Origin of the sequence: Lysobacter sp. 22409 (genome assembly GCF_052045105.1) — a bacterium.
Lineage (GTDB): Bacteria > Pseudomonadota > Gammaproteobacteria > Xanthomonadales > Xanthomonadaceae > Lysobacter > Lysobacter antibioticus_B.
This window is the reverse complement of sequence record NZ_JBQEOE010000024.1, coordinates 26677-83827: the sequence shown is the minus strand read 5'-3', so window position 1 is coordinate 83827 and position 57151 is coordinate 26677. Positions and strand designations below refer to the sequence as shown.

45 protein-coding genes, 1 tRNA gene, 1 pseudogene and 1 riboswitch are annotated in these 57151 nt (G+C 67.1%); of the genes and pseudogenes, 30 read left to right on the top strand and 17 right to left on the bottom strand.

The genetic code is table 11. The features are described from left to right. Positions 1-416: 416 nt before the first annotated feature. Positions 417-857 (bottom strand): annotated as a pseudogene (locus ACTJJK_RS13690) (DUF6531 domain-containing protein); the annotation flags it as partial. Positions 858-1941: 1084 nt separating this feature from the next. Here ACTJJK_RS13690 and ACTJJK_RS13685 point away from each other — a divergent pair. The 4 genes from ACTJJK_RS13685 to pyk all read left to right on the top strand — a co-directional run bounded on the left by ACTJJK_RS13685 (position 1942) and on the right by pyk (position 7558). After that, a complete protein-coding gene (locus ACTJJK_RS13685) occupies positions 1942-2478 on the top strand; it encodes a hypothetical protein (protein WP_440730485.1) in 537 nt (178 codons plus the stop codon). Positions 2479-2927: 449 nt separating this feature from the next. Then, positions 2928-4031 (top strand): TlpA family protein disulfide reductase, encoded by a 1104-nt coding sequence (locus ACTJJK_RS13680; RefSeq protein ID WP_440730484.1) that lies wholly within the window; start codon positions 2928-2930, stop codon positions 4029-4031. Beyond that, positions 4032-5834, top strand: coding sequence for a protein-disulfide reductase DsbD family protein (locus ACTJJK_RS13675; protein ID WP_440730483.1), 1803 nt, complete (start codon positions 4032-4034; stop codon positions 5832-5834). 257 nt (positions 5835-6091) lie between these two features. Next, positions 6092-7558 (top strand): pyruvate kinase, encoded by a 1467-nt coding sequence (gene pyk, locus ACTJJK_RS13670; protein ID WP_057917106.1) that lies wholly within the window; start codon positions 6092-6094, stop codon positions 7556-7558. A 166-nt stretch (positions 7559-7724) separates the two neighbouring features. Here pyk and ACTJJK_RS13665 read toward each other — a convergent pair whose 3' ends face one another. Beyond that, complete coding sequence (locus ACTJJK_RS13665) at positions 7725-9062, bottom strand: hypothetical protein (RefSeq protein WP_440730482.1); 1338 nt, start codon at positions 9060-9062, stop codon at positions 7725-7727. 309 nt (positions 9063-9371) lie between these two features. Here ACTJJK_RS13665 and ACTJJK_RS13660 point away from each other — a divergent pair, with 309 nt between their 5' ends. The 3 genes from ACTJJK_RS13660 (at position 9372) to ACTJJK_RS13650 (ending at position 11829) form a co-directional block, all read left to right on the top strand. Further along, complete coding sequence (locus ACTJJK_RS13660) at positions 9372-10382, top strand: class I fructose-bisphosphate aldolase (RefSeq protein ID WP_440730481.1); 1011 nt, start codon at positions 9372-9374, stop codon at positions 10380-10382. Positions 10383-10476: 94 nt separating this feature from the next. Next, positions 10477-11103 carry a LysE family translocator gene (locus tag ACTJJK_RS13655; protein WP_440730480.1) on the top strand — a complete coding sequence of 209 codons (627 nt, stop codon included), beginning with the start codon at positions 10477-10479 and terminating at the stop codon, positions 11101-11103. A 78-nt stretch (positions 11104-11181) separates the two neighbouring features. Continuing rightward, on the top strand, positions 11182-11829 hold the full coding sequence (locus tag ACTJJK_RS13650) for a hypothetical protein (RefSeq protein ID WP_440730479.1): 648 nt from the start codon (positions 11182-11184) through the stop codon (positions 11827-11829). Between the two features lie 30 nt (positions 11830-11859). On the opposite strand, the gene cysK is transcribed toward ACTJJK_RS13650, so the two are convergent. After that, a complete protein-coding gene (cysK, locus tag ACTJJK_RS13645; protein ID WP_031371378.1) occupies positions 11860-12816 on the bottom strand; it encodes a cysteine synthase A in 957 nt (318 codons plus the stop codon). A 328-nt stretch (positions 12817-13144) separates the two neighbouring features. Between cysK and ACTJJK_RS13640 the strand changes: the two genes are divergently transcribed. From ACTJJK_RS13640 to ACTJJK_RS13620, 5 genes are all read left to right on the top strand, one after another. Further along, positions 13145-14251, top strand: coding sequence for an efflux RND transporter periplasmic adaptor subunit (locus ACTJJK_RS13640; protein WP_031371379.1), 1107 nt, complete (start codon positions 13145-13147; stop codon positions 14249-14251). Continuing rightward, complete coding sequence (locus ACTJJK_RS13635; protein WP_440730478.1) at positions 14244-14483, top strand: hypothetical protein; 240 nt, start codon at positions 14244-14246, stop codon at positions 14481-14483. The genes ACTJJK_RS13640 and ACTJJK_RS13635 overlap by 8 nt, the downstream gene beginning before the upstream one ends. Continuing rightward, positions 14480-17605: an efflux RND transporter permease subunit gene (locus ACTJJK_RS13630; RefSeq protein ID WP_031371381.1), complete on the top strand. Its 3126-nt coding sequence runs from the start codon at positions 14480-14482 to the stop codon at positions 17603-17605. Before ACTJJK_RS13635 ends, ACTJJK_RS13630 begins: the two co-directional genes overlap by 4 nt. Before the next feature lie 187 nt (positions 17606-17792). Next, positions 17793-18359, top strand: coding sequence for a GNAT family N-acetyltransferase (locus ACTJJK_RS13625; RefSeq protein ID WP_031371382.1), 567 nt, complete (start codon positions 17793-17795; stop codon positions 18357-18359). Next, positions 18349-19464 carry a TrmH family RNA methyltransferase gene (locus tag ACTJJK_RS13620; protein WP_440730477.1) on the top strand — a complete coding sequence of 372 codons (1116 nt, stop codon included), beginning with the start codon at positions 18349-18351 and terminating at the stop codon, positions 19462-19464. Before ACTJJK_RS13625 ends, ACTJJK_RS13620 begins: the two co-directional genes overlap by 11 nt. 88 nt (positions 19465-19552) lie before the next feature. Here ACTJJK_RS13620 and ACTJJK_RS13615 read toward each other — a convergent pair whose 3' ends face one another. The 4 genes from ACTJJK_RS13615 to ACTJJK_RS13600 all read right to left on the bottom strand — a co-directional run bounded on the left by ACTJJK_RS13615 (position 19553) and on the right by ACTJJK_RS13600 (position 22685). Next, complete coding sequence (locus ACTJJK_RS13615) at positions 19553-20965, bottom strand: M28 family peptidase (RefSeq protein WP_440730476.1); 1413 nt, start codon at positions 20963-20965, stop codon at positions 19553-19555. Between the two features lie 185 nt (positions 20966-21150). Next, positions 21151-21558, bottom strand: coding sequence for a large-conductance mechanosensitive channel protein MscL (gene mscL / locus ACTJJK_RS13610; RefSeq protein WP_031371385.1), 408 nt, complete (start codon positions 21556-21558; stop codon positions 21151-21153). Positions 21559-21613: 55 nt separating this feature from the next. Beyond that, positions 21614-22342 carry a fumarylacetoacetate hydrolase family protein gene (locus ACTJJK_RS13605; protein ID WP_440730475.1) on the bottom strand — a complete coding sequence of 243 codons (729 nt, stop codon included), beginning with the start codon at positions 22340-22342 and terminating at the stop codon, positions 21614-21616. A gap of 4 nt (positions 22343-22346) precedes the next feature. Beyond that, complete coding sequence (locus tag ACTJJK_RS13600; protein WP_440730474.1) at positions 22347-22685, bottom strand: hypothetical protein; 339 nt, start codon at positions 22683-22685, stop codon at positions 22347-22349. 56 nt (positions 22686-22741) lie between these two features. On the opposite strand from ACTJJK_RS13600, the gene ACTJJK_RS13595 reads away from it, so the two are divergent. Beyond that, positions 22742-23122 (top strand): Rieske 2Fe-2S domain-containing protein, encoded by a 381-nt coding sequence (locus tag ACTJJK_RS13595; RefSeq protein WP_051884693.1) that lies wholly within the window; start codon positions 22742-22744, stop codon positions 23120-23122. Between the two features lie 291 nt (positions 23123-23413). Here ACTJJK_RS13595 and ACTJJK_RS13590 read toward each other — a convergent pair whose 3' ends face one another. The 3 genes from ACTJJK_RS13590 to ACTJJK_RS13580 all read right to left on the bottom strand — a co-directional run bounded on the left by ACTJJK_RS13590 (position 23414) and on the right by ACTJJK_RS13580 (position 26933). Next, a complete protein-coding gene (locus tag ACTJJK_RS13590) occupies positions 23414-25261 on the bottom strand; it encodes an SLC13 family permease (protein ID WP_031371389.1) in 1848 nt (615 codons plus the stop codon). Between the two features lie 135 nt (positions 25262-25396). Next, positions 25397-26137 carry a tRNA (guanosine(46)-N7)-methyltransferase TrmB gene (gene trmB / locus ACTJJK_RS13585; protein ID WP_440730473.1) on the bottom strand — a complete coding sequence of 247 codons (741 nt, stop codon included), beginning with the start codon at positions 26135-26137 and terminating at the stop codon, positions 25397-25399. 1 nt (position 26138) lies between these two features. Continuing rightward, positions 26139-26933 carry a thiazole synthase gene (locus tag ACTJJK_RS13580; protein WP_408952747.1) on the bottom strand — a complete coding sequence of 265 codons (795 nt, stop codon included), beginning with the start codon at positions 26931-26933 and terminating at the stop codon, positions 26139-26141. Positions 26934-27276: 343 nt separating this feature from the next. After that, a riboswitch (cyclic di-GMP riboswitch) is annotated at positions 27277-27361 on the top strand. 45 nt (positions 27362-27406) lie between these two features. On the opposite strand from ACTJJK_RS13580, the gene ACTJJK_RS13575 reads away from it, so the two are divergent. From ACTJJK_RS13575 to ACTJJK_RS13560, 4 genes are all read left to right on the top strand, one after another. Continuing rightward, positions 27407-29887: a hypothetical protein gene (locus ACTJJK_RS13575; protein ID WP_440730472.1), complete on the top strand. Its 2481-nt coding sequence runs from the start codon at positions 27407-27409 to the stop codon at positions 29885-29887. A 604-nt stretch (positions 29888-30491) separates the two neighbouring features. Continuing rightward, entirely contained in the window at positions 30492-33065 is a 2574-nt protein-coding gene (locus tag ACTJJK_RS13570) for a TonB-dependent receptor (RefSeq protein WP_440730471.1), read from the top strand. Between the two features lie 65 nt (positions 33066-33130). Further along, positions 33131-34312 carry a phosphatidylinositol-specific phospholipase C1-like protein gene (locus tag ACTJJK_RS13565; RefSeq protein ID WP_440730470.1) on the top strand — a complete coding sequence of 394 codons (1182 nt, stop codon included), beginning with the start codon at positions 33131-33133 and terminating at the stop codon, positions 34310-34312. An 11-nt stretch (positions 34313-34323) separates the two neighbouring features. Beyond that, positions 34324-35847, top strand: a complete 1524-nt coding sequence (locus tag ACTJJK_RS13560; RefSeq protein ID WP_440730469.1) for a CehA/McbA family metallohydrolase — start codon at positions 34324-34326, stop codon at positions 35845-35847. Positions 35848-35902: 55 nt separating this feature from the next. Here the strand turns inward: ACTJJK_RS13560 and thiS are convergent, their stop codons facing one another. Continuing rightward, complete coding sequence (gene thiS / locus ACTJJK_RS13555) at positions 35903-36103, bottom strand: sulfur carrier protein ThiS (RefSeq protein ID WP_031371396.1); 201 nt, start codon at positions 36101-36103, stop codon at positions 35903-35905. A gap of 311 nt (positions 36104-36414) precedes the next feature. Here thiS and ACTJJK_RS13550 point away from each other — a divergent pair, with 311 nt between their 5' ends. The 4 genes from ACTJJK_RS13550 (at position 36415) to ACTJJK_RS13535 (ending at position 40350) form a co-directional block, all read left to right on the top strand. Continuing rightward, positions 36415-38211 carry an autotransporter domain-containing protein gene (locus ACTJJK_RS13550; RefSeq protein WP_223619967.1) on the top strand — a complete coding sequence of 599 codons (1797 nt, stop codon included), beginning with the start codon at positions 36415-36417 and terminating at the stop codon, positions 38209-38211. Between the two features lie 273 nt (positions 38212-38484). Then, a tRNA-Gly gene (locus tag ACTJJK_RS13545) sits at positions 38485-38558 on the top strand. After that, entirely contained in the window at positions 38531-39235 is a 705-nt protein-coding gene (locus ACTJJK_RS13540; RefSeq protein WP_440730468.1) for a DUF4365 domain-containing protein, read from the top strand. The genes ACTJJK_RS13545 and ACTJJK_RS13540 overlap by 28 nt, the downstream gene beginning before the upstream one ends. Next, entirely contained in the window at positions 39232-40350 is a 1119-nt protein-coding gene (locus ACTJJK_RS13535; protein WP_440730467.1) for a hypothetical protein, read from the top strand. The genes ACTJJK_RS13540 and ACTJJK_RS13535 overlap by 4 nt, the downstream gene beginning before the upstream one ends. Positions 40351-40557: 207 nt before the next feature. On the opposite strand, the gene ACTJJK_RS13530 is transcribed toward ACTJJK_RS13535, so the two are convergent. After that, complete coding sequence (locus ACTJJK_RS13530) at positions 40558-40920, bottom strand: hypothetical protein (protein WP_440730466.1); 363 nt, start codon at positions 40918-40920, stop codon at positions 40558-40560. Between the two features lie 281 nt (positions 40921-41201). On the opposite strand from ACTJJK_RS13530, the gene ACTJJK_RS13525 reads away from it, so the two are divergent. From ACTJJK_RS13525 to ACTJJK_RS13490, 8 genes are all read left to right on the top strand, one after another. Continuing rightward, positions 41202-42290 (top strand): hypothetical protein, encoded by a 1089-nt coding sequence (locus ACTJJK_RS13525; protein ID WP_440730465.1) that lies wholly within the window; start codon positions 41202-41204, stop codon positions 42288-42290. A 27-nt stretch (positions 42291-42317) separates the two neighbouring features. Then, entirely contained in the window at positions 42318-42989 is a 672-nt protein-coding gene (locus ACTJJK_RS13520; RefSeq protein ID WP_440730464.1) for a hypothetical protein, read from the top strand. Positions 42990-43028: 39 nt separating this feature from the next. Continuing rightward, complete coding sequence (gene lnt / locus ACTJJK_RS13515) at positions 43029-45479, top strand: apolipoprotein N-acyltransferase (protein WP_440730463.1); 2451 nt, start codon at positions 43029-43031, stop codon at positions 45477-45479. Between the two features lie 207 nt (positions 45480-45686). Continuing rightward, a complete protein-coding gene (locus tag ACTJJK_RS13510; protein ID WP_440730462.1) occupies positions 45687-46343 on the top strand; it encodes a hypothetical protein in 657 nt (218 codons plus the stop codon). Between the two features lie 330 nt (positions 46344-46673). Then, a complete protein-coding gene (locus ACTJJK_RS13505) occupies positions 46674-47123 on the top strand; it encodes an ATP-dependent zinc protease family protein (protein ID WP_440730461.1) in 450 nt (149 codons plus the stop codon). A gap of 60 nt (positions 47124-47183) precedes the next feature. After that, entirely contained in the window at positions 47184-48092 is a 909-nt protein-coding gene (rimK, locus tag ACTJJK_RS13500; protein ID WP_031371403.1) for a 30S ribosomal protein S6--L-glutamate ligase, read from the top strand. Positions 48093-48674: 582 nt separating this feature from the next. Continuing rightward, complete coding sequence (locus ACTJJK_RS13495) at positions 48675-49358, top strand: response regulator transcription factor (protein WP_031371404.1); 684 nt, start codon at positions 48675-48677, stop codon at positions 49356-49358. Positions 49359-49362: 4 nt separating this feature from the next. Continuing rightward, positions 49363-50688, top strand: coding sequence for a sensor histidine kinase (locus ACTJJK_RS13490; protein ID WP_031371405.1), 1326 nt, complete (start codon positions 49363-49365; stop codon positions 50686-50688). Between the two features lie 170 nt (positions 50689-50858). Here ACTJJK_RS13490 and ACTJJK_RS13485 read toward each other — a convergent pair whose 3' ends face one another. The 4 genes from ACTJJK_RS13485 to metF all read right to left on the bottom strand — a co-directional run bounded on the left by ACTJJK_RS13485 (position 50859) and on the right by metF (position 55125). Beyond that, positions 50859-51773 (bottom strand): branched-chain amino acid transaminase, encoded by a 915-nt coding sequence (locus ACTJJK_RS13485; protein WP_031371406.1) that lies wholly within the window; start codon positions 51771-51773, stop codon positions 50859-50861. Between the two features lie 104 nt (positions 51774-51877). Next, positions 51878-52609, bottom strand: coding sequence for a hypothetical protein (locus ACTJJK_RS13480; protein ID WP_036148293.1), 732 nt, complete (start codon positions 52607-52609; stop codon positions 51878-51880). Between the two features lie 174 nt (positions 52610-52783). Next, a complete protein-coding gene (locus ACTJJK_RS13475) occupies positions 52784-54052 on the bottom strand; it encodes a M12 family metallo-peptidase (RefSeq protein WP_031371408.1) in 1269 nt (422 codons plus the stop codon). Between the two features lie 248 nt (positions 54053-54300). Further along, on the bottom strand, positions 54301-55125 hold the full coding sequence (metF, locus tag ACTJJK_RS13470; protein WP_031371409.1) for a methylenetetrahydrofolate reductase [NAD(P)H]: 825 nt from the start codon (positions 55123-55125) through the stop codon (positions 54301-54303). 154 nt (positions 55126-55279) lie between these two features. Between metF and ACTJJK_RS13465 the strand changes: the two genes are divergently transcribed. Then, complete coding sequence (locus tag ACTJJK_RS13465) at positions 55280-55978, top strand: GNAT family N-acetyltransferase (RefSeq protein WP_440730460.1); 699 nt, start codon at positions 55280-55282, stop codon at positions 55976-55978. Positions 55979-56192: 214 nt separating this feature from the next. Here ACTJJK_RS13465 and ACTJJK_RS13460 read toward each other — a convergent pair whose 3' ends face one another. Further along, positions 56193-56969, bottom strand: a complete 777-nt coding sequence (locus ACTJJK_RS13460) for a hypothetical protein (RefSeq protein ID WP_031371411.1) — start codon at positions 56967-56969, stop codon at positions 56193-56195. Positions 56970-57151 lie beyond the last annotated feature (182 nt).

The window sequence follows — 57151 nt, the reverse complement described above, 5'->3', positions numbered from 1 at the left end:
GTGAAACGCGTGTCTTCATAATGGTACTTTCGTAACTTCCCATCCGCGTAGGTTGCCGTCTCTATCAGGCCGACCGTTGGAAAGTTGGGAAACTCGTAAAGGTAGGTGTAACTGACAAGTGTCGTGCCCTCCGACGAGATCGAACTGATCGGAGAGTCGATCGCGGAACCTTCGTAGTGCAGTTCGATGGATCGTCCACTGGTATGAGTGACGCGCTCGATACGACCGTAACTATCGTAAGAGTAAGACAGCGAAATTCCGCTATCGAGCAAGAGCTGTAGAGCTCGCCCTTCATTGTCGAAAATAAGCGTGCTGTCATCGGTATGAAGCATCCAGCCGGAACCATTGGCGACAAGGCGATCGCCACTGTCGTCTGTTGCCAGATAGGTTGTCCCGTCCTGACGAAACCGGCGCTGGTAACCGCTGCTGTCGATCAGGCCGATGCTGGTGCCGTCAATCGCCAGGCGGGTAGATAGCGAGTGTGTCCATCCTGGCCCGAAGCCACCGTTGCTGGTCGCAGAGCCCGAATGATAGAAACGGCGGAACGCAATCCACCCCAGATCGAAATCCTGCTGAGTTTCGAACTTCTCGCCTGTCTTTACGTCGCACGGATTCCCGACGAGACCGCTGGCTTGACCCGCCGTGCCTTCGCATGAATTGACTTTACCGGCGAGGGTGGCGGTGATTTCGGTATTTACGCAGGCGTTGTACTCGTCACTCCATTGGGTATGCCCATTCGGACACTCGATTCGCCTGGTTCGACCGATGTTGGTGGGGCCGAAGTCGTGCAGGGTGCACGGGGAGTCCGGTGTGTTTTTACCGACCTTGACGAGCTGCGAGTAACGTCTCTTCTCCATCCGCCCTTCGTAACCTGGCTGCGATTCTTGCCAGTCATTGAGCGGTTCGGCGACGGCAGAAGGCGCGCAGGCAGCGCTCATCCCGTCCAGGGTCTGTTTGATCTTCGTGACCGCATCGGCTTCCGTAACGAAGCCGCTTCCATATACGGTGCCGTACTTCCAGTCTGGATCGGTCGGCTGGTCCTTGCCCATCCAGTACGTGATGAGGACGTTGCCCTCTTCATCTATCTTCGTACTCTTTATTTGCTCGACGAACTGATAGGCGCCCTCTGTTTCGGGTGTGGGCGCCGGTAGCTCCCAGATCGCCTCGACAGCTTCTTGTTGAGTGTTGTACTCGGTCGATTGTCCCGCCGGATCGGAGATCTTCCACTTATTTCCGCTTTCTTGTGCAGAAACGCCGGCGCTAAACGAGTAGCACATTACAGCGGCGAACAAGCTACGGCTCATGGTCGAGTGGGCAATCTGGAGTAGCCCTCTCGCTGAACTTATGCGTGAAAATGGTTGGTGAAGTCTCGAAGGCATACCTAATCCTTGGTAAAAGTCGCTGGCACGACTAGCGGGCCCCGTTAGGCCCCAAATGGGGCGCGACGGAGCTGCGAATAAAGGCGGGGTTTGATGCAGATGGGTGGCGTCTTCCCTCCGTGGCGACGCAATAGATCGATAGGGCCCAGTTCCGTGGCCGTACTAGATTCTCGTCAAGGGAACCCTAAAGTGCAAGCGTCTCGTTGCTTGCGATGAGGGCTGATTGCCGGGTGCGGCCGGGTTATGTGTGTTTTATTGCAATGCGCCATCGCGCGGGAGCAAACGAAAGTATCGGTGACCTTTTCCTTTGCATCAGCCGAATAGGTTGGGCCTAAAGGTACTGGGTCGGCGGTCGTGGGGTTGGCATGCGAACTCGGCCCGAGATATGTCGATGGCGATCAAGGCCTCGGCCACTGGACCTGCACCGCTACAAGCGGCTTCTTGGTCGCACCTAGCAATGCCCAGATAATCGGGTGGAGCTGTGGCTGGCCGTACTGGATTCGCACCCCTGCTTCGTCATGACTAGCGGATACACGATCCGCAACCGGAACTCAGAGGAACCATGTCCAACTATCGCAACAAGATCCTGTCTTTCGCCGCCTTGGCCGTGGTGCTGGCGCCCGCCATGGCCTCGGCGCAGGACGCCACCGCCAAGCGGGTGGCCGATTTCGTCGAGTGCAAGCTCAGCCTGGAACAGGTCAATGCGTTCGGCGACGAGGTCAACGCCGAGCAGATCGAGGGCCTGGCCCAGACCGACGATGGCGGCGACGCCGCGTTGATGCTGTGGAAGAGCGTGCAGCCGTTGTCGGCGTGGGGCGAGAAGTCGAGCTACGTCAACTTCCCGAGCCGTCAGGAAATGCACCTGGCCTATAAGGTGCCGGCCGGGCAGGAGTTGAAGGTCGGCGAGGCGCTCGCCAAGCGCATCGGCGGGATGAGCCCGCGTCCCGACCTCGCCGCGATGATCGAGACTTACGACTGGAAGGGTCTGGACTATCGCAAGGTGTTGCCGGGCGAGAAGACGGTGCGCGTGTTGGTCGATGTCTCGTATGCGCCAGGCTGGGTGACGGTGGGTTGCGGTTACGGCGACGCGATCCAGTAAGCGTCGGAGTTGGCGTCGGGCCCAGCGGCTCGACGCCTCTCGGTTGGAGCGGGCGCAGGAGACCGTAAGGTCGACTATGCCGCTGCGGTCTGGGCCGCTCGGGGCCCGGTGCATCGAACCGCCGCCATCGAAGCGAGCACTAAGCGACAGGCACTCGGGCAGCCGAGTGCCTCGGAGCCGTAAGCCGCAAAGGATCGCTGCTCGACGCCATGCAGCACGACGCGGGCGCGATCTTCCGCCGTCGTCGACGCGTTTCGCAGGCGGGGTTTGGACGAATCCGCGACTGACAACTGGTCCGGTCGGATTCGCGGGGACTGGCTCACTCAAGGAACCAGTCGGGCCGTAGCGTGAGGCCTCGAAGTGGCGATGCGTACGAGGGCGGCCTCGGGCCGACCGTGCCCGGTGGGCCGATCGCGCATCGCCTTGCTGTCTCTTATCGAGGAATCCGTATGACTGTGTACTCCTCGCGCCTGTGGGCGCGAACGTCGGTGGCTGCCTGTGTCTTGCTCGCGCTGTGGTGGTCGGGCGGCGTTCGGCCAGCACGGGCCGAAACCGGTAAGGACTACGCGCAACAGGTCGGCGCGCGCCTGGTCGGGCAAGCGTTACCGGGGCTCGTTCTGACTACCGTCGATGGTCAGCGCTTGGACTTGGGCGCATTGCGCGGCCGCAAGGCGGTGTATCTGAAGTTCTGGGCCACCTGGTGCGTGCCCTGTCGCGAGCAGATGCCGCATTTCGAGAAGGCGCAGCGCAGTGCCGGCGACGATCTGCAAGTGGTGGCGATCAATATCGGTTTCGACGACACGGCCGAGCAGATCAAGGCCTATCGGCGAGAGCTCGGCTTGAGCATGCCGATCGTGCGCGACGATGACGGTTCGCTTGGCGAACGCTTCGGTTTGCGGGTCACCCCGCAGCACGTGGTGATCGGCAAGGACGGCACCGTCCGTTACGTCGGGCATCTGGCCGATGCGCGGCTCGATGCCGCGGTCGCGCAGGCGCGGAGCATGCCGGCGTTCGACCCCCGCACGCTCGCCGCGGAAACGCCGGTCGCACCCGCACGGAATATTCTCCAAATCGGCGAGCCGGTGCCGACGTCGAAGATCCTCACCCTCGAAGCGCGCAAGCTCGCCTTGACCGATCCGGTGGGCCAGCGACCGAGCGTGTTGGCTTTCCTCTCGCCTTGGTGCGAAAGCTATTTGCAAAAGACGCGGCCGCAATCGTCGAAGCAATGCCGAGTGCTGCGCGAGCAATTGGTGTCGTTGGGGCGCGACCGTCGCGTGCGTTGGGTCGGCATCGCCTCGGGCTTGTGGGCGTCGGATCAGGACCTGCGCGATTATCGCAACGAGCATCGGGTGCCGGTGCCGTTGAGTCTGGATCGCGACGGCGTGCTGTTTCGTCGTTTCGGCATCCAGCGCGTGCCGGCCGTGCTGGTCGTCGGTGCCGATGGACGGCTGCTGCGGCGCATCGAGGTCGACGAAGCGCTGCCGGCGCGTCTGCAGTCCCTGCTCGGTGGGGCGGGCGGCATGGCGCGCGGCAACGCGGCAGGGGCTCGTTGAATGACCGGCCTGCTGCGCGATGCCCGGCGATGGGCCGGTTCGACGGCACGCGGTCTGGCGTTGGCGGCGGCGGTGCTGCTGTCGCCTTCGATCGCGTTCGCCGAGGGAGCGACGACGAACAACGCTTACGACAGCAGCGCTTCCGACCCGAGCCGCTCGGTCGCCGATGCCGAGCCGCTGCCGGTCGAACAAGCTTTCGCACTCACCTCGAAACTGCTGGACGACGGCAGTGTGGCCTTGGAATGGCGGATGCCGCCGGGCTATTACCTGTACCGCGACCGGTTTTCCCTGCAGGCCACCGATGCGCCGCAGGCGCTCGGCGCGCTGCAATGGTCCGAAGGTCGTCTACACAAGGACCCGCAGTTCGGCGAGGTCACGGTGTTCTACGAACATGCGCGACTGCGCGTCCCGCTGCGGTCGGATGAGCCGCTGCCGCAGCGGCTGGAACTCACGTTGAGCTTCCAGGGCTGCCTGGAGAACAGCGTTTGTTATCCGCCCACGCTGCGGCGGCTGTCGTTCGATGTTGCGCCGTCGCTGCGTGCGCAGGAACAAGCCTCATCGTCCTGGCTGGGCATGTTGCTGATGGCGTTCGCCGGCGGCCTGTTGTTGAACCTGATGCCTTGCGTGTTGCCGGTGTTGTCGCTGAAAGCCTTCTCGATCCTGCACGCGGCGGACGACCCGGTCGGGGCCAAGCGGCGTGCGCTGGCCTACACCGCCGGCGTGGTGTCGTCGTTCGCTGCATTGGGCGGGGTGGTGTTGGCCATACGCGCGGCCGGCGGTGGCGCGGGCTGGGGCTTCCACATGCAGCAACCGTGGGTGATCGGCCTGTTGGTGCTGGTGATGTTGGCGGTCGGCCTGGGCTTGTCCGGCGTGGTGAATTTCGGCGCCGGTCTGGCTGGTGTCGGTCAACGCCACGCCCAGGGCCGTGGGTTACTCGGCGACTTCGTCACCGGCGTGTTGGCCTGCGTCGTCGCCAGCCCGTGCACTGCGCCGTTCATGGGCGCGTCGGTGGCCTATGCCTTGGCTTCGCCGCAGCCGTGGCTGGCGTTGGAGGTATTCGTCGTGCTGGGGCTCGGGCTGGCGGCGCCGTTCCTGTTGATCGCATTCGTGCCGCGCGCCGCACGCTGGCTGCCCAAGCCGGGGGCCTGGATGGACGGCTTGAAGCAATGGCTGGCCTTCCCGATGTACGCCACTGCGGTGTGGCTGCTGTGGGTACTCGGCAAGCAGCGCGGCGTGGACGCGATGGCGATCGTGTTGTTGGCCGCGCTGGTGCTGATCCTGGGGCTGTGGTGGTTCGAGAAGAATCGCTTCGGCGGGGCCCGACACCGCCTGCTCGCGGTCCTCATCGTTGCCTTGTCGCTCTCGCCGCTGGCGATGTTGGGTGCGCGCACAGGCGATGCGGGGCCGTCCGTCGCGTCGAAAGCCGAACTGCCGTCCGGCGCCGAGCGTTTCAGCCCCGCACGGCTGGCCGAGTTGCGCGGTCAGGGCCGAGCGGTGTTCGTCAACGTCACCGCCGACTGGTGCCTGACTTGCAAGGTCAACCAGGCCGCGGTGCTCGAACGCGACGGCTTTCGCGTCCTGCTGAAAGATGCCGATGCGGTGTACTTGGTCGCGGACTACACCCAGCCCGATGCGGCCATCGCCGCCTTGCTCAAGCAGCAGGGCGCGGTCGGCGTGCCCTTGTACGTCGGTTACGACCGCGAAGGGCGGCGGACGAAATTGCCCGCGGTGCTGTCCTTGCAGGGCATCGCCGATGCCCTGGCGCAGGGCGGCTCGCCGGCAACGTCGAGGGTGGGCGGCTAGGGCGGCCGTTCCGTTTTCGGAGGCGCGCGCCGTCGCAGTGTGCAATCGCCGATTCGGCCGGCATACGGCAGCGCATTGCGAGAGTGGCGCTCGCATCGGTGAAGCCGGCGCCGGCAAACCAGACCTCGGCAGATCAGACATCGGTAAATCGGGATGATTTTTTCCAATCGCGGGTATCGAGCGAATGTGCTCGCGCACAGCGGGTTCGACCGTCGCCGAAGCTGTGCTAGTTTGGCCGACAGTCAAGAGAGCCCGCCATGTCCTCAAGCCCGCGACGCACCAAGATTCTCGCCACCCTCGGCCCGGCCACCGATCCGCCGGGCGTGCTCGACGCCTTGCTCAATGCCGGTGTCGACGTCGTCCGCCTGAACTTCTCGCACGGCGATCCGTCTTCGCAGGTCGCACGCGCCCAGGCCGTGCGCGAGGCCGCGCTGCGGGTCGGCGTGGAGGTCGGCATCCTCGCCGATCTGCCCGGGCCGAAGATCCGCATCGAGCGTTTCGCCGAAGGCCGGGTGTTGCTTAAGGCGGGCGACCGCTTCGACCTGATCGCCAGCGCGAGCGCTCCTCCGGGCAATCTACGCGAGGTCGGCGTGAGCTACCTCGGCCTGCCCAACGACGTCGCCCCGGGCGACGTGCTGCTGCTCGACGACGGCCTGCTGCAACTGCGGGTCGGCGCGGTCGATGGCGAACGCATCATCACCACCGTGCTCAACGACGGCGCGCTGTCGGACCGCAAGGGCCTGAACAAGCTCGGCGGCGGCCTGTCCCTGGGCGCGCTGACCGAGCGCGACAAGGAACTGATCCTGGTCGCCGCCGAACTCGGCGCCGACTTCATCGCGGTGTCGTTCTGCCGCAATGCCGAAGACATGCACGAGGCCCGCCGCATCGCCCGCGCCGCCGGCAGCGATGCCGCGCTGGTGTCCAAAATCGAGCGAGCAGAGGCGATCGAAAACCTGGCCGAAATCGTCGACGCCAGCGACGTGGTCATGGTCGCGCGCGGCGATCTGGGCGTGGAGATCGGCGATGCCGAACTGCCGGGCCTGCAGAAGAAGATCATCCGCGAATCGTTGGCGCGCAATCGCGTGGTCATCACCGCCACCCAGATGATGCAGTCGATGGTCGACAACCCGATCCCGACCCGTGCCGAAGTGCTGGACGTCGCCAACGCGGTGATCGACGGCACCGACGCGGTAATGCTGTCGCAGGAATCCGCGGCCGGCCGTTATCCGGTCAAGGCGGTCGAGGCGATGTCGCGCATCTGCCTCGGCGCCGAGCGCCAGTTCGACCACGACACCGATTTCGAAGCCGCGCCGCGCAACCTCGAGCGCGCCGACCAGGCCATCGCGATGGCGGCGATGTTTCTGTCCGAGCACATCGGCGTGCGCGCCATCGTCGCCATGACCGAATCCGGCGGCACCGTGCGTTTCCTCTCGCGCTTCCGCTCGAATGCGCCGATCTACGCGTTCTCGCGCCACGGCGGCGCGCGCCGGCGCATGTCGATGATGCGCGATGTCTACCCGATCGATTTCGACAGCCGCGGCCTGGCCTCGCGCGACGCCGCGCGCAACGTCGTCAAGCAGTTGTTCGATGCAGGCAAGCTGGGCCAGGGCGAGCGGGTGATCTTCACCAGCGGCGACACCATGGAACAGCACGGCGCGACCAATACCCTGCGCCTGCTGCAAGTGGGCGAGGGCGGTTGCGCCGAGGGGCTCGGCGAGCTCTGAGGCGATATGGCGGCTCGGATTAGGAGCCGCCGAACCATCCCGGGTAGGGGCGGCGCAAGCCGCGACCGCGATACCGCGCTTACGTCGCTGCGGTCAGGTCGCGGCTAGTGACCGAAGGAAATCCAGCCGGACGCGGCTCCTGCCCTAGGAGCGGCACCGACACTCGTCATACGCCGACGTAGCCGCCCGCATATATCGGTTTCCACTGGCCGGATTGCTGGCTCCAGATCTGATATTCGCTGCCTTCGTACTGGTGGAGGCGGAAGATCAGTTCGGCCACACCGTCGCCGTCCAGGTCCAGGGCGTCGTGGAAGGAATGCGACTCGACCCCGTCGCCGCCGGTCTCGCGTGCGACTTCCCCGACCTTGCGGTATTGCTTGCCCGAGGCCTCCAACAACAACACCGAGTCCAGGGTGGTATCGGCCTGGTCAGCGTTGCGCGGCGGCACCGCCGCCACTGCGGTGGCGACCAACAGGCGCTTGCCGCCCGCCAGGTCGAGCGCATGCACGCGCAGGCCGCTGCGCTCTTCCTCGTCATAAGGACGCAACGCCTTGTCGACGGCGGCGCGGTCCATGCGCTGCCGGGTCAGGACGGAGCGCAGTTCGCGCTCGACCGCGCGGCGTTCGTCCGCGCTTACTTTCGCCGCGATGACGGCGGCGCCGGCGCCGAGGCTTTCGTTGCTGGCCAGGCCGCTCAGGCGTTGGTCGCGCTCGGTCGCCGGCGGGCGGCGCACCTGCGCTTCCATGCCGAGGCCGACCGCTTCGCCGCGGTCGATGATCTGTACCAGCCCGTCGACGGCGCCGTTGCGGTACAGGTGGAAACCGCGCCAGACCGCGTAGGTGCTGTCCGGCGCCGCGGCATCGGCATAACGGCCGCGTCCGTCGATGCGCGCGATCGTCGTCAGGTAGCCGCCGTCCACACCGAACAGCAGGCGCGGCTCGCCGGCCAGGCGCTCGACCTTGGGCGCGGTCATGCGTTCCCGGCGCAAGGTCGCCGCCTGCGCGGCGGCACTGTCGCCGTCGGCCTGTGCGGCGTCGATCGCCAGTTGATGGCTGTCGCGCGCGAAGGGGCGCAGCGCGATCGCGCGCTCGGCGATGGTGCGCCGCTCGGCGCCGGCAGCGCGTCGGTAGTCCTGCTCCAACGAAGCCGCGGTCGGCGCGCGCGAACCGAGCAGATCGGCGCGGATCCAGCCGACGGAGGGGTTGGGACGTTCGGAGGTCGCGCGCACCCATTCGCCGAACACGCATTGCACCTTGACCTCGGCGCCGATCGGCACCGACGTCACCGCACCCCCCTCGGCGCGCGGCAGCGAACGCATCCGCGCCGCATCGACGACGACGTAACGGACCGATGGCTGCGGATGCGATTCGCAATGGGCGACGGCTTCGCGGTAGTCGCGGTCCGCGTCGTTGGACTGGGCGAGGGCGGTGGTGGCCGGCAACAGGCTAAGCGCACTGATGAGCGCTGCGGCCAGAATGCGGCGGCGGGAATGAAGATCGGACATGCGGAAGGCTTCCTTGCAGCGGTGAGAGGGCGGCGTCCATGGCGCGCCGGATGCCAGCGGATGCTCGGCGGTCGCCGCATGGGTGTCAACGCGGGACCGGTTCGCTGCCTTGGGGCTCCGGTCCGCGGGATCGGCGGTGCAGTCCGCCGCTGCCGGCATCCGCGTTTTGACATCGATGACGGCCATGCGCTGAAAACGGTTTCCGTCGAAACTGAGCGCAAGTGCCTGATTCGACAGGCCCAAGGAGGGGGCAAGGTTCACCGTCAGCGGCTATAATCGCGGGCTTCCCACCGCTGCCGCAGGATCTCCATGAGCATCGAACAGCTTGCCGAAACCGCCCAGGCCATGGTCGCCGCGGGCAAGGGCATCATCGCGATCGACGAGTCGAACGCCACCATCGCCAAGCGTTTCGCCGGCGTCGGCATCGACAACACCGAAGAAAATCGCCGCGCCTACCGCGAGCTGCTGCTCACCACGCCGAAGATCGGCGACTACATCTCCGGCGCGATCCTGTACGACGAAACCATCCGTCAGTCGACCAAGGCCGGCGTGCCGTTCACCAAGATCATGATGGACAACGGCGTGATCCCGGGCATCAAGGTCGACAAGGGCCCGCAGCCGCTGGCCGGCTTCCCGGGCGAAGTCGTGACCGAGGGCCTCGACGGCCTGCGCGCGCGCCTGGAGGAGTACTACAAGCTCGGCGCCCGTTTCGCCAAGTGGCGCGCGGTCATCAACATTGGCGACGACATCCCGTCGGGCACCTGCATCGAGGCCAACAGCCACGCGCTGGCGCGTTACGCCGCGCTGTGCCAGGAGCAGGGCCTGGTGCCGATGGTCGAGCCGGAAGTCATCATGGACGGCAGCCACGACATCGACACCTGCTTTGAAGTCACCGAAGTGACCCTGCGTTCGCTGTTCGGCGCGCTGTATGAGCAGAGCGTGGTCCTCGAAGGCACCATCCTGAAGGCGTCGATGGTCCTGCCGGGCACCCTGGCCAGCGACCGCGCCAGCGTCGACGACGTCGCCGCAGCCACCCTGCAGTGCCTGAAGTCGACCGTGCCGGCGACCCTGCCGGGCATCGTGTTCCTGTCGGGCGGCCAGTCGGACGAGGACGCCACCGCGCACCTCAACGCGATGAACCAGATGGGCCCGAACCCGTGGCCGCTGTCGTTCTCCTACGGCCGCGCCATGCAGTCGGCGGCGCTGAAGCTGTGGTCGCAGGACCTGGTCGGCAACATCGCCAAGGCCCAGCAGACCGTGTACGAGCGCGCCAAGGCCAACGGCCTGGCGGCGCTGGGCCAGTGGAAGTCGGCGGCGTAAGCTTCGGCTACGACGCATCGGAAAAACGCCGGCCTCGCGCCGGCGTTTTTCGTTAGCGCCCACCGTTCCTTTCAACCTGCACGGACCCGGACGCATGGAAACCCAGTGGCTCGCTTTCTCCGTTGCCGCGTTGATGCTCACGCTGATGCCCGGCCCCGACACGTTCCTGGTGATCGGCAACGCGCTCGGCGGCGCGCGCCGCGGGCTTGCGGCGGTCGCCGGCATCACCTTCGGCGGGCTGTTCCATGTCGCGCTGTTCGCCTTGGGCGTGACCCAGTTGTTGATGTATTCCGAGCGCGCGTTCTGGACGGTGAAAATGCTCGGCGCCGCGTATCTGGCGTATCTCGGCGTGAAGGCCCTGCGCGCGGCGCTGCGGCCGCGCGCCGACGCGCCGTTGCCGGAGCTGGCCGCGCCCGCGACCGGGCTGTGGCGCGCGTTCGCGCAGGGCGCGCTGACCAATGCGCTCAATCCGAAGATCGCGATGTTCTATCTCGCGTTTCTGCCGCAATTCCTCGCCCCGGGCGCGCACATGGCGCGCGATTCGATGCTGATGATCGGCCTGCATTACAGCATCGGCGCGGTGTGGCTGTGCGTGGTCGCGGTGGCCGCCTCGCGCATGGCCGGGACCTTGCGCAGCGCGCGGACAGCGCGCGCGCTGGACGGCCTGATCGGCACCATGATGCTGGGCTTCGGCGCCAGGCTGGCGTGGTCGTCGCGCTGAGGCACGGCGTGCGGGCGTGACGGATCCGGCCCCGGCCCGTTAGGCTGGCGGGATCCGCAGCCGGCAAGGAGCCCCGCGATGAGCGACCACCGCACGCCCTTCATACCGCCGCAGGCGGCCACGCTGTTGCGCGCCGGCCGCAAGATCGAGGCGATCAAGCTGGTGCTGGATGCGAATCCGGGGCTGGGCCTGCGCGACGCGAAGGACGCGGTCGAGCATTACCAGCGCGAGCCTGCCGAAGGCGGACAAATCCATGCCGCCCCGGACGAGGCACCGTCGCCGCCCGAGGGTTTCCCGGCGCAGGCCGAACTGGCGCTGCGCAGCGGCAACAAGATCGAGGCGGTCAAGATCGTGCGCGCGGTCCACCGGCTCGACCTGCGCGATGCGCTCGCGGTGGTCGATGCGCATTTGCGCGGGCAACACGCGGACGCGTCCACCACCGGGGTAGGCGCCGGTCGCGCCGATTTGCCCGCCGATGTAACCATGGCGCTGCTGCGCGGCGACCGGGTCGGTGCGCTCGAACTGCTGGAAAAAACCCACGGGCTTGCGAACGCGGAGGCGATCAAGCGCGTGCTCGACCACGAACGCCAGCGCAGCAAGCGCGGCCTGAGCGGCCGCGCCGACGGTACGGTCCGGCGCGACGAAAGCAACGCCGGGATGTTGTGGTGGGCGTTGCTGATCGCCGTGGCGGCGGTGACGCTGTGGTATCTCGTGTTCCGCAACTGAGCGCGCGAACGCCCGCGACCTGCCAGACCCTCAGCCCAGCGAGGCCAGCCAGTCGTCGTCGCTGCCTTCGTTGATGCCTTCGAATAGGAAGGTGCTCAGGTAGCGCTCGCCGGTGTCGGGCAGCATCGCCAGGATCACCGCGCCGTGTTCGGCGGTGCGCGCGACTTCTAGCGCCGCGGCCGCGGTGGCGCCGGCCGAGATGCCGACGAAGATGCCTTCCTCCAGCGCCAGGCGGCGCGCAGTGTCGCGCGCGAGCACTTCGTCGACGGTCAGCACGTCGTGGGCGGCGTCGCGGTTGAGCACGGCCGGGACGAAGTCCGGGGTCCAGCCCTGGATCTTGTGCGGCTGCCAGGCGTTGCCGCTGAGCAGGGCCGCGCCGGCCGGTTCGCAGGCGGTGATGCGCACTTCCGGGCGCGCCACCCGCAGCACTTCGCCGACACCGGTGAGGGTGCCGCCGGTGCCCCAGCCGGTGACGAAATGATCGAGCCGACGGCCGGCGAAGTCCTGCAGGATCTCGGCCGCGGTGGTGTTGCGGTGATAGGCGGGGTTGGCCGGGTTCTCGAACTGGCGGGCGAGGAACCAGCCGTGTTTCGCCGCGAGTTCCTCCGCGCGCCGGACCATGCCGCTGCCGCGTTCGGCGGCCGGGGTCAGGATCACCTTGGCGCCGTAGGCGCGCATGAGCTTGCGGCGCTCCATCGAGAAGGTTTCGCTCATGGTGGCGACGAATTTGTAACCGAGTGCGGCGCAGACCATCGCCAGCGCCACGCCGGTGTTGCCCGAAGTCGCTTCGACCACGGTGTCGCCGGGCTTGATCAGCCCCTTGGCTTCGGCGTCGAGGATGATCGCCAGGGCCAGGCGGTCCTTGACCGAGCCGCCGGGATTGAAGGCTTCGACCTTGGCGTACAGGCTGACGTGCGCCGGGGCGAGGCGGTGCAGGCGGATCACCGGGGTGCGGCCGATGGTGTCGAGGATGCTGTCGTGGATCATGACCAGGCTCCAACTGGGGGACTCGCGGAGTATGAACTCCGTCCGTGCCGCCCGCGCCATCACGTTGATTACGGCGATGAAACATCGGCGCGGCAGTCGTCCAGGCCGACCTTCGTCGGCCGCCGCCGGCCCGGACACATCGCCGGGACGACTTTGCCTATACGGTGGTCAACCAATGGCCCACGCGAGCGTTAATGCTGCACCGCTAGAATCGCGCGGCTTCATCGCCGCGCCGGTTCTCCCTTCCGCGCGGATCGCCTGGCCGGGCCGCACCAGCGCCCGCCAGACCCGCGCCGCCGCCCTCACGGGTACCCGTTCAGAGATCCGCATGCGACCACGTTCCGGCCTTCGCACCTGCTGCACCCTTGTCTTCGCCCTCGCCCTGACCGCCTGCGGCAGCAAGGGCGGGGCGCCCCAGGGGGGCCAGGGCGGCGATCGCCCGATTCCGGTCACCACCGAGCCGGTCCGCTTGCGGCCCTGGAACGACACCGTGCAGGCGCTCGGCAACGTCAAGGCGCGCGAGTCGATCACGGTCACCGCCAAGGTCAGCGAGATCGTCCAGGGCGTGCATTTCGACAGCGGCGACCAGGTCGCCGCCGGCGCGTCGCTGATCACCCTCAGCGGCAAGGCCCAGCAGGCCGCCCTGGCCCAGGCCGAGGCCACCGCCAAGGAAGCCGCCGCCCTGTACCAGCGCCAGAGCGAACTCGCCGCGCAGCAGTTGATCGCGCGTTCGGCGCTCGACACCCAGCGTGCCACCCGCGACGCCACCCGCGCCCGGGTCGAGCAGATGAAGGCCGACATCGGCGACCGGGTGATCCGCGCGCCGTTCTCCGGCGTGCTCGGCATTCGCCAGGTCAGCCCCGGCTCGCTGGTCACCCCGGGCACGCCGATCGCGACCCTCGACGACACCGGCCGGGTCTATGTCGATTTCCCGGTGCCGGAAACGCTGTTGGCGCGCGTCGCCAAGGGCCAGACCGTCGACGGCACCAGCGCCGCGTATCCGGGCCAGCCGTTCCAGGGCGAGGTCAGCACGATCGACGCGCGGGTCGACCCGGCCACGCGCGCGATCACGGTGCGCGCCGATTTCCCCAATCCCGACCATCGCCTGCGGCCGGGCATGTTGATGCAGGTGACCTTGCTGCAACCCGAGCGCCAGGCCCTGTTGATACCGGAGATCGCGGTGGTGCAGGTGGGCACCGATTCCTACGTGTTCCGGGTCAAGCCCGACAACACCGTCGAGCGCGCCGACGTCGAAGTCGGCACGCGTCGCGAAGGGCTGGCCGAGATCGTCAAGGGCCTGCAGGTCGGCGATGTCATCGTCGTCGACGGCACCGGCAAGCTGCGCGTCGGCAACAAGGTCCAGGCCGCCGGTGCGAATGCGCCCGCGAAGCGCCAGGGCGAGCCGGCCGCAGCCAAGGGCCGCGCGAATGGCTGACTGGATGCGGTCCCTGCTGTCTTCGTTTCCGCGCAAGCCCGATGCCGGCGACCTGCGCGCCGCGGTCAAGCGCGCCCTGGACTTCCGCCTGCGCGGCATGTCCGGGGCTCCGCCTGAAGACCTGGCCTACGACCCCGAGCAGGCCCCGGGCGACCGGCCCAAGGTCGTGCCGATCTACATAGCGCCGAAGCGCAGCGCGCCCAAGCGCCGCGACGGCGGCGACGCGCGATGAATATTTCCGACCTGTCGATCCGCCGTCCGGTGTTCGCCACCGTGATGAGCCTGCTGCTGATCACCCTGGGCGTGATGGCGTTCTCGCGCCTGACCTTGCGCGAATTGCCGGCGATCGACCCGCCGGTGGTCTCGGTCGACGTGACCTATCCCGGCGCCTCGGCGGCGGTGGTCGAGACCCGCATCACCCAGGTGCTCGAAGACGCCTTGGCCGGCATCGAAGGCATCGAGAGCATCGAATCGCGCAGCGTCAACGGACGCGCCTCGATCAGCATCGAGTTCACCTTGCAGCGCGAGATCGAGGCTGCGGCCAACGACGTGCGCGATGCGGTCAGCCGCGTCTCCAACCGCATGCCGGAAGAGGCCGACCCGCCGCAGATCGAAAAGGTCGAGAGCGACGCCGACCCGATCATGTGGCTGAACATGAGCTCCAAGCAGATGGACACGCTGCAGCTGTCCGACTACGCGGAGCGTTACGTGGTCGACCGTCTGTCCTCGGTCGACGGCGTCGCCCAGGTCCGGATCGGCGGCCAGCAGCGTTATGCCATGCGCATCTGGCTCGACCAGGACGCGTTGGCGGCGCGCGACATCACCGTCAACGAGGTCGAGGCCGCGCTGCGCGCCGAGAACGTCGAACTGCCGGCCGGGCGCATCGAATCGCAGACGCGCGACTTCACTCTGCGAGTCGCGCGCAGCTACCAAAAACCCGAGGACTTCGCCCAGATTCCGCTGAAGAAGGGCGCCGACGGTTATGTCGTGCGGCTCGGCGACGTCGCCAAGATCCAGCTCGATTCGGCCGAACGCCGCGCCTATTACCGCAGCAACGGCGAGCCGAACATCGGCCTGGGCATCGTCAAGACCTCCACCGCGAACAGCCTCGACGTGGCCCGCGCGATCCGCGCCGAGGCCGACAAGATCCGCCCGGGCCTGCCGGACGGCACCAACATCTTCGTCGCCTTCGACACCACCATCTTCATCGAGTCGGCGGTCGAGCGCGTGTACCACACGCTGGCCGAAGCGGTGATCCTGGTGTTGATCGTGATCTGGTTGTTCCTCGGCAGTTTCCGCGCCGCGCTGATCCCGGCGGTGACCGTGCCGGTGTGCCTGATCGCTGCCTTCATTCCGCTGTACGCCTTCGATTTCTCGATCAACCTGCTGACCCTGTTGGCGCTGGTGCTGTGCATCGGCCTGGTGGTCGACGATGCGATCGTGGTGCTGGAGAACATCCAGCGCCGCGCCGACCTGGGCGAACCGAAGCTGGTCGCCGCCGCGCGCGGCACCAAGCAGGTCGCGTTCGCGGTCATCGCCACCACCGCGGTGCTGGTGGCGGTGTTCCTGCCGATCGGCTTCATGGAAGGCAACACCGGGCGCCTGTTCCGCGAGCTGTCGGTGGCGCTGGCCGGCGCGGTGGCCTTGTCGGCCTTCGTCGCGCTGACCCTCACGCCGATGATGTCGTCGAAGTTCGTGCGCCCGCACAGCGAAGAGAAATCCAACCCGGTCAACCGCTGGGTCAATGCGCGCCTGGAAAGCGTGAGCCGGCGCTATAAAGGCCTGCTCGACCACACCGTCGAGCGGCCGTGGCTGTTCGGCGTGCTGATGGTGATCGCGCTGGCCTTGAGCTTCGGCCTGTTCAAGCTGGTGCCTTCGGAGCTCGCGCCGCAGGAAGACCGCGGCTCGTTCCAGGTCTCGATCATCGGGCCGGAAGGCGCCGGCTACGACTACACGGTCAAGCAGGTGCAGCAGGTCGAGAAGATCATCGCCTCGCACACCGGCCCGGACCAGACCATCCAGCGCTACAACCCGCGCGTGCCCGGCGGTTTCGGCGCCAGCGAGGAAATGCACACCGGCCGCATCGCGGTGTTCCTGCAGGATTGGGACAAGCGCGACGTCAGCACCGCCGACGTCGCCGACGGTCTGCGCAGCGAGCTCGGTCAGTTGACCGGCGTGCGCGCGCTGCCGCAGGTCGGCGGCGGCCTGGTGCGTACGCGCGGGCAGCCGATCCAGATCGTGCTCGGCGGCCCCGAATACGTCGAACTGGCGAAGTGGCGCGATCGTCTGCTCGCCCGCATCGAGCAGAACAAGGGCCTGTTCTCGGTCGACTCGGACTACAAGGAAACCCGCCCGCAGATGCGCGTGGAGATCGACCGCCAGCGCGCCGCCGATCTCGGCGTCAGCGTCACCGACATCGGCCATTCGCTGGAAACCATGATGGGTTCGCGGCGTGCGACCACCTTCGTGCAGAACGGCGAGGAGTACGACGTGATCGTCCAGGCCGGACGCGAAGTGCGCGCCTCGCCGGCCGACCTGGCGGCGATCCAGGTGCGCGCCCGCGACGGCGGCCTGGTGCCGCTGTCGAACTTGGTCACCTTGAAGGAACTGGCCGAGCCCGGCAGCCTCAACCGCTTCAACCGCCTGCGCGCGATCACCGTCAGCGCCGGCCTCGCGCCGGGCTACACCATGGGCGAGGCGATCACCTGGCTCAACCAGGTGGTCGAGGAAGAATTGCCGGAACAGGCGCAGATCGACTGGAAGGGCGAATCGCGCGAGTACCAGAAGGCCGGCGGCGCGGTGCTGATGACCTTCACTCTCGCGTTGCTGGTCGTGTACCTGGTGCTCGCCGCGCAATTCGAGAGCTTTATCCATCCGTTCGTGATCATGCTGACCGTGCCGCTGGGCGTGCTCGGCGCCTTGCTCGGCCTGTGGATGACCGGCGGTACCCTCAACCTGTTCAGTCAGATCGGCATCGTCATGCTGGTCGGCCTGGCGGCGAAGAACGGCATCCTGATCGTCGAGTTCGCCAATCAGTTGCGCGACGAGGGCCGCAGCATCCACGAGGCCATCGTCGAGTCCTCGGCGGTGCGCCTGCGCCCGATCCTGATGACCTCGATCGCGACCGTGGTCGGTGCCGTGCCCCTGGTCCTGGCCGGCGGCCCGGGCTCGGCGAGCCGGGCGACGATCGGCATCGTGGTGATCTTCGGCGTGTCGTTCTCGACCCTGTTGTCGCTGTTCATCGTGCCGGCGTTCTACGTCCTGCTGGCGCGCTACACCAAATCGCCCGAGGCGGTCGCGCACGAGTTGGAGAAGCTGGAAAAGGACACCCCGCAGGCCGGCGGCCACGCGTGATCGGGTGATCGCAGGCCGGCGCACCGCTTCCGGGTAGGAGCGGCGCAAGCCGCGACCGCGGGGCCTCGGCTACGACGCGTGTCGCGGCTCGCGACCGAAGGAAATCCAGGAGGACGCCGCTCCTGCCCGGACGCCGTTCCGCGGCCCCGGTTTCCGCCCGCCAACAGTGATGCAGTACGCTATCGCCATGAACGCCGCTCCCTTATCCGACCCGGGCGATATCCGCCTGCTTGGCGAAGGCTTCGTCCTGCGCCCCTGGCGGCCCGACGACCTCGACAGCCTGGTCGAACACGCCAACGACGAACACGTCTCGCGTTCCACCAGCGATCGTTTTCCCTATCCCTATACCCGCGAAGACGGCGAGCGCTTCCTGTCCGGCCAGGTCGTTAATCTCAACGACCCGGTCATGGCGATCGAAGTCGACGGCCGCGCCTGCGGCGGCATCGGCGTGCGCGCCGGCCAGGGCGAACGCGGCCATAGCGCCGAGCTGGGCTATTGGCTCGGGCGCGCGCTGTGGAATGCCGGCCTGATGACGCGCGCGGTCGCCGTGTTCGCGCCTTGGGTCATGCGCGAGCTGTCCCTGTATCGCTTGTGCGCGACGGTGCTCGACCACAACCCGGCCTCGGCGCGGGTGTTGCTGAAGAACGGTTTCGAAGAAGAAGGCGCGCAACGCTGCGCCGTGTTCAAGCGCGGGCAGCTGCACGACCTGCGTGTATTCGCCAAGGTAAGAAGGAGTCTCGACGATGCGACGTGATCCCCCGCGCGGTCCGCGCCCCCCCATCGCTCCGGGACAGAGCCCCTGGCGCACCGGTCCGCGCCGCGACGACGAACAACGCCCGCGGCGCGAGCCCGATGCGCAAGGCAGCGCGGGGCCGGTCGATCCGCCGCCGTCGCCGTACCGCGGCGGACACGATCGCGGCGGACACGCACATGCGCATCCGCACTCGCGCTTGGAACGACGCGAGCAGCGCAACCAACATCCCGCCGATGCGCGCACACCGCGCGAGCGGGCGCGGCCGGAACGCCACGAGCGCGACGAGCGGGTCTATCGCCAGCGCGACGAGGCCGATCTGCGTCAGCCCCTCGGCGACGACATGTTCGAGGCGCCGCATCCGCAACGCGCGCGCCGCGACGTCGAGCTGCGCTTGTACGGCCTCAATGCGATCCGCGCCGTGTTCGCGCGCCGGCCGCAGGCGATCCGCAAGCTGTATCTGAGCGGCAACCGCATTCCCGCACTGCAGCCCTTGCTGGCGTGGTGCGTGGCCAACCGCGTCGGCTATCGCGTGGTCGAGGAAGCCGACCTCGACAAACTCGCGGCCAGCGGGCATCACGAAGGCGTAGTCGCCGACGTGTTGCGCGAGGAGCCGGCTTCGTTGTCGGAATGGCTGCGCGAATTGCCCGAAGGCCCGCAGTTGGCGATCTGGCTCGACGGCGTCGGCAATCCGCACAACCTCGGTGCGATCCTGCGTTCGGCCGCGCATTTCGGCGTGGCCGCGGTACTGATGCCGAAGGATTCGACCCTGGCCCTGTCGGGCGCCGCCGCGCGCGTCGCCGAGGGCGGCGCCGAAGCGGTGCCGATGGTGCGCATGGGCCGCAGCGACAATGCGCTGACCCAGTTGCGCGGCGCCGGATTCGCCTTGGCCGCGACGGTGGTGTCCGGCGGCGACAACGCCTTCGCGACTCAATTGCCGCAGCGTTTGGTCTACGTGTTGGGTGCGGAGAGCGAAGGCATGGACCGCGACCTCGTCGCGGCCTGCGACCTGCGTTTGTCGATTCCCGGCAGCGGCAAGGTCGAAAGCCTCAACGTCGCCGCGGCGACCGCGGTGTTGTTGGCGGCGTGGACTGCGCGTAGCGCATAGGCCATCGCGCTAAAGCCCCTCTCCCGCAGGCGGGAGAGGGAGCTGAGACGCGTCGGCGAACACGGCACGCAATGAGTGTCGTGCCGCCTCACTCCTCCGGCGGCGTAACCTGCTTGGCTTCGCTGCCGAAATCGCCGTCGGCCGAAGCGGCCAGATAGGCGAACACCGCATACGCCGCGACGTTCTGCGCCAATGCCTTCGGGTCGATCTTGTCGAGGGTGTCGTCGGGCGTGTGGTGGTAGTCGAAATAATCGCTGCCGTCCTGGGCCAGACGCGCCCAGGCCAGGCCGCGCGCGGCGAACGGCGAGATGTCCGGGCCGGGGCCGCCCTTGCCGGGCGTGTGCTCGATGCCGAGCGGTGCCAGGGCCTCGGCGATCTGCTTGTCGGCGGCCTGCGCATGCGCCGGCGCCGAACTCGAATAAGCGTAGATACGGCCCGCGCCGAAATCGCTCTCGGCGCCGATCTGGTGCTGTTTGACCTGCGCGGCATGCTTGAGCGCATAGGCCTTGCCGCCGTACAGGCCCTGTTCTTCGTTGGCGAAGGCGATCACCCGGATGCTGCGCGCCGGGCGCAGCTTGCTCTGGCCGATCAGCTTGCCCGCGGCCATGGTCAGGCCGACGCCGGCGCCGTCGTCGATCGCGCCGGTACCGAGATCCCACGAATCCAGATGGCCGCCGATCACCACGACTTCCTCGGGCTTGCTCTTGCCGCGGATCTCGCCGATGACGTTGTGCGAAGTCGCTTCGCCGTCCCAGCCGCAATCCAGGGCGACGCGCACGCGCACCGGGCCGCGCGCGGCCAGGCGCGCGAGCTGGTCGGCGTCCGGCGCGGCCAGCGCGGCCGACGGAATCGGGGTCAGGCCGTCGTCGAAACGGGTGATGCCGGTGTGCGGGTTGCGGTGCGAGTCGGTGCCGGCCGAACGCATCAGATAGGCGCTGGCGCCGGCGCGGATCGCCGCCGACGGGCCGCGGCTGCGCACGCGTCCGCCGGGGCCGTAGCCGGCGCCGTCTTTGGCGCGCTCCATGCGGTAGTCGATGAAGGCGATCTTGCCCTTGAGCGAACCGGCCGGCGCGGCTTCCAGCGCGGCGAGGTCGGCGAAGCGCACGATCTCGCCTTCGACCTTGCCGGCGGGGCTGCCGCCCAGGGCGGTCAGGTTCAGCGGCTGGCGATGTTCGCCGAGCACTTCGGCCTGCTCGCTGCGGCGCTCCCACTTCGGAAACGTCACCGGTTCCAGCCAGACCTTGTCGAAGCCGAGCTCGCGGAATTTGGCTTCGGCCCACTTCACCGCGCGCGCATCCGCCTCGCTGCCGGCCAGACGCGGGCCGACCTCGGTGGTCAAGGATTCGGTGATGCGATAGCCCAGGTCGCTGGCGAGCGCGCTTTCGCGCAATTCGCCGGCGGCGGCGATAGCGGCCTCGGGAATGCGCGTCTCGCGCGGGGCGGCCACGGCGGAGCCGACGAACAACACAGCAGCGATCGCTGCCCACAACGGTGCGCGCATCCCCAACTCCCTCATCTGGAAAGACCGGAGGCCGCCTGCAACCAGGCGGCCGGAAAAGACGAAGCCGCGAGCTTAGCAACCCGCGGCCCCGTCTCTACCTGTCGCAAGTCACGCCGGACTTGAGGGTTTTTTGTCGCTGCCTATCGCCACGTTTGAGGCACTTTGCCGCAACGGGCGAAGCGTTCTCACTTCTTCAGCGAATCGCGGATCTCGCGCAGCAGCACGATGTCTTCGGGCGTTGCCGCCGGCGCCGCGTCGGCGGGCTTGCGGACCTTGTTGTAAGCCTTGAGGAACAGGAAGATCACGAACGCGATCAGGACGAAATCGATCGCGGTCTGCAGGAAGGCGCCGTACTTGATCGCGACTTCGGCCGCGACTTCCTTGCCGGCGGCATCCATCTGCGCCGCGGTCAGCACGTACTTGGCGTCGCCGAGGCTGACCCCGCCGCTGAGGTAGCCGATGAAGGGCATGACGATGCCGTCGACCAGGGCCGTGACGATCTTGCCGAAGGCCGCGCCGATCACCACACCGACGGCCAGATCGACCACGTTGCCGCGCGCTATGAACTCTTTGAACTCGCTGATCATGCCCATCCGCATGCTCTCCCTGTGTTGACGACATGAATGCGGCGCCGCAGCGCCGAGGCGACTATACCGGCGCCGGGATGATGTGTCCGTGCAGTTCGGCCACGCCTTCGAGCACGGCGTGATAGCGGTCGCCGGGCTGCAGCGGGCCGACCCCGGAGGGCGTGCCCATGTAGACCAGGTCGCCGGCGCGCAGCGCATACAGCCGCGACAGCTCATGCAGGATTTCGGGCACGTTCCAGACCAGGTCGGCGAGCGTGCCGCGCTGGCGGACTTCGCCGTTCACTGCCAGGCTCAGGGCGCGTGCGCCGAGTTCGCCGACGTCGGCGACCGGCACGATCGCGCTGATCGGCGCGGCGTGGTCGAAGGACTTGCCGGTGTCCCAGGGCAGCCCCTTGGCCTTGGCCTGCGATTGCAGGTCGCGGCGGGTCAGGTCGAGCCCGACGGCATAGCCGTAGACCAACGCCTGGGCGTCGGCGACGGCGAGTTCGCCGGCCGGCGCATCGCGACCGATCGCGACCACCAGTTCGACCTCATGGTGCAGGTCGTCGGTGCCGGGCGGGTAGGGCACGGCTTCGCCGAGCTCGATGGCGTCGTGCGGCTTGAGGAAGAACACCGGGCGGCCGCGATCGGCGGCCGAGGTCGGTACGGCCGCGCCCATTTCGCGTGCGTGTTCGGCGAAGTTGCGCCCGACGCAGTAGACGCGGCGGACCGGGAAGGTGGTGCCGTCGGCGACATCGGCGCCGCGGACCGGAATAAGGGTATGCGGCGGTGCCGCGATCGCGTCGCTCATGCGTTCAATGCGTGGAAGAAGTAGGGGAGCGATGGCCGAGGCGGGCCGCATCGACGACGCGGAACTCGCCTTCGACGATGTCGTGGCCGTGGGCATCGCGATGCGCCATCGGCTTGCCGCGGCGCTTCCATAGTTTGTAGGCGAGGCCGACGGCGATCATCGCCGCGCCGACGAACACGCTGAACATCACCAGCAGCGCCAGCAGCCCGAGCCCGATCACGCCGAGCACGAAACGCAGGAGGCGGTGACGCGGCTTGCGCGGCTCGAAAGCGGTGCGCACGCGCGACTGGAACGCATTCCATTGCGGTCGGTGATCGGAGAATCGGAAGGTCTGGGCAAACATTTAGGGTGTCGTGAGACAATGCGGCAAACGCCGGACACAGGAGTATCGTTCCAGGCATGGACGAGGGTGTGAGAAGTTCGTTAAATCATCCCGGCGAAGGCGGCAACGCAGTGTTGCCCCTGATCGAGCTGGCGCGGCTGGCCGACGGTGCGTTCGCCGAGGTCGAAGCGACCCTGGACGGCGACGCCGAATCGCTGCTGCTGTATCGCGACGGCGAGGCCGTACGCGCCTGGTTGAATATTTGCCCGCATGCCGGCCGCCGTCTCGACTGGGCGCCGGGCCAGTTCCTCAAGAGCAAGGACGGCCTGCTGGTCTGCGCCGCGCATGGCGCGAGTTTCGAGTTGCAAGGCGGCCAATGCGTCGCCGGCCCCTGCCGCGGCGAAGCGCTGCGCGCGGTCGCGGTGACGGTGCGCGATGGGGCGGTGTGGTTGGGGTGAGTTGGGATTGTTAGTGGACAGCCAACAGCCAACAGCCAACAGCCAACAGCCAACAGCCAACAGCCAACAGCAAATCCCCCCTGCCCCCCTTTTGCAAAGGGGGGATAAGCGGATGCGGGGTTCGTCTTCGCTAGGACTTGCAGCGATCCGGCCGTACCGACAAGCGAGCGAGCCCGGGGCGAGGCGCCGAGCTCATACGGACCCACCAGATGCATTCCCCCCCTTTGGAAAAGGGGGGCAGGGGGGATTTGCTTTTCCCGCCACCGCACCGAAGCTGCGGCGTCTGCGAGGTCACTTCCCCCAGAACAGCAAATTCACCATCAGCACCGTCACCACGGTGTAGATCAGCGACAGCGGGCCGCCGATGCGCCACAGCTCTTTGCCGGTATAGCCGGCCGGGCCGGTGATCATCGAGATCACCGGGTTCGAGGCGGTCATGAAATTGTTCGAGGCCGACAGCGCCACGATCAGGGCGAAGGCGGTCGGGTTGCCGCCGGCGGCGAGCGCGAGGTTGACCGCGAGCGGCACCACCACGATGGTCGCGCCGACATGGCTGATGACCAACGAGAACATCGTCGTCAGCAAGCCGATGAAGATCTCCAGCAGCCACACCGGCGTGCCGCTCGGCAGGCGCTCGATGGTATGGCCGGCGATCCACGCCGCCGCGCCGCTGGAATCCATGGCCCAGCCCAATGGAATCAGGCAGGCCATCAGGAACACGGTCTTCCAGTTGATCGCCGCGTAGGCCTCGTCGATGTTGATGACACCGGCGATCAGCATGCCGGCCACGCCGGTCATCAGCGCGATCGACACCGGCAGACGCGAGGACAGAGCCAGCAGCATCGCCACGGCGAAGATGGTCAGCGCGAGCTTGAGCTTGTGCGGGCGCTGCTCGCCCTTCGGGTAGTCGGTGACGACGACCAGGTCCTTGCTCGCCGCCGCGGTCGCCAGGTCGGTCCAGATGCTGTGGAACACCAGCATGTCGCCGGCGCGCATCGGCACGGTGCGCACGTTGTCGCGCAGCACGCTCTTGTCGCGGTTGATCGCCAGCAGGCTCAGGCCGGCATGCTTGCGCAGGTGCAGGTCGCCGGCGGTCTTGCCGATATACCCGGACGTCGCCGGCACCACCGCTTCGGAAATGCCGGCGCGGCTGGGGTTGAACAGGTCGGCGAAGTTACGCAGGCGCGAGGACAAACGCAGGAACTGGTTTTGGGCGAAGTCGGCGACCTGCTGCTTCGGCCCCATCGCACCGAGCACGCTGCCGACCCAGATGCGGGTGTCGGCCGGCGGCGCCAGGCGCGCCTCGCCGTCGCTCTTGAGCGCGAGCAGCAGGGGCGCGCCGCGCAGCGCTTCGGCCTCGCCGAGCGACATGCCGACCAACGGGCTGTCGGCGGTGACCGTCATTTCGTAGACGTCGCCCTCGATGCCGTAGGCCTTGGCGAAATAACTCTGGGTGCGCGCCGGCGTGGCGCCCTTGTCGCTGTCGTCGCGCAGCAGCTTGTCGCCGAAGAAATGGAAATACGCCAGCGAGGCGACCAGCAGGGCGATGCCGATCGGCATCGGCGCGAACATCTTCAGTGGCTCGATGGTCGCCGCGCCCGAGGGCAGGTTGCTGTTGGCGTTGAGCAACAAGTCGTTGAGCAGGATCAGCGGCGAGTTGCCGACCATGGTCAGGGCGCCGCCCATGACGATGGCCGCGGCGATCGGCAGCAACAGGCGCGGCAGCGACAGGCCGGTGCGCGAGGACAGGCGAGAGGCGACCGGCATGTACAACGCCATCACCGACGGGTTCTGCATGAAGGAGGAGTTGAGGCCGGCCACCGCCGTGGTCAGCAACAGCAAGCGTTGTTCGACGCCGTGCGCGCGCCGCAGCAGCCAGGCAGCGAGGCGGTTGAGGGCGCCGGTGCGGTCGAGGCCGGCGCCGAGAATCATCGTGGCGATGATGCTGATGACCGCGTTGCCCGAGAAACCGTTGAACAGCTCGTCCGGCTCGACCAGACCCGACAGGCCGAGCAGCACCAGCACGACCAGGGCGACGACGTCGGCGCGGATGCGCTCGAACAGGAACATCGCCATCGTGAAGACCACCAGCCCGAGGACGAGCTTCATGTCGGTGGTGAGCGCGAGGGCGGTATCCATCAGGGCCGGGAGTCGGGATTCGTGATTCGGGATTCGGAACAACAACGGCAAAGCAAGGCATCGCGACCCGCTTGGGCGTCGGCAACGTATCGCGGATCTTCGCTGGCTCGCATCCGATTCCCGATTCCCGAATCCCTAATCCCGGCTTTTGTCGTACAGCAGATCCCAGACGCCGTGGCCGAGTTTCTGGCCGCGGGTCTCGAAGTGCGTCTGCGGACGCCACGGCGGCCGGGCCACGCTGCCGCGCGGGCCGGCGCGGTTGACCAGGCCTGCGGTCGCATCGAGCACGTCCCACATCTGTTCGGCATAGTCCTGCCAATCGGTGGCGAGGTGCAAGCGACCGTCGGGCGAAAGCTTGCGCACCAGCAGATCGGCGAACGCGGGCTGGACCAGGCGGCGCTTGTTGTGGCGCTTCTTGTGCCACGGGTCCGGGAAATAGATGCGGACCTCGTCGAGCGAGCCGTCGGCGACTTCGTGGTTCAGCACTTCGACCGCATCGTGGTGATACAGACGGACGTGGTCGCTGCCGTCTTCGGCCAGGGCGTTCAACAGGCGGCCGACGCCGGGGGCGTGGACCTCGATGCCGATCAGGTCGCGCTCGCGATCGTGCTGGGCGGCGAAACGCAGGGCCTCGCCGTTGCCGAAGCCGATTTCGAGCACGCGCTTGGCGCTGCGGCCGAAGATTTCGTCGTAATTACGCGGCGAGCCCTGATAGTCGATGCCGAAGCGCGGCCACAGCTCGTCGAAGGCGCGCTGCTGGGCGGGGGTGAAGCGGCCCTGGCGCAGGACGAAGCTGCGCACCTGGCGCCGGCCTTCTTCCACGGTGAACGGCTTGGGCGGGGTCTTGGCGCCGTCGCTCGAGAACGGATCAGTCATGTCAGCCGATCAACCCGTCCACCGGGCTCGACGCGCTGGCATAACGCTTGCGCGGAATGCGGCCGGCCTTGAACGCGGCGCGGCCGGCCTCGATCGCCAGCTTCATGGCATGCGCCATCAGGATCGGGTCGCGGGCGCCGGCGATGGCGGTGTTCATGAGCACGCCGTCGCAGCCCAGCTCCATGGCGATGGCCGCGTCCGAGGCGGTGCCGACGCCGGCGTCGACCAGAATCGGCACCTTGGCGTTCTCGATGATCTCGAGCAGGTTGTACTTGTTCTGCACGCCCAGGCCCGAGCCGATCGGCGCCGCCAGCGGCATCACCGCCACGCAGCCGATCTGTTCCAGGCGCTTGGCCAGGATCGGGTCGTCGGAGGTGTAGACCATCACGTCGAAACCGTCCTTGACCAGGATCTCGGCCGCGGCCAGGGTCTGGACGACGTCGGGGAACAGGGTGCGTTGGTCGCCGAGCACTTCGAGCTTGACCAGCTTGTGGCCGTCGAGCAGCTCGCGGGCGAGGCGGCAGGTGCGCACGGCGTCGTCGGCGGTGTAGCAGCCGGCGGTGTTGGGCAGCAGGGTGTAGCGGTCCGGGGGCAGCACGTCGAGCAGGTTGGGCTCGCCCGGGTTCTGGCCGATATTGGTGCGGCGGATGGCGACGGTGACGATCTCGGCGCCGGCGGCTTCGGTCGCAAGGCGGGTCTCGTCGAGGTCCTTGAACTTGCCGGTGCCGGTCAACAGGCGCGAGCGGTAGGTTTTGCCGGCGATGACCAGCGGATCGGATAAGGCGTTGTTCGTCATCGGTGAATTATGTCGGATAACGCCCTGCGCTTGGACCCCGCGCGCGCAGCCGTTTCACCCGGCGTGCGGTTTTCGCTCTGCCGCCGCGGCGCGGCCGGGCGGGGGTTGGGCGGGGCTGGGCGAGGGCTGTAAAAACGCAGTTCGGGGCCGTTCCCGGTCGTGTCCTGCACCATTCATCCAGAACGGCGACCGTTCGTCGCCGGATGATGAAAATGTGATTGCAATCACATTTTGAAGCGTATATTGGCCGCCAAGCGGTACTGGGCGGCGCTGAAAGTTCGCGACGCATCGGCCATCGCCGGCGGCGTCCGCTGGGGAAGCGGGCGCCGCGCCGTCGTACGGGACTCGAAAAAGGCACAACCGGTGAGAGCCGGTGTCGCAAAGCCACGGGTGCCGACCGTCCAGGTCAGCATGGCCGAGCTACCGAGCGCGAAGAACAGGGTGCTTTGCCACCCCGCTCACGGAGTTCTGACATGTCCACCACTCGACGTTGGCGTCCGTTGCTTGCAACGGCGCTCTTGCTTGCTACCGCTGCCGCCTTGCCCACCGGGGCCTGGGCGGCCTCGGTGCAGCCGACCACTTTCTCGGGCAACTTCACCAGTTGCGACGACCTGCCCGGCGTAGCGACCTGGGCCGGATTGGGCGGCAGCACCGGCAGCGCACCGGTCAACGGCCAAAGCTACAACCTTGGCGCACCCGGTCAAACCATCACCTTCAACTACACCCCCACCAACCAGAACAAATTCATCGGCTTCACCTCGACCGTGCCGATGGACTACATCGTGGTCAAGGGCGGCAACGCCTATAACGTCTTCCACTACGACCCTGCCGCGCTCAGCGACATCAATCTGTTCGCACCGATCAATTCCAGCGGCGAGCCCGCCGGCATCAGCCATATCGTGTACTGCTTCCTGCCCAAGCCCAGCGGCGAGAAAACCGCCACGGCGAGCTGGAAGCGCTATACCGATTGGCAGATCGAAAAGACCGTGACGCCCGAGAGCATCGTGATGTTCGATGGCGACAGCCACCAGGTCGAATACACCGTCACCGCGACGCCGACCACCCGTGGCATGTACCGCGTCGCCGGCGCCATCACCGTCAAGGACCCGTTCGGCTTCGGCTGGAAGGCTACCGCCGTGGTCGACACCCTGCAGTTCAACAACAGCGCGACCCAGTTCCAGCTGAGTTGGACCTCGCAGGGCGGCGACACCGACACCCTGGCCTGCGTCAAGCCGGCCGCGAATCCGGACAAGATCATCCTGACCTGCGATTACGCGTTCGACCTGAGCAGCAACACCCATCCGTTCCTGCTCAACGCCAGCGGAGGCGTCAACGCCGCCGGCATCACTACCGAGCGCAACGGCGGCACCTATACGTTCGTGGCTTCCGCTGCGTTCTCGATCCCGGCGAACCCGGCCGAGAGCTACGGCGACACGTTCGTGATCGACGACTCGATGCTGCCGGGCGATCCGAACCACAGCTTCAGCCTCGGCAACGGTCCGTATGTGTGGACCTATCCGCGTCCGTCGCCGTTCGTGTGCGGTGCCGACGAAGGTCAGCACAACAACACCGCAACCGGTACCTGGAGCACCAGCGCCAGCACCAATGCCACGGCCAGCGATTCGGCCATGGTCACCGTCGCCTGCCGGACCGTCGCGATCAGCAAGACCGCGCAAACCCGCTACGACCGCGACTATGCCTGGGTTCCGGACAAGCATGTGGTGGTCTCGCCGGCCGACGCCAAGGTCGTCGGCATGCAGGGCTGCCTGCCCGATCCGATCGCCAGCGGCATCTATGCCGGTAACTTCCTGTGCGACGACGTCGACGTGCTGCTCAATGTCGGCGGCAATTACGAGACGGTCTATCGTCTCGCGGCGACCCGCAGCATCGAGTCCGAGAGCGGCTTTGCGGTCAGCGGCAGCATTATGGTCACCTGGCCTGCCGACGCGACACCGCAGTTCAGCCCGGCCGATCCGAGCGACACTCTGCACTTCGCCGGTGGAGGCACCCAGTCGGTGTCGCCGACGTGCGACCCGCAGGGCGCGACCTCGCTCAACTGCACCTACGACGCAGCGCTGAGCGGCAAGCTCGAAGGCTATAACGAGGCGAGCATCCAGCGTGTGCTGAAGTGCTACGACGCTGCCGGCAACGCCAGCGATTGCGGCTTCACGAGCTACACCTCCAACCAGGCCGCACTGGTGTACGGCTCGCCGAACGTCGAAACCGACGCCTGCGTGCAGGTCAGCGACCTGTTCAACGGCATCCCGGGCCTCAACCTCGGCGATACCTTCGGTTGGCAGGTCAGCCCGCTGATGTGCAGCAGCTTCGCCCAGTACGTCACTGGCGACATCAACCCCGATCCGGGCATCGTCAACAGCCTCGACCTGTTCGCGGCGTGGATACTGCCGAGCCAGACCGGACCCGGTAACACTTGCGAATTCATGGTTCCGAACCTCTTGACCTTGGCGACCGACAACGGCGTCAACAAGAGCGACGAAGCCGTGATCACCGTGAACGTGCCGGAACTGTGCGCCACCAGCGGATGCACCTACACCCAGGGTTATTGGAAGACCCACTCGAAGTACGGCCCTGCGCCGTATGACGCGACCTGGGCCGCGATCGGAGAAGACACGCTGTTCTTCGCCTCCGGTCAGACCTGGTACAAGGTGTTCTGGACGCCGCCGAAGGGTGGCAACGCGTACTACATCCTCGCGCACCAGTACATGGCCGCACGCCTCAACGCCGAAGCCGGCGCAGGCGCCCCGTCCGAGGTGCAGGCCGCGATCGCCGAAGCCACCGCATGGTTCATCGGTCGCAGCACCACCGCGCCGAAGGGCCCCGCACGCGACACCGCGATCAGGCTCGCCGGGATTCTCGGCGCCTACAACGAAGGCACCACCGGACCTGGCCATTGCTCGGTCTCGCCGGCCACCGTGATCGACGCCGGCACCTGATACACCTGCCGTACTTGCAATCCGCAACAGAGCCCCGGCTTCGGCCGGGGCTTTTTTATGCGCCGATGTCATTTGCTTGAACATCGCACCGACACGTAAGGCCCCCTCAAATATCGCATCGACACATGAACTCCCCCCTTTGAAAAAGGGGGGGAGGGGGGATTTGCTCTTATCCCATCCACATCAAGGCGATCTGCCCGGAAATCCCCCGGCGCAGCGGGCTTGTCGCTCCGCCGAACGACGCAGGCGCCCGCCCCCTTTGCAAAGGGGGCTTGTGTAGGTGTTTCCGCAGGCCGTTCACGCCCGTCGATCCGTCGGCGTCGAGCACACGGTGTTGATGTAGCCGCTGCCCAGAGAGGTCCCCCTTTGGAAAAGGGGGGCAGGGGGGGATTTGCTCCTGCTCCGCTCTGCATTCGCGCCCCGCATTCGCCCAGCAAGCAAGCTTGACCGATCCTGGCGCCAACCACCGCGCACGCAATTCCATCGACGGCTGTCACGAATCTTTAAACGTCGCGGCCCAGCATGCGCAGGATTGCCGGGCTCGACGCAGAGCCTTCGGACGGAACCGGCCGGCAGCCTTCCCTTCCTTCCGAACGCCGAATTCATGATGCCTTCCACCCGCCAGCTGAGCCGGGCGATCCGTTGCGCCCTCGTACTGACCGCATTCGCCGTTTCCACCGCACAGGCCCAGGACACCGCAGCGGCTTCGGCCAGCGACGCGAGCATGGCCGCCGCCAGTGCCACCGATCTCGACACCGTCATCGTCACCGGCCGTTCCGGCACGCGCCAACGCAGCAAGGCCGAAACCAGCTACTCGATCACCGCCATCGACGAGGACCGCCTGCGCATGCAGGCGCCGACCTCGGTCACCGAGGCGATGAAGTCGGTGCCGGGCTTCTGGGTCGAAGCCACCGGCGGCGAAGCCAGCGGCAACATCCGTGCGCGCGGCATCCCGGTCGACGGTTTCGGTTCGGTCACCCTGCTCGAAGACGGCATCCCGGTGCAGCACGACCCGGCCCTGGGCTTCCTCAACGGCGACCAGGCGTTCCGACTCGACGAGACCATCGAGCGCATCGAAGTGGTGCGCGGCGGCCCCTCGTCGGTGTTCTATTCGAACGCGCCGGCCGGCGCGATCAACTTCATCCCGCGCGTGGTCGGCGACGGCGCCGAAGGCGTGGTCAAGTACACCGCCGGCGACTACGGCCTGAACCGTTACGATTTCTTCTTCGGCACGCCGCTCGGCGCCGGCTGGAAGCTCGGTCTCGGCGGTTTTTATCGTTTCGACGACGGCATACGCGATCCCGGCTTCCAGGCCAACGACGGCGGCCAGTACCGGGTCAACCTGAGCAAGGAGTTCGAGCGCGGCCGCTTCGCCTTCGACTACAAGCGCCTGGACGACAACGTCGCGCTGTACCTCGGCATCCCGATGCGCACCTATGCCGACGGCAAGATCCGCGGCGTGCCCGGTTTCGACGATCACTACGGCACCCTGGCCGGCCCGGACACCCGTTACGCTTCGATGCTGCAGGGCGACCGCAGCCGCTACGCCTTCGACAACGCGCGCGGCACCGAAGTGAAGCGCGACCAGTACACGGTCAAGTTCGATTACGAACTCGGCGCCGGCTTCAAGCTTGCCCAGTCGCTGCGCTACGACCGCACCGAGACTCAGCGCAACGGCGTGTTCCCGCTGCAGTTGCTCGGCGCCTCCAAATTCCTGTCCGACCCGGCGTTGAAGAAGCAGCTCGCGGCGATTCCGGGCGCGACCGGCGCGCAGTTGCGCTACGTCAACGGTGCGGGGCAGGTGTTCGACGTCGCCAACCAGAACGGCAACGGCCTGATCACGGTCGGCGGCCTGCGCGGCGTGACCATGCCGGTCGACGAGCTGATCAGCGACACCCGCCTGATACGCCGTTTCGACTTCGGCGGGCAGAGCCACGACCTCACCTTCGGCTACTACTACGCGCGCTTCGACCAGGACTTCGACCGCTACTCGTCGACGACCCTGCTCGACGTGCGCGACAACGCGCGCCTGCTGGATCTGGTCGCGGTCGACGCCGCCGGCCGCCCATTGGCGACGCTCACCGACCACGGCTTCTACCGCTACGGTTATGAGTGGGAGAACGCCAGCGGCCGCTCGACCACCCAGGCCGTGTACCTGTCGGACGAATGGCAGGTCAACGAGCGCCTGCGCATCGACGCCGGCGTGCGCTGGGAAAAGGTCAACGCCAAGGGCTGGACCGAGATCCGCAAGCAGGTCAACCTGGGCACGCCGGCGAGCTCACAAATCCTGACCGGCTCGGGCCGCTTCGTGAACTACGACCGCGACTACGACAAGCTCGGCTGGACCGTCGGCGCGAACTGGCAGTTCGACAAATACTCGGGCCTGTTCGCGCGCTGGACCCCGACCTTCCGCCTGCCCAATCTGTCGAGCTTCATCACCCGCTATTCCAATTGCACCCAGGCCGCGGCCCAGGACTGCGTGAGCAAGGACGCCGCGGCGCAGCCGGTGATCCAGACCATGCAACTCGGCGAGGTCGGCTACAAGTTCAGCAACGAAACCTTCGACGTGTTCGCCACCTTGTTCTACACCAAGTACGAGAACGTCGGTTTCAGCAATGCCGTGTTCGACCTCAACGCCGGCACCTCGACCGTGCAACAGGGCTATGCCGACACCAAGACCACCGGCCTGGAGTTGGAAGCGTCGTGGTTCCCGGTGCGCTGGTTCGACATGCAGCTGACCGCGACCGTGCAGGACCCGCAATACAAAGGCCTGCGCTACACCGAGATCGTCAACGGCGCGCCGGTGTTGCGCGACTTCGTCGGCAACCAGCTGATCCGCGTGCCGAAGAACAGCTTCCGCATCGTGCCCGGCATCAACCTGCTCGACGACCGTCTGCGCCTGCAGCTCGCCTACGAATACCAGGGCGAGCGTTTCGTCGACACCGCCAATTCGGTGCGGCTGCCGTCGTACAACGTGCTCAACGCCAGCGCCCGCTACGAGTTCACCCCAGGGCTGACCCTGTTCCTGTACGGCGACAACCTGACCAACTCGCGCGGCCTGACCGAAGGCAACCCGCGCGCCGGCGAGCTGCAGAGCGCCGACGCGGGCGCCAACACCTTCATCGCCCGCCCGCTGCTCGGCCGCGCCTTCCGCGCCGCGCTGATGTACCGGTTCTGAGCGCGATGCGGATGGGGGCGGTCAAGGCTGGGCTGAGTTGCGGCGCGCTGCTCGTCGGCGCGCTTATGGCCAGCCCGCTTATGGCCGCCGCCGGTGCGCAAACCAGCGCAGCCGTCGCGGGCGCTGGCTGCAAGCTCGACGTCGATCGCGCCGCGGCGGCCGGCCCGGACTGCAGCCAGGCCTGGATCGACGCGCGCCTGCGCATCAACGATCTGCAGGCGATCGGCACCCACAACAGCTACAAGCTGGCGATACCGCCGCAGGAGCTGGCCGCGCATCGCGCGGTGGATGCGGCCGGCGCGGATTCGCTGGACTATGCGCATCCGCCCTTGTCCGCGCAGTTGGAGCAGGGCGCCCGCACGCTCGAGCTCGATGTCTACTACGACCCGCGCGGCGGCCGTTATGCGCACCCGCCGGGCGCCTTGCGCGGCGGCTATGGCGAGGCCGGCCCCTGGTCGCCCGCAGTCGCGGCCGAAATGGCGCAGCCCGGCTTCAAGGTCATGCACCTGGCCGACATCGATTTCCGCAGCCAGTGCATGGCCTTCGTGCAATGCCTGCGGCAGATCCGCGCCTGGTCGCAAAGCCACCGCGAGCACGCGCCGATCCTGATCCTGATCAACGCCAAGGACGGCCGCGGCGGGCGGGGTGCGGTTGCGCCGCAGCCGTTCGACGGCGCCGCCTTCGATGCGCTCGATGGCGAAATCCGTTCGGTCTTCGCCGCCGCCGAATTGATCGTTCCCGACGACGTTCGCGGCGATGCGCCGAGCCTGCGCGAGGCGGTGTTGGCCGGTCGCTGGCCGACGCTGGCGCAGGCGCGCGGCAAGGTCCTGTTCGCGCTCGACGAGGATGCGCGCAAGGTCGGCCTATACCGCGGCGCGCGACGCTCGCTGGAAGGGCGGGCGATGTTCGTCAACGCCGACGAGCAGGCCTCCGATGCCGCCTATCTGACCCTCAACGACCCGATCGGGCAGGGCGAACGCATCGCCAAGGCGGTCGCCGCCGGCTTCCTGGTGCGCACGCGCGCCGACGCCGACACGCTCGAGGCGCGGCGCAACGACCCGCGCCGGCGCGAGGCCGCCTTCGCCAGCGGCGCGCACTACATCTCCACCGATTACCCGCAGCCCGACCGGCGCTTCAGCCGCTATCGCGTGGTGTTCCCGCGCAGCGAAATCGCGCGCTGCAACCCGCGCCGCCAGCCGGAGCGTTGCAACCAGCGTCCGGTCGAAGCGCTCGAGAAGCACGATTGACGAACCGGGGCATGACCATGAAATCGCTTGTTGCGCTGCTGATGCTCGCCTTGGCCTGTACGGCGTCCGTGGCCAGCGCGGCCAGCGCTGCCGAGGCCGCCGATGTCACCGTCGAGGGCACGATCGAAGGCCGCGACAACCGCAGCTATCGCGAACTGCCGTTCCGGGTGCCGGACGGCGTCGCCCGCATCACCGTCGAGTTCGATTACGAAGGGCGCGAGCACAAGACCACGATCGATCTGGGCCTGATCGGCCCGGGCGACTTCCTCGGCCGCGACGGCTTCCGCGGTTGGAGCGGCGGCAACAAACGCGTGTTCACCGTCAGCGCCGCCGATGCGACCCCGTCGTATCCGGCCGGCGCCTTGCCCGCGGGCGAGTGGAAAGTCCTGCTCGGCATTCCCAACATCCGCGCCGAGCAACGCGCCCGCTATGTCGCGCGCATCCATTTCGGCATGGCCGATGAACCCGATGCGTTACCTGCCGCGATCGCCGCCAAGCCCCTGCGCTCCGGGCCGGGCTGGTACCGCGGCGACCTGCACATGCACAGCGGCCACAGCGACGGCAGTTGCGCTTCCCAGGCCGGCAGCAAGGTGCCGTGCCCGCTGTTCCTGACCGCACAGGCGGCGAGCCGGCAAGGGCTCGATTTCGTCGCCGTCAGCGAACACAACACGGTCTCGCATCTGTCGGGCCTGCGTGAGCTGCAGCCGTATTTCGATCGTTTGTTGCTGATGCCGGGCATCGAGATCACCACCTTCCAGGGCCATGCGAATGTGTTCGGCACCTACGCCCCGGTCGACTTCCGCGTCGGCAGCGCCGCAGTGCCGGATTGGGACACGGTGTTGCGCGCGCTGGAGAAGCGCGGCGTGCCGGTGTCGATCAATCACCCGATCCGTCCCTCCGACGAACGCTGCATGGGCTGCGGCTGGACGCCGATGCCGGCGGCGGACTTGTCGCGGGTCAGCATGGTCGAGGCCGTCAACGGCGGCGATGCCGACACGCCGGGCTCGGGCATCGCTTTCTGGCAGCGCGAACTCAACGCCGGCCATCGCCTGACCGGCATCGGCGGCAGCGACAACCACGATGCGCCGACCGAGGCCGAAGAGGCCTTCGGCGCCAGCCGGATCGGTCGCCCGACCACGGTCGTGCATGCGCGCGAACTGTCGATGCTGGCGATTCTCGAAGGCCTGCGCGCCGGCAATGTCTTCGTCGACGTGCGCGGCTCGAAGGATCGCGCCCTGGAACTGAGCGCGCGCCACGGGCACCAGAAAGTCGCGATGGGCGGCGAGCTGCACCTGCGCGCCGGCGACGAAGCGAGGCTGAGCCTGACGGTGCGCAACGTCGCCGGCAGCCGGGTCGAAACCGTCGTCGACGGCGTGGTCGTGCCCCTGATCGGGCAGACGGCGATCAGCGCAGCCGAGCAGCGTTTCGACTTCCGTTGGCGCAGCGATGGCGCTCGGCATTGGCTGCGCGTCGACGTGCGCGACGCGCAGGGACGGCTCGCCTTGATGGGCAACCCGGTGTACTTCAACCTGTAACCGCACGACACCCGGCGGCCGGCGGTGCCGATCCCGGACAGTCCGGGGGTCGCGCTCAGCCGCCGCCGAGGGCGTGCACGATCTCGACCTTGTCGCCTTCGGCGAGCGCGCGTTCGGCGTGGCGCCCGCGCGGGACGATCTCGCCGTTGATCTCGACCGCGACCCGGCGTTCGCCCAGGCCTTCGTTGTGCAGCAGTTCGACCACGGTGGTCGGCGCCGCGAGCGCGCGCGGTTCGCCATTGAGCAGGATATTCATGCGGCCATTGTCGCGTGGGGGCCCGCTTGCGGCCAGTCTCGTCCCTGGCGGTTGGCAGCATCCGAACCGCAGCAATGGCCCGCTCTGTGACCTCTGGCCCCGGCGCCGGAGCGGCCGGCCGGGGATAATCGCGGCATCGTTTTGCCGCGCTGCGCCTTGCCTTGATCCGCCGGCGCGTGCTTCGATTCGGCCATCCGCCGGCGTATGTCACGCCCGCGCGGAGCTTCTAACGGCAATCGACCGACCGTTCGATCGCCATCACCCGTCACATCACCGCAGGGAAGTTCATGATGAAACCCGTTCGTACCGTGCTGGCCGCCGCCCTCGTGCTGGCCGCCGCTCCGGCCTTCGCCCAGGAGTATTCGCAGACCGTCTTCATCGGCGACAGCCTGACCGACTCCGGCCATTTCCGCCCGGCCCTGTTCCAGGCGGTCGGTCCGAACGCGGCCCTGATCGGCCGCTTCACCACCAACCCGGGCCTGGTCTGGTCGGAATACGTCGCCGAGTACTACGGCACCAACGCCACCAGCGCCAACCAGGGCGGCACCAACTACGCCGTCGGCGGCGCCCGCACCGGCACCAACAGCGCCAGCCCGCTCGGCGCGATTCCGTCGCTGGCCACGCAGACCACCAACTACCTCGCCGCCAACGGCGGCCGCGCCGACCCGAACGCGCTGTACACCGTGTGGGGCGGCGCCAACGACCTGTTCGCAGTCGTCGCCGGCGCCCCGGCGCAGGCCACCATCACCAATGCCGTCACCGCGCAGATCGGTGTGGTCGCCGCGCTGCAGAACGCCGGCGCCCAGTACGTGCTGGTGCCGACCGTGCCGAACCTCGGCCTGACCCCGCAGTTCCGCGCGGGCGGCGCCGCCGCCCAGGCCGCCGGCACCCAGCTGTCGACCACCTACAACAACGCCCTGTACGGCGGCCTCGCCGCGGCCGGCCTGCGCGTGATCCCGCTCAACACCTTCAGCCTGCTGGCGGAAATCACCGCCAACCCGGCGCCGTACGGCATCACCAACGTCACCGGCACCGGCTGCAATCCGCAGATCACCGCCTCGTCGCTGACCTGCAGCCCGCTCAACTACGCTGCCCCCGACGCGCCGGAAACCTACGCTTTCGCCGATGGCGTGCATCCGTCGAGCAAGGCCCATCGCATCCTCGCCGACTACGCCTTGTCGGTGCTGGAAGCGCCGCGCTTCATCGCGGTGCTGCCGAACTCGGCGGCGATGAGCGGCCGCGCCCGCGCCGACCAGGTCGCCAACCACCTCGCCGGCCCGCAGGAAGGCGACGGCATGCGGTGGTGGACCAGCCTGCGCGGCGACTTCCAGCGCTATGGCCATGGCGACCTGTACGACGGCGCCGGTCCGGCGCTGAGCGGCGGTATCGACTGGAACCGCGGCAACCTGGTGTTCGGCGCCTTCGCCGGCTACGGCCAGCAGAAGAACGACTTCGGCCTGCGCAACGGCGAATTCGAGCAGAAGGAAGCCACTCTCGGCGGCTTCGTCGGCTGGTACGGCGAACGCGCCTGGGTCAACGGCCAGGTCAGCTACACCCAGCTCGACTTCGACATCGACCGCAACGCCAACCTCGGCCCGGTCACCCGCGTCCACCACGGTTCCGCCGACGGCGACAACCTCACCATCGCCGTCAACGGCGGTTGGGAATTCGGCCAGGACGCCCTGCGTCACGGCCCGGTGCTCGGCCTGGTCTCGCAGAAGATCGAAGTCGACGGCTTCGCCGAAAGCGACCCGACGCTCGCGACCTCGCTGGCCTATCCGAAGCAGGAGTTCGACTCGCTGATCGGCAGCGTGGGCTGGCAGATCAACTACACCCACAGCGAAAGCTTCCGCCCCTATGCGCGCCTGACCGTCGACCGCGAGTTCGAGGACGCCCCCGAACACGCCTACGCCCGCCTGCAGACCGTGCCGGGCCTGGGCGACTACGCCGTGATGGGCCGCAAGTTCGACCAGAACTACGGCAGCCTGCTGTTCGGCGTGCGCACCCACCTGTTCGGCCTCGACGCCAACATCGGCGCCAGCGCGACGGTCGGCCAGGGCGGCGGCAACAACACCACTGTGTTCGCACAGGTGGGCCGCGGGTTCTGATTGCTGCGGCCTTAGGCCGCACTACTGCGGCATAGCGTTAAGCGTCAACGAAGCCGGGCCGAGAGGCCCGGTTTCTTTTTGGGCGAGGCGTCGGGGTGGTGGGCGTCAGGCGAGGACGGTGCTTCGATAAGTACGCAGACACAGCAGGCAGTACGACAGAGAGTCGACGAAGCGCCTGGGTAGAGCAGACGGGGAGGGCGCCAGCCTCGTGCCACAGCGCCATCAGCCCGATGTTTGCCACCCGCGCGGCCTGCGCTATAAACTGGCCCGCAAGCGGGTGTAGTTCAATGGTAGAACTGCAGCTTCCCAAGCTGCTAGCGTGGGTTCGATTCCCATCACCCGCTCCACTGTCAAGAAGCCCTTTCTGATCAGCAACTTGCAAGGGGCGCGAGGCGGCAAATCGTTACATCTTGCCGGTACGCCGTTACTTCATGTCTCCGAAGCCCGCCAAGTGCGGACTTTGTTTTTGCAGGTTGGGTTGAATACGCTGCCTTCGGCACACGAGGAGCGTTGGCTGGCAATGGGCATGGATACGAGCAAGCAGAAGGAACAGTTCCAGTACGCATACGTGGCGGCACTTGCTGCGCACGCCGGTCTCAATCGGGGAGACTTCAGCGTTGACAATGACAGCGTGGATGTCACCTTCCAAGGACGGGGGTATCGAGGGCAGATCAGGAATCCTCAGATCCAGCTGCAGTTGAAGTGCACATCACGGCGTCTGGTCTCAGGGGGAGTGATCAAGTTTCCGTTGCCCAAGAAGAACTACGATGACTTGCGCGGAGACAACGTCGTCGTTCCTAGGTACCTGGCTGTTCTGATGGTTCCTGAGGAAGTCGGGCAGTGGGTCATGCACCATGATGACTGCGTGGCACTGCACAACCTTTGCTTCTGGGTTTCGCTGCGTGAGGCTCCCGCTTCGACCAACGCGGATTCCGTGACTGTCGATATACCGTTGTCGCAGCGGCTCACGACTGATGCGCTCAGGGACATGATGACGGCGGCCAGTGACGGGAGGTCCATGTGAGTAATGGGGCGCTCCCCAGCATTAGCGCGGCACAACTCCAGACGTACCTTCAGAGCAAGAACTGGCTCAAGGACGGCGTTGTCGGAAAAGTGGCCACGGTTTGGCACCGCAACGACTCCGATGAGGCTGAAGTTGTGGTACCCCTGTCTCCAGAAGTCAGGGACTACGAGGAGCAACTGAAGGCGGCTCTGGTTTCACTTGCTGCGTACGAGAAAAGAAATATTGCCGATGTCGTGGACGATCTTGTCGGAGCGGCCGTAAACGTCGTTGCGGTTCGTGTGATAGGTGAGGATACCTCCGACGGGAGCATCCCCATCGAAGATGGCGTTCTCCTTATACGGAAAGCAAAGGAACTGCTTTACGCCGCTGCAATGGCTGTGTATTCCAAGAGACGGCAGTTCAGTGGTTCGCCGCCGAAAGATGCAAAGGAGTACATGGACTCCCTGCTGCTCGGGCAGACGGAGGTCGGTAGTTACGTTGTGAAGGTCATAGCGCCTTTGGACGCGTCAACTGGACCATCCCACCCAGCTGAGGATAGTTCGTTGACGGAGCTGGTAGCCCACAGCTTGGTAGTGGGCTTGTCGGCGCTCCGGGACGCCAGTAGTCACTATCAAGTGAACAATGAGATAGCGGTTTTTGAACGAGCGGTTGCGATGGGGGCTAGTTCGAACATGTGCGATGCCCTGCTTGGTTTCAGTGGCAAAGACCGTAGCCGACATTTTGAGGTCAAGGTTTCTACGCCTTCCGGTCCATTATTCGCTCGGGACACGGCGGTCTTCTCGTTTAACTTGCGGGATCTTGACGCATTGGAATCCGCTTCCAGTTACTACAAGAACGATTATGTGCTTTTGGATCGAGAGATCATTGGGTCCGTAAAGCACCTTCATCGACCGCAGGTAGACGAAGTAGGGACCATCACTGTCCAGGCCCCCGTAGGAGGGTCTGAGCGTAGTGTAGAGATTCAGCTCGGACCTGAGGACTACCACATGGGCATTGTCGCGCACGACAGGAAGGCCCTCGTTCGCTGCCGTGGGGATGTGCACGTAAAAGGGCGAACTACTAAGCTGCTGAATCCGAGAGACTTTGCGGTCGTCGACTTACGGTCACTGTTCTAGGACTCGGCATTTGACGCCCTGAAGTTGGGCTCCATGGCATGCGGCCATCGGTTCTTGTGACAAATTTCTGCGGACTCTTTCAAGGTAAATCCAATTCTGAAGCTTCCCGCGTCCCAAGAGCGCTTTCGATGCGGTGCGCCACTGGCCCAGCAACGGGCCATGTCTAGGTTCCGACTGGAGAGTGCCGATCGGAGTTTCGCCGTCGCCTCAGTGTCGTAATACCAGCGAGAGCATTCTTTCGAAGCGTTCCAGTTCAGCGGCGTCGGTGGACGCACGGCGGTAAGTGTCTGGAGCATCGAGAACGTCGAGCACAGCAGTTGTGCCGGTGCCTTCTTCGCTTACCGTGATATCTACCTCGTAGATGCACGTGCCCGTCCACGACCTCCAGCCGCGCAACGTGTTTTCGTCGAGCCAGATCACCCAACGATCGTCCATATCGCGCGGCCACAGGCCTTCGCGCAGCCGCGCTAACTCATCAGCCGAGAACTCGTGTTCGTAGCGGATGGGCCGGCGGGCGCCAGTCAAGGGTTCAAGCTTGGCCTTCCATGAGGCTGCACTGTCGGGAGTCATGTGCTCATTCTGGCGGAGCTGAAGGGGCCTGCGAGGTTTGTTGCCAAAGCACGTCTTCAATCAGATGTGCCATTAACCCCAAACCCCAAAACGTGATGCAGCCCCCCGCCGCTGTTGCAGCGCACATTGCACCCCCTGGAACCATACGCTAGCGTCCGGGGGCGATGGCCGGGGGGGCGTGCCGCGGGGTCCGGGCATCCCCATCGTGATTCGGGTTTCGCGTTACTCATCGGGCGCCGGCAGGGGTCCGCAGCGCACATCATCTCGAAGGGGAATTAAGGATGAAGATTCTGTTCCGCAATAAGGCGGGGCGGTTGCTTTCGGCTGTGGCGCTGTTCGCGCTCTCGGCCTCGGGCATGGCCAGCACGCTCAATCAGAACGTTTCCTGGACCGTCGATCGGCCCGCAACCAGCACCAAGTACCGCGTCGTGGCTTACGGCGATTCGATTTTCGCCGGCTATAACGGTTCGATCAGCAACGCGGCGCGCTATTCGGCGCCGACGGTGGATGCCGAGTATCTGTCGGCGCGCTGGAACGCGGACGTCGAAAGCATTCGCCGCGCCAAGTCCGGTGCGGTGGCGCGCGATGTTTACGAGAACAAGATCGTCGCCGATCGTTCCTACATGCAGGCCGCCTCGACCCGCGTGGTGAGCTTCGAGATGTGCGGCAACGACGGTCTGCAGGCGCGCACGGCGTTCAAGGAGCAAACCGGCACCTGCAATTACAGCGGGCTGGATGCCGCGGTCAGTTCCTGCAGGACCTACGTGGCGGCGGCGATGGACTACATCAACGCCAACGCGCATGCCAACACCAAGCTCAAGGTGATCTCCAACCTGTACTACCCCGGCTACAACGCCGACAACGTGCAGAGCTCGTGCCGCGACTCCGCCACCGGGCAGACGGTGAACATGCGCGATCGGTTCTTGCCGGCCATCGCCAAGATGAACTACTGGATGTGCGAATACGCCCGCCAGAAGGGCTTCAAGTGCGCGGACAGCTTCGCCCAGTACATGGGCGCGGACTACGACAGCAACGGCGACGGGCAGGTCGATTCCGACGCGCTGCGTTACGTGTCCGGCGAAAGCGAGGCCAGCTACATCAACCGCACCGCGGTCACCCTGCGTGCGACCTTGCGCGACGCCAACACCAAGTTCGTGTCGTCGTCGAGCTCGTTCGACTACATCCAGTCCGACGACACCCATCCGACCTACACCGGCGGCACGGTGTCGGCCGGCCTCTGGGGCGGCAGCACCGGCACCGGCGCGCCGCGCTACTCCAGCTTCACCAACGGCCGCAGCCCGATCTGGAACCAGTACGGGCACGAGCGCATGGGCTGGGCTTTGTCGGTCTATCAGCCGGCTTCGCCCTGACGGACGCGTCCGGCGGATAGCCGACTCATGACCAAGCGCGATCATCCGCATGCCCCGTCGTCCCGAGCGGACGGCGAGGGCATGCGTGTGATTGCGAAAGCGCCCGCGGCCCGCGATGGGCGCTTGCTGTGGGCGATCTGCGCCGTCGTCGTGATCGCCGTGGCGTCGGTGGGCTGGTGGTGGATGCGCGAGCCTGCGCAAGGCGCGAATGCCGTCGTTGCACAGGCCGACGTGGATCGGGACGCGGCCGCTCCGCCGGACAGCCGTTCGCTGTCTACGCGGGCAAGACAGCAAGCCGCGTCGCAGCAGGAGCCACCGGCCATGCCGAGCAACGATCCCAACGACTTGGCGGCTTATTTCCAACCCGGCGATCCGGAACCCACCGGCGCGCAGGTCATCGAGGCCTTGCAGCAGGCCGGCGTGCGTACGGGCCTGGGCGCGTTCAATCCGCCCGGCACCAGTCCGCCGCTGCTGGGCTTGGCCGTGCCGGAAAACTACGAATTGCCGCAAGGCTATGTTCGCCATCATCAGGTGACCGACGAGGGCGTGCCGATCGAGCCGGTGCTGATGTTCGCGCCCGGCTTCACTTTGTACGACGCGCAGGGCCGACCCATCGCGATGCCGGCCGACCGGGTCGTGCCGCCGGAACTCGCACCGCCCGGGATGCCGCAGCGGCCGATCCGGATTCCCCCGCGCTGACCCAGCGACACGGAGTGTTTCGATTTGATCCAGGAGCGGTTGTCCCCGTCCCGCTGGCGTAGCCTCGCCGGCATTCTCGCCACCGCTGCCTTGCTCGGCCTTTACGCTCGCGGCGGCCCCGCCTGGGGCCTGGGCTTCGTCGCGCTGGTGCCGTGGCTGCTGGTGCTCGACAACGACAGGACCACGCTGCGCGTGCTGGCCAACGGCGCGTTGATGAGCGTCGTCTTCGTGGCCGCGGTGTTTCATTGGTTCGGTGCGGCGATCGGCGCCTACACCGAGGTGGGCGCGTTGACCGCGACGGCGGCGCTGCTGGTGCTGGCGCCGTTGTTGCAGCCGCAATTCCTCGCCTTCGCGCTGGTGCGCCAATGGGCGGGGCGCCGCTACGGGCCGGTGCTGCGCGCCCTGGCCGCGGCGTCGGCCTGGGTGGCCTGCGAACGGCTGATGCCCAAGCTGTTGGGCGACACCTTGGGGCACGGCTTGTTTCCATCCGCGGTGTTGCGCCAGGTGGCCGACCTCGGCGGCGCCGCGGGCCTCACCGCGTTGCTGCTGCTGGTCAACGAGGCGGCCGCCTTCGCCATCGAACAGCGCAAACGCGGCGCGCGCACGCTGCTGCGGCCGCTCGCGCTCGGGGCGCTGATCGTGGTGTGCATGGCCGGTTACGGTGCGATGCGGCGCGCGGATTTGCAGGCGCCGGTGGCCAATGAAGCGCCGACCCTGCGCGTCGCCATGGTCCAGGCCAACATCACCGACTACGAGCGGCTGCGTAAGGAAATCGGCGCCTACGCGGTGGTCCGGAAGGTGCTCGACACGCACTACGAACTTTCGTGGTCGGCGATCCGCGACCACGATGCGGACGTGCTGCTGTGGTCGGAAACCGTATATCCCACCAGCTTCGCCAGCCCGCGCAGCGAGGACGGCGCGGCGCTGGACCGCGAGATCCAGGGCTTCGTCGATACGGCGGGCGTGCCCTTGGTGTTCGGCACCTACGACCGCGACGGGCAAGGCGAATACAACGCGGCGGCGTTCCTCGAACCGGGCAAGGGCTTGCTCGGCTTCTATCGCAAGACCTACCCGTTCCCGCTGACCGAATACGTGCCGCGTTGGCTCGATGGGCCGGTGTTGCGGCGCTGGTTGCCGTGGGTCGGCGGTTGGCGCGCGGGCGACGGCGCGCGCGTGCTGCCCTTGCGCAGCGCGGACGGGCGCGAGGTCAACGTGGTGCCGTTGATCTGCCTGGACGACGTGCATACCGACCTGGCCATCGACGGCGCGCGGCTCGGCGCGCAAGCCATCATCGGCATGTCCAACGATTCCTGGTTCACCGCGTACCCGGTGGGCGCGCGCCTGCATCTGGCGGTCGCGGCCTTCCGCAGCATCGAAACGCGGCTGCCGCAGGTGCGCGTCACCACCAACGGGCTCAGCGCGATCATCGACGACACCGGCGAGGTGCTCGCGAACACCGCGGTCGGCGACCAGGCCGTGTTGACCGCCTTCGTCAGCGCCCGCGATCCGTCGCCCACCTTGATGGTGCGCTGGGGCGATTGGGTGGGGCGTGCGGGCATCGTCTTCCTGCTGGCCTTGGCGGCACTGGCGGCGTGGCAGGCCTTGCGTCGCCGCGCCGTCGCCGCGCCGGAAGTGGAGCCGATCATCGAGGTCGTGCTGCTGACGCCGTTCTGGCGTGCGCTGAGCGGCGCGTTGAGGTTGTCCGCAGGCCTGGGGCTGCTGTGGCTGGCCTTCGACATGCTGGCGCGCATCGGTCTGCAGGTCCAATCCCTGTCGCAGCTGCGGTTGTTCGCCGCGGCCGTGCTGCTGCCGTCCGTGGCGGCATGGGCCATCGAGCGCAGGTTCGCCGCGCAAGCGCGCGTCGAAGGTGCGCTGTGGGTGCTCGACCAGCGCCGGCAACGGATCGAGCTTCCGCTGGCGTCGATCGCCGCGCTGCGGCCCTGGCGTCTGCCGTTGCCGCGCAGCGGTGTCGATGTGCGCCTGGCCGCAGGTCCGCTCTGGACGCGGGGCCTGGCGTTGACGCGCCCGGAGGCCTTGCGGCGTCTGTTGACCGCGACCGGCGTGCCGATCGCTTGGGAAGGCCGCTTCGCCGCCGGTCGGGCCGATCTGATCCAGGCCCGCGCCGACGCGCATCGACGCCGGCTCGATCACCCCCTGGTGAAATTCGCGCTGTTCCCGTTGCTGTTGGCGCTGGTCGCCTTCCGTCTGCACCAGGTCATCGCCTTCGGCGGTGCCTTCGGCGAGTACTACAGCTACGGATTGGCGGCTTATCTCACCGGACTGCTGATTTGGTGGGCGTCGTGGTCGATCGGCTTGATGCTGTTCGCCGCCGTGCTGCGGGTCGCAATCGAAACGGTCGTGATGTTGGCTATGGCGTTGCGCTACGCGCAGGCGGCCGCCCTGCGCGACGCGCTCGAATGGCTGGGCCGTTTGGCGTTCTACCTCGGCGTGCCGGCTTGGCTGGCGTGGCGCTTGCTGTCTACGGGGTGAAAGAGCGGGGATACGCGTGATGGCCGGGCCTCGCGGATTCGGCCGGCGAAGCTTTAACCGCGGCCAACGGCGCTCGCTGCCGAACCTTGCGGCACTGATCGCAGCAGGCACACTGCTGCGCGATCGACAGCGAAGGGATGCGAGCGATGGGGCAGGATGCCGGGGTCATGGGGTGGCTGTGCGCGTCAGCGATGAGCGGGGGCGCCGATGCGCGCGCATGAGTTCGGCGAAGTGCGCTTCGAACGTGCTCTTGCCTGGACGGTCGTCGCGCTGGTTCATGCGGGCTTGATCTGGGCGGCGTTGCAGTTGCGCAGGCCGGCCGACCCGGTCGACAGCGAAGCGAGCCTGACGGTGATTCTTCTGCGGCCGGCGGCTTCGTCGCCTTCGCGCCCGAACGAAGCGGTGCGCACAGCGCCGGCACGCGATTTGCCGAAGAAGACGGCGCCACGTTCGCCGCGCCCCGCATTCATCCCCGAAGCTGCCGCGCCGCTCCAGATAGCGCCGCGACAGGCCGCGCCGATTGCTACGACCGAACCTGCCGAAGCGACCGGCCTCACCGCGATCCGCATCGACCGTAACGCGCTCGATCCGGCCGGCGCGACGCGAGCGCCGTGGGATGAGCCTGGCCCCGATCTGTTGGCCAGTCGCATGCCGGTCTTGCCCGGGCAGGGCGTGCGGCGTTTCCGCATGCAGCCGCCGAACTCGATCGCCCGTACGGTCGAGCGCGTCGGTCGACTGTTCGGCGGCCGCGGCGAGGACCCTTGCCTGCGCACGCGCGACAACATCGGCGAACTGGCGGTGCAGGGCGATTCGGCCGCGCTGCAGCGCGAGCTGGAGTACGAGCGCCGGCTCTGCCGTCCCTGACCGGTTCAGCGATTCCAGGCGGCCGTGCGATGTGAAGGTTCATTGCTAAGCCTGTGGTTCTTGCCCGATCCGGCCGCAGCGAGGCGCGCATCGACGCTTCACCGTCGGCGCGCTAGACTGCGCGCCCGGTCCCGAGTGGGTCGTCGCGTATCGCACCGTAGCCCCAGGCCGGACGATCCGCGCCTGCTCCGGTCCGATACGTACGGCGGCCGCGAGGTCGCCGTTTTTTGTCGGCGCGCGGCGCCTGGAACGGAACGACCGACGGTGGTCGCGGTCCAAGTCGGGTCGCGGTCGTCCCAGGCCGGCAGCAGTCGCTACAGCGGAGGTACGATGTCATCGAAGATCGTCCTCGGTTGGCGCGAGGCGGCGGCGTTGCCCGCGTTGGGTCTGGCCGCGATACGCGCCAAGATCGACACCGGCGCGCGCAGTTCGGCGCTGCACGTCGATTCGCAATGGCGCTTCGTCGAGGCCGGCATGCCCTGGGTCGGTTTCGAGCTGAGTCCGGGGGCGTTGGGCGCCGGCCGGGTCGAGGCGCGGGCGCTGGTGCACGACGAGCGCTGGGTCACCGACTCCGGCGGTCACCGCAGCAGCCGGGTCTTCATCCGCACCGTGCTGAGTCTGGCCGGCATCGAACGCGAAATTGAAATAAACCTGGCGGATCGTCGTGGCATGCGTTTCCCGATGTTGCTCGGCCGCACCGCGGTGACCGGGGTGTTCACGGTCGATCCGGCACGCTCGTTCCTGCATGGACGCATCCGGCGGCGCCACCCGCGCGTCTGAACGCGCCGGGCCGTTCGTCTTTCTTCTCCACATTTCTTCCACCCACGCGAATCCCTTCCGATGAAGCTTGCGATCCTGTCGCGCAACACCAAGCTCTATTCGACCCGCCGGCTGGTGGAGGCCGCCCGCGAGCGCGGCCACAGCGTGCGCGTGCTCGACCCGTTGCGCTGCTACATGCGCATCGCGTCCGACGGCTTCGAGATGCACTACAAGGGGCGCGAGATCTCCGGCTACCACGCCGTGATCCCGCGCATCGGCGCCTCGGTGACCCGCTACGGCTCGGCGGTCCTGCGCCAGTTCGAGCTCATGGACACCTACACCCCGAACACCTCCGACGCGATCCTGCGCGCGCGCGACAAGCTGCGCAGCCATCAACTGCTGGCCGCCGAGCGCATCGGCCTGCCGGCGACGGTGTTCGGCGACAACCCCGACGACACCGCCGACCTGCTGTCGATGCTCGGCCCGCCGCCGCACGTGATCAAGCTCAACGAAGGCACCCAGGGCGCCGGGGTGATGCTGACCGAGAAACTGTCGGCGTCGAAGGGCGTGATCGAAGCGCTGCGCGGGCTGTATGCGAATTTCCTGGTTCAGGAGTTCGTCGCCGAGGCCAAGGGCGCCGACCTGCGCTGCTTCGTGGTCGGCGGCAGGGTGGTTGCGGCGATGAAGCGGCAGGCGCCGAAGGGCGACTTCCGTTCCAACCTGCACCGCGGCGGCACCGCCAAGGGCGTGCGCGCCAGCACGGCCGAGCAGGAGGTGGCGGTCCGCGCCGCCCGCGTGCTCGGCCTGGGCGTGGCCGGCGTCGACCTGATCCGCTCGGTCCGCGGCCCCCTGGTGCTGGAGGTCAACGCCTCGCCGGGTCTGGAGGGCATCGAGGAGGCCAGCGGGGTCGACGTGGCCGGGGAAATCATCGAGCACGTGGCCGGTCAGCTGAAGCTGGGGACCGGGCGTCGCACCGCCACGAGACGCTGAACAGGCGTCCGGCCGGGCCCCGGAGCGGGCCGGCCGAGGAGAATGGCAAGCCTGGCAGGTCATCTGCCGGCGATCCGCCGAACGGTGCCTCCCCGGCGCGGAAGGGCCGGGCCCTCAAGATGACAACTTCAGGTTGTACTTAATTATTTTTTAACATCGTTTTTAACGACGGTTTAATCGAAATCCGCGTAGCGTTACCCGGACCGCAGCACTGCCGCTCCTCCAAGTCACGCTCCTCGTCAGAACGTTACGGATAGGGATCTGGTCGGAAGCAGGTTACGGTAATCGGGGCAATACCCTTTTGGCCCAGGCGCGGTGGCCCCGCGTCTGGGCCTTTGTTTTTTGCGGTCTTTTCCGGCGTTTTCCGTATGTTGGCGCTGCCGGGCGAGCCATGACTTTCGGCCTAGGCCGGTGCCGCGGCGTTTGAACGGCGGCCCAGCCCCTGTTCACCTTTTCCGTTCACTTTACATACGCTCTGGCAGAATCGGTCGCTTGCCGCCGCTGCGCATCGCACAGCGGCCCACGAATACGGAACCTCGGACGTCTTAGCACGGTCGAACGCCAACCCACTGGGAAGAGCACATGCGCATACTCGTGATCGAAGACAACCAGGACATCGCCGCCAACCTCGGCGACTTCCTCGAAGACCGCGGCCACACGGTGGATTTCGCCGCCGACGGCATCACCGGACTGCACCTGGCGGTCGTGCACGACTTCGACGCCATCGTCCTCGATCTGAACCTGCCCGGTCTCGACGGCCTGGAGGTCTGCCGCAAGCTGCGCAACGAAGCGCGCAAGCAGACTCCGGTGCTGATGCTGACCGCGCGCGACAGCCTCGACAACAAGCTCGCCGGTTTCGATTCCGGCGCCGACGACTATCTGATCAAACCGTTCGCCCTGCAGGAAGTCGAGGTCCGCCTCAACGCCCTGTCGCGCCGCGGCCGCGGCGTGCAGACCCGCGTGCTCAACGCCGCCGACCTGGAATACAACCTCGACACCCTGGAAGTGCGCCGCCAGGGCAAGCTGCTGCAGCTCAACCCGACCGCGCTGAAGATCCTGCAGGCGCTGATGGAAGCTTCGCCGGCGGTGGTCACGCGCCAGGAGCTGGAAACCCGCGTGTGGGGCGAAGAACTGCCAGACTCCGACAGCCTGCGCGTGCACATCCACGGTTTGCGCGCGGTGGTCGACAAGCCGTTCGAGACGCCGCTGATCCAGACCCGCCACGGCATCGGCTACCGCATCGCAGCGCCCGAAAGCAACGGTTGATCGCGTGGCTGCAGAGGATCCTTCCGCGGCGCGGCTGAAGAAAAAGAAGCGCTACCGGCGGCGGTTGCGCAGCCGTATCGTCCTGTCCTTCGTACTGCTGGGCTTCGGCCTGACGGCGATGTTCGCGTTCGCGACCAACTGGACGCGCACGCGGGTCGAGAACGAACTCGTCGCCGACGTGGTGAATCGGAACATCGACGAATACGCGCGACAGTATTACTCGGCGCCGAATTTGAAGCCCGAGGTGCCGTTCCAGCAGATGTGGTTGCGCGTATACAAAAGCGACAGCTTCGAAAGAGTGCGCATCGAGCAACCCGACTGGTACACCTTGCCCGACGGCATTCACAACATCCAGGGCAAGGACCCCGACGGCAGCCCGTTCTCGTACAAGCTCGGGGTGCGCAAGACGCCGACGGAATGGTTCTTCCTGGCCTACGACATGAGCCAGGGCGCGCTCAGCGAGGCGCAGTTCAATCGCGCGATCTATTTGTCGGTACCGGTGTTTACCTTGTTCTCGCTGCTGGTCGGCCTGTGGGCGGCCTCGCGCGTGATGAGCCCGGTGTCGGAGCTGGCCAACCGGCTCAAGCGCTCCGGCCGCAGTTCGCAAGCCGAGGCCTTGGCCGCGCACTTCCCCGACGACGAAGTCGGCCAGCTCGCCGAGGCCCTGGACGATTACGCCGAGCGCCTGACCAACGTGGTCCAGCGCGACCGCGAGTTCAACGCCGACGTCAGCCATGAGCTGCGCACGCCGCTGGCGGTGATCAAGGGCGCGGTCGAGCTGTTGCTGTCGCGGCCGGACATCGAGGACAAGACTCGCAATCGATTATTGCGTATTCAGCGTGCCGAACAGCAATGCACCGATCTGATCAGCGCCTTGCTGCTGTTGTCGCGCAACGAGCGCGGGCACGGCTCCACCGACATCGCGCGGCTGGCGGAGCAACTGCTCGACGCCCACCGCGCCCAGCTCGGCGGCAAGCCGTTGACCCTGCGCATCGAAGGCGAGCAGGGCCTGGTCGTCGACGCCCCGGAAGCGGCGGTCGCGGTGGCGCTGGGCAACCTGATCGGCAATGCGGTCAAGTACACGACCCAGGGCGAGGTAGTGGTGCGCCTGCACCCGCGTACGGTCGAGGTCATCGATTCCGGCCCCGGCCTCAGCGCCGAGGATGCGGCCAAGCTGTTCGAGCGCGGCTACCGCGGCACCCATGCCGGCCACTCGCAAGGCGGCGGCATCGGCCTGTCGATCGTGCGCCGGCTGTGCGAACTCTACGGCTGGGACGTACGGGTCAAACCCGGCGAGGTCAGGGGCGTGGTGGCGACGCTGACTTTCTGAGAGCCGGGATTGGTGATTCGGGAATCGGGAATCGGGAATCGTCAAAGCAAAAAACAAAACGCCCGGCTTCGTCGAAGCCGGGCGTTTTGTTTTCGTCGTGCGGTGATGGGGCTTCGGGCTCGCGGCGAACCGCTCTTACGACTCCCGAATCCCATTCCCGATTCCCGGCTTTAAGCGACGGGCTCAAGCCAGCCGTACTTATCCGCCGTCTTGCCGTTGAACAGGCCGAAGAACAGCTCCTGGATGCGCTCGGTGACCGGGCCGCGGCGGCCGCTGCCGACCTGGCGGCCGTCGACCGAACGGATCGGGGTGATCTCGGCGGCGGTGCCGCACATGAACAGCTCGTCGCACAGGTACAGGTATTCGCGCGGCAGGTCGCGTTCGATCACTTCGATGCCGACGTCGCGGGCGAGGGTGATGATGGTGTTGCGGGTCAGGCCGTTGAGCAGGGCGGCGCTGACCGGGGTGGTGTGCAGGGCGCCGTTGAACACCAGGAACAGGTTTTCGCCCGCGCCTTCCGAAAGCAGGCCGGTCGAGGCCAGGGCGATGCCTTCGCCGAAGCCCAGGCGACGCGCCTCGCGCGCGACCAACTGGCCGGACAGGTAGTTGCCGCCGGCCTTGGCGCCGGCCGGGATGGTGTTCGGCGCGAAGCGCTGCCAGCTCGACACGCAGGCGTCGATGCCTTCCTCGAGCACGCTGGCGCCGAGGTACTGGCCCATCTTCCAGGTCGCCACGGCGACGTCGGTCGGGGTGTCGGCCGACAGGCCGAAGCCGCCGAGACCGCGGTAGGCGACCGGACGCAGATAGTCGGTGGTGTTGCCGTTGGCCTTGATCACTTCATGGCAGGCCTGGTTGATCTGCTCGACCGTGTAGGGGATGCCCATGTCGTAGATCTTCGCCGAGGCGAACAAACGGGTGTTGTGGTCGTTGAGGCGGAAGATCACCGGACCCTGCGGCGTGTCGTAGGTGCGAATGCCCTCGAATACGGACGAACCGTAGTGCAGCGCGTGCGACATGACGTGGGTGGTTGCTTCGGCCCAGCGCTTGATCGCACCGTTGTGCCAGATCCATTCGGGGTATTGCATCGTCGGCTTCCATGGTGGGTGAGGAAACCCCTATTGTGCCCTGCCTGCCCGGTTCAGGCCCAATCGAGCGGCGTATGGACGCCATGCGGAGCCGGGCGCAAGGCTCAGCCGCCGCGGATCCACCAGCAGCCGAAGTGGCGGTAGAGGCCGAATACGGTGCGCGACGGCGTCACCCCATTGGCCATGGTTTGCTCCAGGCGCAGCGCCACCGGCGTGCGCCGTTGCGGGGCGTGCGCTGCGGGCGCCGGCGCGGAGGTCGTGTCTTCGCTCGCGGCGTCGCTCGCATCGGCCGTGGCGGCGCCGGCGGGGCTGCCCAGCGGCGTCGCCGGTGCCGGGATCGGCGGCAGCGGCGCGGTGGCCGCGTTCGCCGCGGCCGGCGGCAGGGTGGTCCAGGCGGCGCCGCTGGGTTCGGACGGCGGCGGTGCCGGCGACGACAGGATCGGTGCGATGTCGAGCAAGGGGCGCTGGGCGATCGCGTCGAGCCGCTGCAATACCGCATAGCCCTGGTCGCCGGACATGCCGGTCCAGTGATAGACCGCGGCCAGACGGTTGCTGTCGCGGGCGTCGATCGCGCTGGTGATCAGCCCGATCAGGTCGCGCAGATTGCGCGCGCAACCGCCGACGTAGGCCTGCTGCTGCTTTTGCTGGGCGGCGGCGCCGCGCGGCAGGCGGTCGACGCCGCCGACCGAGGCGCAGTCGCGATCGGTGTAGACCGAGTTGCCGTGGGTGTCGGTGCAGCGGCGGATCTGCGCCGCGGCGGTGCCCGGGTACAGCGTCGCCACGGCCCACAGGGCGGTCAACGACAGGAACAGACAGAGTCGGGCGAACGAAGGCATCGGCGAAGACTAGCGCCGAGGGCCGGCCAGGGACAGTGCGGCGATGCCGAAAGGATGCCGCGGGCACATCGGTCGGCGGCGCATCGCGCCGCGAACGCCGCGGCCGGATCGCCGCGGCGTCGGCAGGGACGCAGCCCGCAGGCTGCGCCCTTGCGGCTGTCGCCTAGACGGCGATCAGCGGAACGCACCCACGGTGGCGGCGCGTTCGTTGAGCACGCGGGCGTTGTTGCTCTTCGCCGCGGTGCCCATCGGCACGCCGTTGTAGGTGATGTTGGGGTTCGACCAGTAGTTCAGGCGCGGGCAGTTGGAGCCGCAGTTGTAGGCCATGATGGTGCGCCAGGTCTTGTTCGGCGCCCAGTAACCGTGACCGTAGGCGTAGGCGGTGTTGTTGCCGTTGCTGGGGTCGTGGTGCGCGCCGAAGTTGTGGCCGATTTCGTGGGCGAAGCTGTAGTAGCCGGTCATGCAGGTGTTGCCGACCACGCTGAAGGCGCTGGCCGCGTTCGAATTCAGATAGCCCAGGCCGCAGTACGCCGGGTCGGTGATGATCAACACGTTGACGTCGGCGGCGATGGTGTTGCGGGTGGCGTGGTAGCCGTCGAGATAACCGTCGCTGGTGCCGCGGAAGCGGCTCAGGTCGGTGTCGAAGCCGGCGCTGACATAGCTGTTGGTGTAGTTGCCGGCCAACACGAAGCGTACGTTGACCGCGCTGTTGGCGAAGCTCTGGTTGCTCTCGGTGATCGCCAGGTTGGACTTGGTGGTGATGTTGCCGACCGCATTCGCGGCCGCCTGGGTGTAGACCACCATGACGCGCACGGTGACCGGCGCCTTCTCGCCGGCGGCGGCCTCATTGAACTTGGGGTCGTTGAGGAAGGGCACGATGGGCTTGGCGGTATAACCCGAGGCCGGGTGATCCGGCGGCATCAGCGATTCGTCGATCAGGCTGATGGTGTGGCCGCCGTTCTTAAGCGGATCGATGCGGTAGAGCTTGCCGCCGCTGCGCACCGTGCCGGACATCTGATCGCCCTGGCGCACGATGGTGGCCGATTCCTCCGGATCGCCGATGAGTTCGGCACCGGTGAACTGGTTGATGCGCTTGAGCTGGGTCTTCGGGTCGCCGACCAGGCCCTGCCAGATCACCACGCCGTCGGACTTGCGCTCGGCCTGCAGCTTGTGTGCCTTGAGACTGACGCCGGGTGCGAGGTTGAGCAGCAGTTCCTGCTGGTTTTCGGTGATCTGTGCGGTGTTGGCGCGGACCAGGTCGACTTTGACCGCGGCGCGCTCGGCCTTGACGGCCTGGTAAGCGGTATCGGTATTGGCGCTGCGTACCTGACTGACGGCAGGCGAAGCGAACAGCGGGGCCGGTTCGGCGGCCGAGGCGGCGCCGGCGAGGCCGAGCGACAGAGCGATGGCGAGGTTCAACGGCAGCAACTTGCGTGCGGACATGATGCGCTCTCTCCAGTGAGGACCGCTGCGCGTCGGGGCACGGGGCCCCGACGGCGGTCGCGAGGGCATCGCCCGTCGTGGCGATGCGTCCTGCTGGCAGTGAGCTACCGCGCCGTCTCGCCGCTCAAGACCGAACTTGTCGGCGGACAAGTCGGAGATGAGACCTGTCTTAGCAATTCGCCATAAGCACTCGGTGCGCAACGTCGTCTCTTGACGCCTGCACTTGCGCTTTCAGGTGGCTGAATGCTTCAGGCGATGCGCGACAACACCGTCAGGGTCGGCTTGGCGAGGTTGAGCGTGTAGAAGTGCAGGCCCGGCGCGCCGCCTTCGATCAGGCGGCTGCACAGTTGCGCGACCACGTCGGCGCCGAATTCGCGCACGCTGTCGGCGTCGTCGCCATAGGCCTGCATGCGCTGGCCGATCCAGCGCGGGATCTCGGCCCCGCACAGATCGGAAAAGCGCCGCAGCTGGCTGAAGTTCGAGATCGGCATGATGCCCGGCACGATCGGGATGTCGATGCCGGCCGCGCGCACGTCGTCGACGAAACGGAAGTAGGCGTCGGGGTTGTAGAAGTATTGGGTGATCGCGCCGTCGGCGCCGGCGCGGACCTTGCGCTTGAAATTCTCCAGGTCCGACAGCGCATCGCGTGCCTGCGGATGGGTTTCCGGATAGGCCGCGACTTCGATGTGGAAATGGTCGCCGGTCTCGGCGCGGATGAACTCGACCAGCTCGTTGGCGTAGCGCAGGTCGCCGGCGCTGGCCATGCCCGAGGGCAGGTCGCCGCGCAGCGTGACCAGGCGGCGGCAACCGAGTTCGCGGTAGCGCGCCAGCAGCTCGCGGATTTCCGCGCGCGTGCCGCCCACGCAGGACAAATGCGGCGCGGCATCGAGGCGGTGCTTCTCGCGCAAGCGCTGGATCGTGTCGGGGGTGTAACTCAGGGTCGAGCCGCCGGCGCCGAAGGTGCAGGACACGTAGTTCGGCGAATAGGGCCTGAGCTTGGCCGCGGAACGGTCCAACTGAGTGCGCTGCTCGTCGGTCTTGGGCGGGTAGAACTCGAAGCTGATCGGCAGCATGGGCGAGTCGCACGATGGTGGGTGTCTGGATAATATCTCTCTATCGCGATGAATGGAACAAGGCTCCCGCCCCGGGCTGGCGCTTGCCTAAACTGGGGCCGTTACCGCGACGAGCGGGCCCTGCCGACGAGTGCGAGCCGATGAGTGCGATCCGATGAGCGACAGCCAGCCCCACGTCCTCGATAACCCGATCTGGTCGTCCCTGCGCAGCCGTCACGCCTCGCTCGCGCTGAGCGCCGGGCCGTTGGCGCGCTACCCGGCGCAGATCGCCCCGTTCATGGGGGTGGCCGAGGAAGGCGCCGACGCCGGGGCCGCACTGGCCGAACTGGTGCCGGCGCAGGACACCGTGTTGCTGCTCGACCGCGCGCCGGCGATCCCGGCCGGCTGGGAGCTCAAACACCTCGCCGACCTGGCGCAGATGATCTGCGAGGCGCCGATCACCGAAGACCCGGCGACGGACGATGCGCCCGACATCGTCGAACTCGGCGAACGCCAGCGCGACGACGTGCTTGCGCTGACCGCCCTGGTGTATCCGCATTATTTCCGCCCGCACACGATGGCGCTGGGCCGCTACTTCGGCATCTACCGCGACGGCCGCCTTGCGGCGATGATCGGCGAACGCATGGGCACGGACGCCTACACCGAGATCAGCGCCGTCTGCACCCACCCGGACTTCAACGGCCACGGCCATGCGCGGCGCCTGCTGCGGTTCCTGTCCAACGACAACCACGCCCGCGGGCGCATTCCTTTTTTGCACGTCAGCCACGAAAACCCGCGCGCGGTCGAGTTGTACGAACGCAACGGCTATCGCCTGCGGCGGGATATTCCGTTTTGGTCGTTGAGGCGGCTATAGGCACCGGCGTTTGCGGGTTGCCGCGCTTGCCTATCGTTCGGGTGAAAGCCGCAATGTGACGCGGGCTTGCTTGATCGATGCCTCCGCAGTGCAGCGGCGTGTCGCGGCTTGCGCCGCTCCTACCCTTGGATGTGTAGCTTCGGGGCAGGAGCGGCGCGAGCCGAGGCGACGATGCTGCGGCCCGCGGAGCTATTCCTGCTCATCCGTGGAACGTTCAGATCCCTGGAATACCAGGGATATCGTCGGGCAGATCGATATCGGGCAGATCGATGTCCGGCAGGCTCACGTCCGGCAACAGATCGAGATTCAGGTCTGGCAGGCCTACTGGCGGCAGGTCGGTGATGTTCGGGAACCAGGATTGTTCGGTGAGGCGGTCGAACAGGCGTTCGCCCTGTTTGCCGACGGCGAGCGACGGCCCCAGTGGGGTAAAGGCGAAGGGACCTGCATCGCGCAGGTATTGCACGCCGGTGTCGCCGAGGATTTCCGGCACGTCCTCGGGTTCCAGTTTGCCGATGGTGATCTTGGTCTGGTCGATGCCTTCCTGGTTGAGCACGTCGCCGATGTCCGGGGTCAGCGCGATCACCGTCAGGTCCTGGACGGACAGGCCGTACAGGCCCGAATCGACATAGGCGTCGGGGTGGCTGGCGAAAGCGAAGCGGCGGAAGGCATCCGGGTCGCGTTCCAGATCGGCGAAGCCTTGCGGGTCGCGGATGCGGTAATCCTCGATCGCCGTCTGCAGGGCGAGGGTGGTCTTGTCGCGCCATTCCAGCCCTTCCGGCGACAGGTCGGTGCGGTCCAGTGAGGCGAACCGTTCCATGTACTTGTCGCCGTAGCCCAGGTAATAGTCCGGCGGCTCCACGCCCGGGTTGCGCGCCTGGAAGTCGGCGAGGCGCTGTTCGTAGTAAGCCGGGGTGCCGACCTCGACCGGCGCCGGATCGTTGGCGGGCGGGGTGTAGCTCGGAAACGACGGGCCGTCGATGGGGCGGATCATGGCGCGCTCCTGCAGGATTTCACCGCCAGCCTAACGGCCGCGATTGCGCCTGCCAGCCTCGGTAGGACCCTAGGTGAGTCAGCGATTTGCCGGTTCAGCTTCGATGGATCCGGCAGCCTCATGCGGCATATTCCACGCGGTCGTCGGGTCGATGCATCGCTCGTGCCGCAGCGTGGTCGCGG

What these genes read in the sequence shown, in the direction of transcription:
- ACTJJK_RS13685 (WP_440730485.1), top strand. Translation starts at nt 1,942, where the DNA reads ATGTCCAACTATCGCAACAAGATCCTGTCTTTCGCCGCCTTGGCCGTG.
- ACTJJK_RS13680 (WP_440730484.1), top strand. Translation starts at nt 2,928, where the DNA reads ATGACTGTGTACTCCTCGCGCCTGTGGGCGCGAACGTCGGTGGCTGCC.
- ACTJJK_RS13675 (WP_440730483.1), top strand. Translation starts at nt 4,032, where the DNA reads ATGACCGGCCTGCTGCGCGATGCCCGGCGATGGGCCGGTTCGACGGCA.
- pyk (WP_057917106.1), top strand. Translation starts at nt 6,092, where the DNA reads ATGTCCTCAAGCCCGCGACGCACCAAGATTCTCGCCACCCTCGGCCCG.
- ACTJJK_RS13665 (WP_440730482.1), bottom strand. Translation starts at nt 9,062, where the DNA reads ATGTCCGATCTTCATTCCCGCCGCCGCATTCTGGCCGCAGCGCTCATC.
- ACTJJK_RS13660 (WP_440730481.1), top strand. Translation starts at nt 9,372, where the DNA reads ATGAGCATCGAACAGCTTGCCGAAACCGCCCAGGCCATGGTCGCCGCG.
- ACTJJK_RS13655 (WP_440730480.1), top strand. Translation starts at nt 10,477, where the DNA reads ATGGAAACCCAGTGGCTCGCTTTCTCCGTTGCCGCGTTGATGCTCACG.
- ACTJJK_RS13650 (WP_440730479.1), top strand. Translation starts at nt 11,182, where the DNA reads ATGAGCGACCACCGCACGCCCTTCATACCGCCGCAGGCGGCCACGCTG.
- cysK (WP_031371378.1), bottom strand. Translation starts at nt 12,816, where the DNA reads ATGATCCACGACAGCATCCTCGACACCATCGGCCGCACCCCGGTGATC.
- ACTJJK_RS13640 (WP_031371379.1), top strand. Translation starts at nt 13,145, where the DNA reads ATGCGACCACGTTCCGGCCTTCGCACCTGCTGCACCCTTGTCTTCGCC.
- ACTJJK_RS13635 (WP_440730478.1), top strand. Translation starts at nt 14,244, where the DNA reads ATGGCTGACTGGATGCGGTCCCTGCTGTCTTCGTTTCCGCGCAAGCCC.
- ACTJJK_RS13630 (WP_031371381.1), top strand. Translation starts at nt 14,480, where the DNA reads ATGAATATTTCCGACCTGTCGATCCGCCGTCCGGTGTTCGCCACCGTG.
- ACTJJK_RS13625 (WP_031371382.1), top strand. Translation starts at nt 17,793, where the DNA reads ATGAACGCCGCTCCCTTATCCGACCCGGGCGATATCCGCCTGCTTGGC.
- ACTJJK_RS13620 (WP_440730477.1), top strand. Translation starts at nt 18,349, where the DNA reads ATGCGACGTGATCCCCCGCGCGGTCCGCGCCCCCCCATCGCTCCGGGA.
- ACTJJK_RS13615 (WP_440730476.1), bottom strand. Translation starts at nt 20,965, where the DNA reads ATGCGCGCACCGTTGTGGGCAGCGATCGCTGCTGTGTTGTTCGTCGGC.
- mscL (WP_031371385.1), bottom strand. Translation starts at nt 21,558, where the DNA reads ATGGGCATGATCAGCGAGTTCAAAGAGTTCATAGCGCGCGGCAACGTG.
- ACTJJK_RS13605 (WP_440730475.1), bottom strand. Translation starts at nt 22,342, where the DNA reads ATGAGCGACGCGATCGCGGCACCGCCGCATACCCTTATTCCGGTCCGC.
- ACTJJK_RS13600 (WP_440730474.1), bottom strand. Translation starts at nt 22,685, where the DNA reads ATGTTTGCCCAGACCTTCCGATTCTCCGATCACCGACCGCAATGGAAT.
- ACTJJK_RS13595 (WP_051884693.1), top strand. Translation starts at nt 22,742, where the DNA reads ATGGACGAGGGTGTGAGAAGTTCGTTAAATCATCCCGGCGAAGGCGGC.
- ACTJJK_RS13590 (WP_031371389.1), bottom strand. Translation starts at nt 25,261, where the DNA reads ATGGATACCGCCCTCGCGCTCACCACCGACATGAAGCTCGTCCTCGGG.
- trmB (WP_440730473.1), bottom strand. Translation starts at nt 26,137, where the DNA reads ATGACTGATCCGTTCTCGAGCGACGGCGCCAAGACCCCGCCCAAGCCG.
- ACTJJK_RS13580 (WP_408952747.1), bottom strand. Translation starts at nt 26,933, where the DNA reads ATGACGAACAACGCCTTATCCGATCCGCTGGTCATCGCCGGCAAAACC.
- ACTJJK_RS13575 (WP_440730472.1), top strand. Translation starts at nt 27,407, where the DNA reads ATGTCCACCACTCGACGTTGGCGTCCGTTGCTTGCAACGGCGCTCTTG.
- ACTJJK_RS13570 (WP_440730471.1), top strand. Translation starts at nt 30,492, where the DNA reads ATGATGCCTTCCACCCGCCAGCTGAGCCGGGCGATCCGTTGCGCCCTC.
- ACTJJK_RS13565 (WP_440730470.1), top strand. Translation starts at nt 33,131, where the DNA reads ATGGCCAGCCCGCTTATGGCCGCCGCCGGTGCGCAAACCAGCGCAGCC.
- ACTJJK_RS13560 (WP_440730469.1), top strand. Translation starts at nt 34,324, where the DNA reads ATGACCATGAAATCGCTTGTTGCGCTGCTGATGCTCGCCTTGGCCTGT.
- thiS (WP_031371396.1), bottom strand. Translation starts at nt 36,103, where the DNA reads ATGAATATCCTGCTCAATGGCGAACCGCGCGCGCTCGCGGCGCCGACC.
- ACTJJK_RS13530 (WP_440730466.1), bottom strand. Translation starts at nt 40,920, where the DNA reads ATGACTCCCGACAGTGCAGCCTCATGGAAGGCCAAGCTTGAACCCTTG.
- ACTJJK_RS13525 (WP_440730465.1), top strand. Translation starts at nt 41,202, where the DNA reads ATGAAGATTCTGTTCCGCAATAAGGCGGGGCGGTTGCTTTCGGCTGTG.
- ACTJJK_RS13520 (WP_440730464.1), top strand. Translation starts at nt 42,318, where the DNA reads ATGACCAAGCGCGATCATCCGCATGCCCCGTCGTCCCGAGCGGACGGC.
- ACTJJK_RS13510 (WP_440730462.1), top strand. Translation starts at nt 45,687, where the DNA reads ATGCGCGCGCATGAGTTCGGCGAAGTGCGCTTCGAACGTGCTCTTGCC.
- ACTJJK_RS13505 (WP_440730461.1), top strand. Translation starts at nt 46,674, where the DNA reads ATGTCATCGAAGATCGTCCTCGGTTGGCGCGAGGCGGCGGCGTTGCCC.
- rimK (WP_031371403.1), top strand. Translation starts at nt 47,184, where the DNA reads ATGAAGCTTGCGATCCTGTCGCGCAACACCAAGCTCTATTCGACCCGC.
- ACTJJK_RS13495 (WP_031371404.1), top strand. Translation starts at nt 48,675, where the DNA reads ATGCGCATACTCGTGATCGAAGACAACCAGGACATCGCCGCCAACCTC.
- ACTJJK_RS13485 (WP_031371406.1), bottom strand. Translation starts at nt 51,773, where the DNA reads ATGCAATACCCCGAATGGATCTGGCACAACGGTGCGATCAAGCGCTGG.
- ACTJJK_RS13480 (WP_036148293.1), bottom strand. Translation starts at nt 52,609, where the DNA reads ATGCCTTCGTTCGCCCGACTCTGTCTGTTCCTGTCGTTGACCGCCCTG.
- ACTJJK_RS13475 (WP_031371408.1), bottom strand. Translation starts at nt 54,052, where the DNA reads ATGTCCGCACGCAAGTTGCTGCCGTTGAACCTCGCCATCGCTCTGTCG.
- metF (WP_031371409.1), bottom strand. Translation starts at nt 55,125, where the DNA reads ATGCTGCCGATCAGCTTCGAGTTCTACCCGCCCAAGACCGACGAGCAG.
- ACTJJK_RS13465 (WP_440730460.1), top strand. Translation starts at nt 55,280, where the DNA reads ATGAGCGACAGCCAGCCCCACGTCCTCGATAACCCGATCTGGTCGTCC.
- ACTJJK_RS13460 (WP_031371411.1), bottom strand. Translation starts at nt 56,969, where the DNA reads ATGATCCGCCCCATCGACGGCCCGTCGTTTCCGAGCTACACCCCGCCC.